The following is a 55,718-nucleotide window of genomic DNA, read 5'->3' as shown; positions in this document are numbered from 1 at the left end:
CCCCAAACGAGGTCTTCTCTGCCATCCGCAACCGTGTTGCACTTCAAACGTGACTCCACACTGCCCTCCCAGCCGATGTGACCGAATAGGCTACGCCCCCGACGGGGGACCTGGCAATCGGGCCGGTGAGCGAGAAACGCACTTCCCGCTTCAGGCCGCCGGCTCTGCCTCGCCCAACAGCCGCTCGAGCCGGGCCAAGGTCGAGCCCCAGCCGTGCTTGCCCATCTCGACCATCTCGTCGGTGATGCCCGACTGGATGAGGGTGAGGCGCGCACCGCCCGTGCCGTCGGGCGCGATTTCGAAGCGCACCGTGCTCTCGCCGGCATCGACGCCCGGCACGTTCATGGTGAATTCGACGGTGTGCGGGAGTGTCACCGTCCTCACCGTCCCACGCATGGCAAAGCGGCCTTTCGGGCCGGCAAGGACCAGCGACCAGGGGCCGGTGCGGGTCAGATCCAGGTCGTCCTCGTCGACGGAGGTGCCTTCGGGGCCCCACCATTTGAGGAGGTTCTGCCGCTGCGTGACGAAGGCGAAGAGCCGCTCGGGGGTGACGGGATAGGTGCGCTCGATCCTCAGTTCGCTCACCTGCCTTGCTCCTTGTCGATGGCTGCCCCGAGCCGGTCGAGGCTTTGTTCCCAGAACTCGCGGTAGGTCATGGTCCAGTTGCCGATGACGCGCATTGCCTCGGGCCGCACCGAATAGAGCCGCCGCTGCGCGTCGACGCGCTGCACAACGATCCCCGCATCGCGCAGCACCTTGAAATGGTGCGACATGGCCGGCGCCGACATCTCGCCCTCGACCACCAGCTCGCCCGCCGGCAGCTCGCCCTCGCGCAGCAGGCGCTCGACGATGGCGAGGCGGGTGTGGTTGCCGAGGGCAGCAAACGTATCGGAGAGGTGCATGACGTATTTCCAAATTCTCTTAATTAAGAAACATAGAAAATAATGGAGGTCAAGGGGTGAGAGATGGCATCGGCGGTTGGTCGCGGTTGCCATGAGCCGAGGCCGGTAGGTGACACCATCCGTCCCCAACAATCGGGTGTCACCCCGGCTTGCGCTGGGGGGACATCGGCGAGCGGGAGCAAAGTGCAGGTGCAGAGGGGAAAAGGGGGTGTTCCACACCCTCCGGCACCCGCCTTACGGCTGGGCCTGCGGCAGCGGGAGTTCGGGCTGATCCGGCCCGCCGGGGCCGGAGGCCGCTTGTGCTTTCCGCGCCGGCTGCATGGTCAGACCCAGGATATGGGCTCTCCAGGCTTCGCCGGCCTGCACGGCATAGACGAATGCGCAGATGACCAGGATCGAGGTGACGCTGAACTGGAAGAAGACGGCGACCTCGACGAAGCTCGAGCCGACGACCATGACGAGGAAGGCGCTGAAAAAGGCGCTGGCAGGTGAGGGGTTGCGGAAAGCCCACAACAGGCACCCGACAAGGCCGCCGTAGAGGATGAGGACCTGCAGCCCGACGCCGATGAGGCCGATCTCGACGGCGTTGGAGATATAGGTGTTGTGGAAATTAAAGCCCGAACGGCTCTCGATGCTGAATTCGGCCCAGAGGGACTCGGCAAGCGCGCTCCCCTGCACCCAGAAGGCTTGGTAGCCGACCCCGAACAGCGGGTTCTGGTTGATGAGATTGATGCCGATCTGCCAGAGGTCGGTGCGGCCGGTCAGCGTCGGGTTCTTGCCGGAAAGATCGAGCACCTGGGCAAGGATGGCGTCGCCATAGGCCACGAAGACAACCACCCCGGCCGCAGCAACGAGCGCGAGCATTACGCCAAAGAAAAGGCGCTGGGCAAGGTTGGTGAACCGGCTGATGTGGATCAGCGCCAGGATGCCGATGGCGGGGATCAGCACTATGATGGCGCCGGCCGATTGGGCGAGGACCAAAGCGGGCGCGGCAACAAGCACACTGGCGGCCGCGGCGACGCGTGCCAGCCAGTGGGCGCGCTTGTCGATAAGGAGCGCGAGCGAAGCCAGCATGAAAACCGACACGACGCCGGCGAAAGCGTTCTTGCTGCCGAAGATGCCGATCCAGGCACCGATATCGTCGCGCACCCGCCCGAAGGCAAAGCTCAGGAGGACGCCGAAACCATAGATGGCGTAGAGGAACCTGTGGAGGACGATCGGCGGAACCCGGTTGGCGATGACGATGGCGATAACGCAGGTGACGGCGAACTGGGCGCCGTGACGCAGCGTCACGGTCGGAAATTCCGACCACAGGGTCGAGGCGAGACAATAGGCGGGTAGGAGCAGGATGATCCAGTGGCGCGCGACGACGTAAAGGCTGTATTCGGGGCGGGTGGCGATGAGCGCCAGGCCCGAGGCGAGGAAGACGAGCACGGCGAGCGGGCCGAACATGGTGTTGAGGATCAGTGCCGCCAGCGCGAAGAAGGCCAGGACCCAGGCGATGTTGACATGAAAGCCGAACGGCTGGCGTGGTCCCAAAGCCATCTGAGGTGACGCAGTCATCAATGCTTACCTTCTGCACCGCGAATGGAGCGGCCGGTCTGACGGTTGCTCCACGTCTTGAGCTGTCGCCTGCCGAAGTGCCGGACCGACACCACCAGTGACGTCACGTCGTGTAAATTTCAGCGCCGTGCCGCTCCTGCTTGCGCACCGCGTCGGGTTCCGCCAGCAGGCGGAGAACCTCGGCACGTAACCTTTCCGTCTCGACGGTCATCTGCTCCCGAGCCAAGGCGAAATTATGCTCGGCGTCTTGCTGCGACCACTGAAGTGCGGACACGGGCTCGCTCATCAGGCGGAACTTATAGCCCTCATAGGGCGGGCAGGTTTCCTCGACAATCGGAATGGTGCCGCACATGGCGCCTTCGAAGAAGCGGTAGGTCCAGGCGACGCCGTTGGCCTTGAAGTCCCCGCTCGGGCACAGCACGAACTTCGAGTTCAGCATCAGGTCATAGTATTTCGAATTCCAGGATTTGGTCGGGAAATGGCGGCCTATATCGGAGGTGCGGATGATGACGTTCTTGGTGCCGCGCCGCTCCTCGATCGGCAAGTGCAGCCTGTGCGCCCATTTATTCAGCTGCTTTTCGATGAATGTCGGTTCGGCAAGCGACATCTCTTCGAGCTGCGAGAGCGAAAGCCATTGGTTGATCGCTGAGCGGCGGGTTGTGGTGAGCAGACCGGCAAACGAGGCATCATGCTGGCGCACTGCCGGCCATCGGTCGCGGCAATGGTTTAGAATCGCCTTGGGTACGATCAATGGCCGTTCGATGGAACCGATGCGTGTGACCGGCCCCAGATGGTCGATATATAGCCCGGTGACCCATTTGGCGCCTGCCTTGCCGACTCTATAGTCGAACCCGAACACCTCCTTCAGTCGGACGACCGCCTTTGTGTCTTCGGGATCGACACAGATCCTGAACCCGGCCTCGCCGATGGCCTGGGCCATCCTCAGTGTCTGCAGCAAGTAGATCGGCAAATCGATTACGACATCGATCGTTTCTGGCCCTGCAACGCCCATCCAGTGCCCCCATTTGCAACTGCCAAATGCACCAGTAGCAGCAAGGTTCCGCCAAACTTGTGCCAAATCTAAGGCAGCATGATGTTGCTTGATTCCGTTATTGAAATCGGCGCAGATCGATCAGGACGACACGTCGCGATACTCGCAGCGCAAGAGTATTCGAACTGAAGCGCGCAATTTTATTGAAATCCCTCGCCCGCACTCATGCTTGTCGCGGACAAGCGATCGGCGAGGGCGTCCGCTGATCACCGGAGCTTGTCCGGCGTCTGTCCCTCGTACGATTGGCAACCAGGTCCTGACCGACTATTCTTGCGTGTCGCAAGGAGCGACCGGGGTCTGCGATGACGCCGAGCCGAGAGCAGTTGCTGATCCGAGCCAACGAGGCGCTGGTCAAAGGCGCATTCGACGAGGCGGGCGCGGCTTTCACGCAGGCACTAACGTTCGGGGAGTGCCCGCAGGCCTATGAGGGGCTTTCCTGGATCGAGTGGTGGAACAACGACGGCAGCGGCGCGATCAGCCTGCGCGAAAGGGCGTTCCGGCTCTACCGGCAGGCGGGAGATGACCTCGGGGCTGCGCGCACGGCCATGTGGTTGGCGTCCGACCATGAGGATTTCCGCGGCGAGTTTGCGATCGGGCGCGGCTGGCGCCAGCGCGCCCATCGCCTGCTCGCCGACCATCCCGTGTGTCCCGAACACGGGTGGCTTGCCGTCCTGGAAGCCGACGTTGCCCTCATCATAAACGACGATCCCACCGCCGCCTGCCGCCATGCGCGCGCGGCGATGGCCGTCGCCGCCCAATGCGGCATTGCAGACATGGAGTTCGTGGCAATCGCCATCGAAGGGCTCGGTATGGTCGGGCGGGGTGAGATCCAGGAGGGCATGAAGCGGCTGGACGAAGCGGCCGCGTTCGTCCTCGGCGGGGAGGTCGCCGACGAGGCCTGGGCCAGCAGGATCATGTGCTACCTGATCTACGGGTGCGAGCGCATCTGCGATTTCGGACGCGCCGCCCAATGGTGCGAGACGATGCGCGAGGTCGCGGACCGCATGCACTTTGCGCTGGCACAAGGTACCTGCCGCGCCCACTACGGTTCGGTCCTCATCTTCCGTGGCAAGTGGCCGGAAGCCGAAGAAACGCTATCTCAGGCGATGGCGTATCTCGAGGCAAGCCGGCCGCCTTGGGCGGCGGAGGCGCTGGTGCGGCTTGCCGAACTGCGCCACCGCCAGGGGCGGTTCGAAGAGGCCGAGGCGCTGCTGCATCGCGCCGAATGGCACCCGCAGTCGCTGCTCGGGCTTGCCCGGATCGCGCTCGATCGCGGCCGGCTGCGTGACGCCGAAGACCTGGTCGAGAGATTCCTGCGCCACACGCCCGCAGAGAACCGCCTGCAGCGCGCGACGGCGCTCGAGCTTCTGGCGCGCGTTGCGGCCCTTTCCGGAAAGCCGGCACGGGCCGCCGAGGCGCTCGCTGATCTGCGCCTGATCGCTCAAGCCGTTCCGACGCTGCCGCTGCGGGGGATCACCGCGTTCTGCGCGGCCATGATGGCGGTGGCCGCCGGCGACCTGGAACAGGCGCGTTCCTCGTTCGAGGATGCCTTCGACCTTTTCGAGCTCGGCGGCACGCCCTACGAGGCGGCGCGCACGAGGCTCGAACTGGCGGCGCTCTTTGCCGTACTCGGTCGGCCGGAGCGGGCGCGCGAGGAAGGCCAACTGGCTCTCACGACTTTCGAGACGCTCGGCGCCGCCTTCTCGGCGGGACGCGCGCGGGCACTTGTCGACAAGATCGGGACCCGCGCGGACCCGGCCGGCGACGGCGAGGCAGGCGGAGCGCTGACGGCCCGGCAGGTCGAGATCCTGCGCCTTGTCGGGCAGGGCAGGAGCGACCGCGAGATCGCATCGCGCCTCGGGATCAGCGAGCACACAGTGCACCGGCACGTCGCCAACATCCTGATGCGGCTCGATATGCCGACGCGGGCCGCGGCCGCCGCGCATGCGGCTGGGCGCGGCCTCATCTGAAGAGGAATGGCCTGATCGGGCCATGACGATTTTTCCTTCGCCATGGCCGGAACAAGCGAAGCGGGCGGTGCGCCGTGCCGCTAGCCTTCTACATGCCGGCACAGGTCCGGCAAGCAAGGAGGAACCGCCATGAGCACCATGAGCCAAACCAGACATTCGGTCCAGGATGTCGTTACCCGCCAGATCGACGCCCTCAATCGACATGACGTCGAAACGCTGGGCGCGACCTACGGGGCCGGGGCCAGCGTCTGGGACCCGCAATATCCCGAGCTTCTCAAGGGCCGGGACGCCATCGTCACGGACTATACCGAGTTCTTGGCCGGCTTTCCGGATCTGCAGGTCACCGTCAAGCGCACGGTGGAGCAGGGGAACGATTACGCGGTCGAGTTCTCGATGACCGGCACCCATAAGGGAAACCTGATCACGCCCACCGGGCAGATACCGGCGACCAACAAGCGCATCGAAATCGCAGGCTGCGTCATGGGGCAAATCGATGACGAAGGACGCATCGTCGACGAGCGCCGCTACTTCGACTTCGCCGGCATGCTGGGCCAGCTGGGCTTGCTGGAGTGATTCGCGCCGCCGTCCCGGCACCCTTTCAAGCTCGACAACGAGGAGGAGACAGATGACAATGCCGCAGGCACTCACTCCAGCGCAAAAGTACGAACAGTTCTTCGTTCCCGCCATATTCGGCCCTTGGGCACGCATGCTGGTCGATCGCGCCGGGCCTCGCATCGGCGAGGCGCTTCTCGACCTTGCCTGCGGCACCGGCATCGTTGCCCGCACCGCCGCGCCGCTGGTCGGCCCGTCGGGGCGGGTCACAGCACTCGACCTCCGACCCGGCATGCTTGCCGTCGCCGGGGCATTGCCGCCGCCGGAGGGTGCAGCGATAGAGTGGGTTGAGGGCGATGCCACCGATACAGGGCTGCCAGATGCCAACTTCGATCACATTATCTGTCAGGCCGGGTTCCAGTTCTTCCCCGACCGGGTGCGTGCTGCGCGCGAGGCGCGGCGCATGCTAAAGGACGGAGGACAACTGACCCTGCTCGTATGGCAGTCGATCGACCGGCACCCTGTCTATGCGGCCATGGCAGAGGCCGAGATCCCCCGGCTCGGCGCGCTCGGGGTCAGCCAGGAGGAAGTGACCGTACCGTTCTCGCTCGGCAATCGTGCGGACCTGCGCGCGCTTCTTGACGAGGCGGGTCTACGTGACATCGAGATCGGTGAGGAAACGCGCGAAATGCGCGTTCCTGAACCGGACCGGTTCGTCCACAACGTCGAACAGGCCTATGCTGCGGTGATCCCGGAGTTCGCCGCCGATCCGGCAGCATTCCAGCGCTTCCTCGACGAGGTGGAGGAGGAGACGCGAGACGTCGTCGCATCCCATCGGCAGGGCGAGTGGGTGGTCTTTCCCATGCACGCCCTGATCGCGACGGCGCAGCGCTAGTAGCCCGCCAGAGCACCCGTTCTGAGGGAAAACAGAACGGGTGCTCTTCGGTTTTGTTTGTCGCGTTTTCGTACCGCAAAAGTTGAATCCACTTTTTCTGAAGAAGCTTCAGGACCCGGCGAATAGCCCGGCATAGCGGTCGAGGTAGAGCGGCCAGCCCTGGTCGGCGGCGACGCCGTCGCGCACGGACTCCCAGCCGGCGCCGTGGCGGTCGAGGTGGCGGTGCTCGAGTTCGATGCGGGTGCGGCTGGCGGTTTCGGCGATGAAGCGGACTTCGACCTCGCTGGTCTTTGCCGGATCGGTCTCGACCTGCCAGTGCGGGCTGATGTCCCAGCTGAACACCACAAGGTTGGGCGGCTCGAAGGCGAGGACGCGGGCCCAGCGGCACTCGCTGCCGTCGACGCCGCGGTCGTAGATATGGCCGCCGACGCGCGGCTCGAACAGGGTCTCCGCAATCTCGACCTTGAGCATGTTGTGCTCGCGCGGCTTGAAGCGGCCGAAGCCCTCTGTGAATACCGCAAAGGCGCGCTCGATCGGCGCCTCGACGGTGACGGTATGGCGGACGACGGTCCTGGGTGTACTCATTGCCTGCGAGTTCATGGTTCTCTCCTCTTTGATCTGTTGCTCGACGGTGGTCTTGAAGCCGGCAAGGGCCTCGATCCAGAACCGGTCGAGGTAACCGCGCATCTGCGCCAACCCCTCGGGATCGACCTGGTAGACGCGGCGGGTGCCCTCCTTGCGGTCGGTAACGAGCCTTGCGTCCTTGAGCACCTTCAAGTGCTGCGAGACGGCGGGCCGGCTGATCGGCAGATCGCCGGCAAGCTCGCCGACCGCACGCGCGCGCTCGGCCAAGCGCTCGAAGATCGCCCGCCTCACCGGATCGCCGAGTGCGGTCCAGCCGTCTGTTCGGTAAGTTTCCACGAACGGTAAGGTGACACTTACGGAACAGAGTGTCAAGAGCGGGCCGGAAAGCGGGCGGGTGCGCGTTGCTGTTGGGCAAAGACGGCGGCACCGGTTGACATGCCTTACCATCCATATTTATAACCGACCGGTCGGAAATAAATTGAGACTGGCATGGGACGTAAGCGAGTTGTCGATCAGGAAAGCATTCTCGATGCCGCCGAACTCGTGGTGGCACAGGACGGGGCGGCGAATCTGACGCTTGAGCGGGTGGCAATGCAAGCCGGGGTGAGCAAGGCGACAGTGCTCTACGACTACAAGAGCAAGCAGGCCGTGCTCGAGGCGGTGGTCGAGCGGGCCTTCGCCAGGGACCATGCCCTGCATGCCCGGGTTGAGGAGGGCCTCGAGCCAGCAGACAGTCCGGCGATGCGCTCGCGGATCGTCGCGGCGGCCGCGCCCCCGCCCGAGGCCTTCCGCAACGCCGCGCTCAACCTCAGCGCCGCGCTGGTGCTCGATGAGGAGTTGCGCCGCAATATGCAGGCCAACCAGTCGGCGGTGCTTGCGCGCATCGGCGAGACGGCGGTTTCACCGCGCGGGGCGCAACTGGCTTATCTGGCGCTCGAGGGGCTGAAGCTCCTCGAGTATCTGGATTTCCACCATTTCGACAAGACGGAGCGCGCGCGGATCTTGCGCGAGATCAACTGGCTCGTTGCCGTCAAGCCCGGGCAGGAGCCTCTCCCCTCGGGCCAATAGGCCCTGCTCCCCACAACCAGGATTTCAAAAATGATCGATATCAGAGAGGCTGGCGCCGCGCCGGTCACGGGTGCGCGCGCGCAATTCGTTCCCAAACGCATTTTCCTTACCGGCGCCGGCGGCTATGTCGGACGCAACCTCATCACCCACCTGACGGCGACGGGAAGCGAGGTGGTCGGGCTGGTGCGTAGCCACACGTCGGCCGAGCTCGTGCGCAGCCTCGGCGCCGTTCCGTTTAGAGGCGACCTGCTGGCGTCGCAGGTGATCGACGGCATGGAAGGGTGCGACGTCCTCGTCCACGCGGCCGCCGACACCGATCACGGGCCGCCTTCGCCTGAGCAGCGCCGGACCAATGAGGAGGGTACGCGTAACGTCTTGGCGGCGGCGCGCGCCGCGGGCGTGACGAGGGCCATCCACATCAGCAGCGAATCCGTGCTGGCCGACGGGCGTGCGGTGGTCAATGCGGACGAGTCCCGGCCTTTGCCGCGGCGGCCGGCCGGCGGCTATTCACGCAGCAAAGCCGTGGCAGAGGCCATCGCCCTTTCCTACAACGGTGCCGGGCTGGAGGTGATCGTGGTGCGGCCGCGGTTCGTCTGGGGGCGGGACGACACCACGGCTCTCCCGCAATTGGTGGCGGCGGCGCGCTCCGGCCGGATGGCGTGGATCAGCGGTGGCACCTACCTGACCTCCACCACCCATATCACCAATCTCTGCCGCGGCATCGAGCTCGTCCTGGCACAGGGCCGGGCTGGCGAGGTCTACTTCATCACCGATGGCGAGCCGATTGAATTCCGCCGATTCGTTTCAGGACTTCTCGAAACCCAGGGTGTGCCCGCGCCGCAAAAGTCGGTGCCCCGCGCGCTGATGCGGGCGCTCGCCATCACCGGCGACCTCCTCGGCACGCTCTCGCGCGGCCGCATCGCTGGTCCACTGACGCTGCAGGTCTTTGCAACTTCGGCCGTGGAGGTGACGCTCGATATCGGCAAGGCACGCACGGAACTCGGCTATCAGCCAGTCGTCTCGCGCGAGCAGGGCCTTGCGGAACTGCGTGCCGGCCGCTGGGGATCGCGCACGCCTGACCCGTGACCGAGTCACATCAGACGACCGTCCACGATCCACATCCGGTCGCTCCGGGTCAAGCCTCGACAGGATCAAAAACGGTGCGGCGAACCTCACGGATGATGTCGGCGATGCGCTCGAAGGTCGGGCTGAAGGGCGTCGCTTGTCGCCAGACCAGCGACAGCATGCGGCCGGCGCCGGGGGAGGCGATGGGGTGGATGGCGATGCGCTGGTCGCTGGCTTCCTTGCGAAGCGAGATCTGGGGCAAGAGCGTCACGCCCTGGCCGTTGGCGACGAACTCGACGATCGTCGAGAGCGAGGTGGCCGCGAAAGTGCGGGCGGCGGGGTCGCTGTCGAGCCGGCAGGCGGCGATGGCCTGATCACGCAGGCAATGCCCCTCGGCGAGCAGCAGGATGCGCTCGGGGGCGACATCGGCAAGGGAAACGGGCTCGGCAGTTGCTTCCGTGCGGCTGGTCGCGAGCACGAAGGGATCGTGGAACAGCGGGCGGCTGACGAGTTTGGGGCCGTTGTCGGGGGGCTCGGTGCCGATCAGTGCGATGTCGAGGCTGCCCTCGACGAGGCCGGCGATCAGCGCATCGGTGTGGTTCTCGCTGACGGTGAAGGTCAGTTGGGGAAAATCTCTCACAAGGGCCGGGAAGATTTCCGGCAGCAAATAGGGCGCAACAGTCGGGATCAGCCCGAACCGCAGGGGACGATCGGGGCGGCCGCCATGGCCGAGCGCAAAGGCATCGAGTGCTTCGGCGCTCTCGATGGTTGCCCGCGCCAGATCGACGAACCCTCTGCCGAAGGGCGTCAGCCGGACCCCGCTCTTAAGCCGGTCGAAGAGCGGCGCGCCGCACAAGGCTTCGAGCGCCAGGATCTGCTGGGAGAGGGCCGGTTGCGATATCGAACATGCCTCGGCCGCGCGGCCGAAATGACCGGTACGCGCCACGGCCATGGCATAGCGCATCTGCTTGAGTGAAATCAGCACGATAATTTCTCCTTATCGTCGAGGGAAGAATTATCGATTTGTCGGATGGATGTCACCCGCCTATAACTGGGCGATGCCGCAAGAAACGACAGCAGGAGCCCCCGCCATGAACGAACATGCCCCCTCCCCGAGTGGCGAAGCACCGGCCGGCAAATGCCCGGTCAACCACGGCAGGTCGGGCCGGACGAACCGCGACTGGTGGCCCCATCAGCTCGACCTGCAGATGCTGCACCGCAATTCGGCGCTCTCCGATCCCATGGGCCCGGACTTCGATTATGCCGAAGAGTTCAAGAAGCTCGACCTCGCGGCGGTGAAGGCCGACCTTCACGCGCTGATGACGCAGTCGCAGGAGTGGTGGCCGGCCGATTTCGGCCACTATGGCGGCCTCTTCATCCGCATGGCCTGGCATAGCGCCGGCACCTACCGCATCACCGACGGACGTGGCGGCGCCGGCCAGGGCCAGCAGCGTTTCGCCCCGCTCAACAGCTGGCCGGACAACGCCAATCTCGACAAGGCCCGCCGGCTGGTCTGGCCGATCAAGCAAAAATACGGCAACAGAATCTCCTGGGCCGACCTGATGGTCCTCACCGGCAACGTCGCGCTCGAATCCATGGGCTTCAAGACCTTCGGCTTTGCGGGCGGGCGCGCCGATGTGTGGGAGCCCGAGGAGCTGTTCTGGGGACCAGAAGGGACATGGCTTGGCGACGAGCGCTATAGCGGAGAGCGTCAGCTCTCCGAGCCGCTGGGCGCGGTGCAGATGGGCCTCATCTATGTCAATCCGGAAGGTCCGAACGGCAAGCCCGACCCGGTAGCCGCAGCGCACGGCATCCGCGAGACCTTCCGCCGCATGGCGATGAACGACGAAGAGACCGTGGCGCTGATCGCCGGCGGTCACACCTTCGGCAAGACCCATGGCGCAGGCGACCCGTCGCTGATCGCCGCCGAGCCCGAGGGCGCCGACCTCGAAGACCAGGGTCTCGGCTGGAAGAGCAGTCACGAAACAGGTGTTGGTGCCCATGCGATCACGTCGGGGCTGGAGGTCACCTGGTCGCAGACACCGACGCGCTGGAGCAACTTCTTCTTCGAGAACCTCTTCAACCATGAATGGGAGTTGACCAAGAGCCCGGCAGGGGCCTGGCAGTGGCAGGCCAAGAATGCTGAGGCTTCGGTTCCCGATCCCTTCGATCCGGCCAGGAAGCGCCTCCCGACGATGCTGACCACCGACCTCTCTCTGCGGTTCGACCCGGAATACGAGAAGATCTCGCGCCGGTTCCTTGAGCATCCCGATCAGTTCGCCGACGCGTTCGCGCGTGCCTGGTTCAAGCTGACCCACCGCGACATGGGCCCGAAGGTGCGCTATCTCGGCCCGGAAGTGCCGGCCGAAGACCTGATCTGGCAGGATGTGATCCCTGCCGTCGAGCATGAGCTCGTCGACGAGACCGACGTCGCCGATCTCAAGCAAAGGATCCTTGAAACGGGACTTTCCGTGTCGGAACTGGTCTCGACCACATGGGCCTCCGCCTCGACCTTCCGTCGCTCGGACAAACGCGGCGGCGCGAATGGCGCCCGCATCCGTCTTGCCCCGCAGAAGGATTGGGAGGTCAACGAGCCGGCCCGCCTCGCCAGGGTACTGGCGGCGCTCGAGGCCGTGCAGCAGGACTTCAACGCCACGCAAACCGGCGGCAAGAGGGTGTCGCTGGCCGACCTCATCGTTCTCGCCGGTGGTGTCGGCATCGAGAAGGCGGCGGAAGCGGCCGGCCATTCGATCACCGTGCCCTTCACTCCGGGCCGCATGGATGCCTCGGCCGAGCAGACGGATGTGGCGTCGTTCGCCGCGCTCGAACCGCGTGCCGACGGCTTCCGCAACTATCTCAGCGGCCGCCAGTTCATGCAGCCGGAAGAGGCGCTGATCGATAGGGCACAGCTGCTGGGGCTGACCGGGCCGGAAATGACCGTGCTGGTCGGGGGCCTGCGCGTCCTCGAGGCCGGCGTCAACGACCACGGCGTCTTCACCGACAGGCCCGGGACCCTCACCAACGACTTCTTTCTCAATCTCCTCGATATGGCGACGCAGTGGTCCCCGAAGGAAGGCGAAGAGGGCGTCTACGAAGGCCGCGATCGCAACACTGGCGCGCTCAAGTGGACGGGCACCCGCGTCGATCTGATCTTCGGCTCTCACTCGCAGATGCGCGCCCTCGCCGAAGTCTATGGTCAGTCGGATTCGGCGGCCAAATTCGCCAAGGATTTCGTGGCCGCGTGGGTCAAGGTGATGAACGCGGACCGTTTCGACCTGCGATAGGAGCGGCGGGGGGCGGCCGGTGGGAGACAACGCCAGATCGGAGCTCGCTAACACGCACTGCTGCGGTCCGGTGGGGTCCATACCTCCCACCGGGTCATTCCTGCGCGAACCTCTGTTCCTTTTGCCGGATCCGCAACTGAGGTCTGCTTTCGTGGGGATGACCCCGGGATGGTGGAGGGACTGGGGCAGGAGCCGAGGCCGCGGTCGCCAAGCGCCCGGCCGGTGACGCTCCACCGGTCTTCACCTGTCAACCGTCTCTACCTCGCGAACGTCCAGATGGCGTGGAGGGAGTATGTCATTACCGGCACCAGGAGCACGACCACGGCGATGCCCATGAGGTCGGTGCCTCCAGCCGTCCGCACCAACTCGGCGATGGCGACCGTTGCCACCAGCCCCAGGGCGGAGACGGCCGTATATCTTGCGAACTGGGCGCGGGCCGGGGACTGGCCAAAGGTCCAGACCGTGTTGAGATACCACGAGACGAGGAGGGCAACGCAAAAGGCGCAGCCATTGGCGAGGCCAGGGCCCCAGCCCAGGTATGTGAGCGAGAGCGCAACGGCAATGTGGGTGCCGGTTGAGATGAGGCCCGCAGCTGCAAAGCGCGCGATCCTCATTGCCCGTTCCGGGTCAGCACGGCAAAGAGGGAAAGGCCGATCGGCAAGCCCTTGAAGAGGCGGGCAAGGCGGGCTTCGGCTGTCAGTATGGCCGTAAGCGTGGCGTTGATCGGTGCGGGCGGGATGCTTCCGCCGGCGACATCCCCGTCGGTATCGCGCCGATCGAGCAGCCGCACCAGCGCGGCGGCCGGAAAGAGCGCGCAGTTGAAATACGTCAGCCGGCGCAAACGGTACCCGCACTCGACCGCGAGGTGACGCAGCTCCTCTTTGGAATATCTGCGGAAGTGATGCAGCACCTCGTCGTGCCCGCTCCACAGCCATTGATGGGCCGGGACACTGAGGATCAGCACCCCGTCGGGTGCCAGTATCTTCCTGATGGCGCGTAGCGTTCCCGCGTCGTCCTCGACATGCTCGAGGACGTCGAAGAGGCCGACGATATCAGCGCTTTCGGCTTCGAATGGGATATCGTCGGGCAGCCGGCCCGCAACCACCGGGATCCCGCCCTTCGCCGCGGCGACTTCGCGGGCACCGGCGTCGTACTCCATCGCCGACACGGTGCCGAAGGCCTTGAGCATTTCGAGGTTGCCGCCGGTTCCGGCGCCGAGCTCGATCACCCGGGCGCTAGCGGGCGGTGGCAGCTCTTCGATGAGGCTCGCGATCATGCGGCGGCGGCCGACGAACCACCAATGGGTCTCTTCGGTGGCGGCCATGCGCTCATAGGCGGTGCGGTGCAGTTGCGCCTCCCATGTTGTCCAACGTAAGCACGGGCGAGCCTTCGCAGAGATCCGGCAGGCTCACGCAGCCTTCGCGGGCGAATATATGCCGGCCGTCGATGACCGTCATGAGGTCGCCCGGCCGCGCCTGCGCGGCGGCGGCTGTTCGGGCGGCGTCATCGAGAATATAGACGGCGCCGGGATCGAAGGCGCCGGTGCTCAAGGCTTCCTCTGCGCGCTGCTGGGCCTCCGCGAGCGGCGGCACGCGGGCGAGGTAGACGCTGTCGGTCGCCATCCCGTAACGGGCAGCCACGCGCGAGGCGTAGTGCCAGCTCAACCCCGGATGCTGAACCGGAATCGCCCGCACGCGCTGGTAGTGCTGCGCCAACTCTGCCCATAGCGGCGAGATCGGCTGCGGGGCAGCGGCGATCATGGTCGCGCGCTCCCTGGTGGCTGCGATCCCCGGGGCCATGTCGAACACCTGCAGAGCGAGGCAAGCCGCTGCGATGGCTGTTCCGTAGCGCCGGTAGCGCCAGGTCATGGCGAGCACGACAAAGATGGTCGCGAGATAGACGGCCGGCCAGACAAAGCGTCCGCTGGAACGGAGGATGCCGGCGAGGCGCGCGAGCGCATCGGGCAGCGGCAGGGTGAGGACGGTGGTTCCGGCGATATCGATCGCGTTCGAGAGTGAAAAGACGAACATCACGATGACGACGAGGGCAAGCGGCCAGATTTCGGAAACCGATATCCGCTTCAGCTGACCCATGGCCGGCAGCGTCGCGAGGGCGAGGAGGATGATGCCGGTACCAAGAAATCCATAACCCTCATAGGCGCCCGCGCCATTGGGAATGTCCACGAACAAGCGCGAGAAGCGGCCGGCGTCGACCAGGCCCAGGAGATCATGCTTGAAGTAACCGAAGCCATCCGCCTCCGGGCTGGCGCCGACGAACATGCCGATCGACCACATGATGGCAGCCGAGATCGCGACGGCGACGATGCCGTTCCCAAGGAGGCGCGGGATGCCGGTGACCTCGAGCCGGTGCCGCTTGAGAAGGTCCGCGCAGAATACGGCAAGGACCATGATGAAGAGATAGGGGTGGATCGCCGCGACGACCGCGAGGAGGACGATCCATGGCAGGAGCCGCGTCGCCCTGCCGAAGTAGAGGTAGAACGCCGCCAGCAGGGTCCAGTGCGCGGTCAGCGCCAGGTGGCTGCTCCTTGCGACCAGCACCGGGGCGGCGACGCAGAATGCCGAAGCGACGAGCGCAGCCTCCGTGCCGGCGCCCAGCCGGCGTGCGAGGAGGTACCCGAAGACGCCCTGCAGCACGGCGCAGACCAGCGTCCACAGGCCCAGATATTGAAACGGCCTCGGCAGAACGCCGCCAAGAGCCTTGAACGGAAGCGCGAGCAGCGGGATCGAGTCCGAATAGACGATGCTGCTGGAAAGCTCGAGCCCGTAACGCGGGTTGAGGCCGAGGGGCCATGCCCATGGCGTGTCGCGAAACAGCGCCCAACCGAGGTAATTGACGCCGCGGTCGGTGTTATCGAGCAGCCAGTCCACGTTGGTCGGGTCGAGGATCGCTGGATCGACCCAGAACGTCCAATAGACGACCCCGAAGAGCCCGGCGCAGGCAAGCGCGAGCCACTCGTCACGGAGCGAGGACGCGATGGTCGTCGAGGGGGTTGCGGTCATGCCGGACCGGCGGGCTTTGTCAGGTCGAGCTGCCCGGCGCCCCGTGCCACCGCCGCTTCCTCGACCGGCCCTGAGCGCTTCAATACGTCCCTCAGTACGTAGACCGGTCGCTGCTTGCTTTCCATATAGGCCCGCCCCAGATACTGCCCGATGATGCCGATGCTCAACAGCTGCAGCCCTCCGAGAAACAGAATGACCGTGAGCATGGAGGCATAGCCGGGTACGTCGATCCTGCCGAGCAAGGCCAGCGCGACAAGCGCCGCGCCGTAGACGAAGGAGAGGCAGGCAATAACGAAGCCGAGATAGCCTGCAAGCTCGAGCGGCACGGTCGAAAAGCCGGTGAGCCCATCAAGCGCGAAGTTCCACAGCTTCCAGCCGGAGAACTTGGTCTTGCCGGTTTGACGGGTGCCGCGAACGTAGTCTACGCACGCGGTGCGGAAGCCTACCCAGGCGAACAGCCCTTTCATGAAGCGCCGCCGTTCGGGCAACCGCCTTATGGCGTCGACCACCTTGCGGTCCATCAGGCGAAAATCGCCGACGTCGTGCGGAATGCGCGGTTCGGCGATGCGGTTGTGGGTGGCATAGAAGGCGTGGGCGGTCTTGCGCTTGAGCCAGCTGTCGCTCGATCGGCTCGCCCTGCGGGCAACGACCACCTCATAACCGGCTACCCAAGCGTCCAGCATCTTGGGGATCAACTCGGGCGGATCCTGGAGGTCGACATCGATGGGGATGACCGCATCGCCGGTCGCGTGGTCGAGACCGGCAGTCAGCGCTGCCTCCTTGCCGAAATTGCGGGAGAGGTCGAGGATGACGAGTTCAGAGTTTCTCGGCTTGTCGACGCTGGTCAGCACCTCGATGGTGCGGTCGGTGCTGCCGTCATTGACGAATACATATTGGAAGCGATGGTCGGGGAGCCTTCTCTGGACTGCAGCCATCCGCGCGAAGAAGCGGGGCACCGCTTCTTCTTCGTTAAGAACGGGTACGACGATACTGATCAGCGCCACGTCCAACCTGCTGAGCTTACCGCGGCCGAGACGACAACGCGCGTTCGGTCGAAGCGTTGCCGCCCTGCGCCTAAAGGACAAGAAAATTAGACTTTTGCCTTGCTTGCCTTGCAGCGCCAGCTCAGCGGTGTTTGAGGGCGAAGAGGCTGACGGGGGCTGGGGAGGGGCGGCCGGCAATGTGGGCGGCGAGCGCCGAAGCCGACCCGAAGGCCAGGGTCAGTCCCAGCGCCCCGTGCCCAACATTGAGCAACAGCCGGTCGAGCCCGCTGTCGCCAAGTATCGGTGTGCCACGCGGCGTTGCCGGGCGCAGGCCCGCCCAGAGCTTCACGGCATTCCAGTCGGCGGCGTCGGGGAAGTCGGCGCGGGCGTCGGCGAGGAGCTTGTCGGTGCGACGGGTGTCGATCGAAGTGGTCTCGCCCACGAGATCGGCCGCACCGGCGACTCGCAAGCTGTCGCCGAGGCGCGCCAGCACCACCTTGCGCTTGGCATCGGTGATGCTGACCCGCGGGGCCGTGGCGTCGGCAGCGGCGGGGGCCGAGAGGCTGTAGCCCTTGAGCGGATAGATGGGCAGGTCAACGCCGACGGTGCGGGCGAGAGCGCGGGCCCCGACACCGGCTGCCAGCACGTAGAGGTCGGCCTCCAGCGCGCCGTCGGCAGATTCGACCGCCACCACCTTGCCGCCCTCACGGCGGAGGCCGGTGACGGTGGTGCCGAAGAGGAAGCGGACGTCGCCCGCGCCGGTTCGCAGCCGCCGCTCCAGCGCCTGGGCCAGCAGATGGGCATCGGCGGCCTCGTCGCCGGGCGAGAAGAGGCCACCGACCACGCGGTCGGCGATGCCGGCGAGCGCCGGCTCGAGCGAGAGGCACGCATCGCGGTCGAGCGCGCGCCGCTCGGTGCCGGAGGCGGCCTGATGCTCGGCATGGCGGCGGGCCGCGGCAAAGCTCTCATCGTTGCTGTGGACGACGAGCTTTCCCGTCCGGGACCAGGCGAAGTCGGCGTCGGCGAGCTCATCTGTCGCGTGCAGCACGTCGCGGCTGAGTTGCGCCAAGGCGCCGAGCCTGTCGATGGTGTCGCGGGCCTGGCGGTCGTTGCAGGCGAGGAGGAACTGTGCCAGCCAGCGGTACTGAAATGGATCGATGCCGGGCCGGAACTGAACAGGGGAATCGCGATCGAGCATCAGCTTGGGCAGTTGCCGCCAGATGGAGCCGTCGGCGAGCGGGGCAACGTAGGAATAGCTGAGCTGACCGCCATTGGCGTGGCTCGCCCCCTCCGCCGGCCCGGCCGCCCGGTCGATCACGGTCACCCGATGGCCGTCGCGCGCTAGTTCCCAGGCCGTTGTCATGCCGACGATGCCGGCGCCGATTACGATGATATCCATGGCAAGGAGTCCGCCGCTGCAGTTGCAGTTGCATAGCCCCCGGCACACACGCTGTCATCCCTCCAGGCTAAAGCACTTGAGGCGAAGGCGGAATTGCTGTCCTATTGGGACCGGTGACGCCGCGCGTCATGAAACTTGTGACGGTTTGCGTCAGGTCACTTTTGACGCTTCGCGTCTTGGCAGTCACTCCACGATTGAGTCCGCCGTTCCGGCTGATTGAAAGTAAGGATGATTGAAATGAAGCAATTCTTGATGCCCGTCGCAACGGCCGCCCTCCTAGCAGGTGCCGCGCCGGCCGTTGCCCAGCAGCAGTTCATCACCATCGGCACCGGCGGTGTCACCGGCGTCTACTACGCCGCGGGCGGTGCCATCTGCCGGCTGATGAACGAAACCCGCAACGAACACGGCTTCCGCTGCTCGGTCGAGTCCACGGCCGCTTCGGTCTACAACCTCAATGCCATCCGGCAGGGCGAGCTCGATTTCGGCGTTACCCAATCCGACGTCATGTATTTCGCAGTAAACGGCGAGGCCGACTTTGCCGATGCCGGTCCTTGGGGGGATCTGCGGGCCGTGTTCTCGCTGCATCCGGAGCCGTTCACGCTGGTCGCCCGTCCCGAGGCCGGCATCGAGAGCTTCGAGGATCTTGCCGGCAAGCGGGTCAATATCGGCGCTCCGGGCTCAGGCACGCAGGCCTCGATGGACATCATCCTCGAGGCGATGGACATGTCGCGCAGCGATTTTGCCCTGGCCTCCGAACTGCGGCCCGACGAGCATGGGCCGGCGCTCTGCGACAACCAGATCGATGCCTTCTTCTACGGCGTCGGACACCCGTCGGCCAACATCGCCGACCCGACCACGACCTGCGAGGCGCAGCTGGTGCCGATCACCGGCGAAGCCATCGACGGGCTGATCGAGGCAAATCCTTATTATGCTGCCGCCACCATTCCCGGCGGCACCTATGCCAACAACGATGAAGACGTCGAAACCTTCGGCGTGCTGGCAGCTCTGGCTGCCTCCACCGACACGCCCGAGGACGCGGTCTATGCGTTGGTCAAGGCAGTGTTCGAGAACTTCGACACCTTCAAGTCGCTGCATCCGGCGCTCGCCAACCTTTCCGAAGAGAACATGATTGTCGACGGACTTTCGGCGCCGCTGCATCCGGGCGCCGAGCGCTACTACAAGGAGCAAGGCTGGCTCTAGCCCGGCAGCATCGCATCCGGCGGCCCGCCATGGCGGGCCGCCGCTTTCGCAGGCGGAAGAGGACAGGCGATGAGCAGCCAAGATAGCGCCGGCAGCGCACATGCCGAGGAGTCACCCGACCGCGAGGAATTGGCGCGGATCGTGGCCGAGGCCGACACCGGCGCGCGGCAACCGCGTGACCGCTTCGGGCGGGCGGTATTCTTCTTCGTCCCGCTGGCCTGGGCCCTGTTCCAGTTGTGGTATGCCTCGCCGTTTCCGTTCCAACTCCGCGTAGGCGTTTTCAACGCCACGGAGGCGCGTGCCATCCACCTCGCCTTCGCGCTGTTCCTGGTGTTCACCGCCTTTCCGGCAGCGCGCTGGGCCTCGCGCGAGCACGTGCCGTGGTACGACTGGGTGCTGGCGCTGCTGGCCGCCTCCTGTTCGGCGTATCTCTTCGTCTTCCAGTCGGAGATCGCGCGGCGTCCGGGACTGCCGACAACGGCCGACCTTATCATCGGCGTGGCTGGCGTCGTGTTCCTGCTGGAGGCGGCGCGGCGGTCTCTCGGGGTCGCACTTCCGATCGTCGGCATCGCGTTTCTCTGCTACGCCTTCTTCGGCCCCTATCTCCCCGACCTTTTTGCGCATCGAGGCGCCTCGCTGCAGCGTGCGGCGACGCAGTACTGGCTGACCACCGAAGGTGTGTTCGGCGTGGCGCTTGGCGTCTCCACCGCCTTCGTCTTCCTTTTCGTGCTCTTCGGCTCGCTGCTCGAGAAAGCCGGCGCCGGCAATTATTTCATCAAGGTGGCCTTTGCCATGCTCGGGCATCTGCGCGGCGGCCCGGCAAAGGCAGCGGTGCTCGGATCAGGTACGACGGGGCTCATCTCGGGTTCTTCGGTCGCCAACGTCGTCACCACCGGCACTTTCACCATCCCATTGATGAAACGCGTTGGCTATTCTCCGGTCAAGGCCGGGGCCATCGAGGTCTCGGCCTCGGTCAACGGGCAACTGATGCCGCCGGTCATGGGCGCGGCAGCGTTCCTCATCGCCGAATATGTCGGCATCTCCTACGCGCAGGTGGTGATCCACGCGATCGTTCCCGCGGCGCTGACCTACATCTCGTTGTTCTATGTGGTCGACATCGAAGCGCGCAAAGCCGACCTCAAGGGGTTGCCGCGCGAACGCAAGCGTTCGCGGCTGATGAGCCTGGCGCTGTTCGGCATGACCGCCAGCGCTTTCGTGCTGTTCGCCGCGGCAGTCTATTATGGTCTCGGCTGGACCCGAACGCTGTTCGGACCGGCCGCCTCCTGGGCCGCTGGCCTGGGAGCGCTGGCCATCTATATCGGCTCCGTAGCCTTCCGAGCCCGTTTCCCCGACCTCGAGATCGACGATCCCAATGACCTGGCGGTGCGGGTCCCGGACACGATGGAGGTGGCGCCGACCGGTATCCACTACTTGATGCCGGTGTTCATCCTTGTCTGGTGCCTGATGGTCGAGGAGCTCTCGCCGGGGCTCTCGGCTTTCTACGGCACCTGCGCGCTGATCTTCCTGGTGCTGACGCAACGGCCGCTGATCGCGCTGTTCCGGGGCGAGGCCGACTGGCTGGGCCCGCTCAAGTCCGGTTTCGTGGACGTGCTTGATGGGCTGGTGACGGGCGCGCGCAACATGATCGGCATCGCCATCGCCACCGCGGCGGCAGGTATCGTCGTCGGCACTGTCGCGCTGACCGGCATCGGCCTGGTGCTGACCGAAGTGGTCATCGGCATCTCCGGCGGCAACCTCTTGATCATGCTGCTCATGACCGCCGCCATCTGCATGATCCTCGGGCTCGGCATGCCGACCACCGCCAACTATGTGGTGGTCGCGACGCTGATCGCGCCGGTGATCGTCGACGTCGCCAGCCTCAACGGTCTTGCCGTGGCGCTGGTCGCCGTTCACCTCTACGTCTTCTATTTCGGGCTGATGGCGGACGTGACGCCGCCAGTGGGGCTCGCCTCATTTGCGGCCTCGGCGATCTCGCGCGCCGATCCGGTGCGAACGGGGGTACAAGCCTTCCGCTATGAGATGCGCACAGCCATCCTGCCGCTGATCTTCATCTTCAACCACCAGTTGCTGCTGATCGGGGTCGCCAACTGGGCGCACCTCATCCTCGTGGTCCTGGCCTCGCTCCTCGGCATGCTCATGTTCGTCTCGGTGACGCAGCAGATCTTCATCAGCCGAAGCCGCATATGGGAAACCGCCATGCTGCTGCTGGCGGCGGCAATGCTGTTCCTGCCGGGTCAGTTCATGGACCGCCTCACCAACGGCACGCGCGATGCTCCAGCCGCCGACGTCGTGGAACTGGCCGAGCAGGCACCGGAAAATGCGTTCCTTGCGGTCGAAGTCTCGGGCATAGACCTCTCGGGCAACGAGTACACCCGGGTGGTTCGGCTCCCGCTCGGCGACCTCGGCCCTGGCGCCGAGCGCCTGGGCAATGCCGGCCTGCAGGTGGCCCCGCTTGCCGGCGACGTCCAGGTGATCAACGTGCGCTTCCGCAGCCAGGCGGAACGGCTGGGGCTCGCCATCGGCCAATCGGTGGAACGAGTGCTGTTGCCGAACCCAGATCGTCCGGCGCCCGAATGGATGTTCCTGCCGGCACTGGCGCTGATCGGGCTGGTGGCGGGCCTGCAGTGGCGACGGCGGGAGTGGGACCAGCCGGGACGTGCGCGGGCGAAGCCGGCATAGGTGCATATTTGACGCATGATTTGCGTCGAATATGCTTGCCGACGCGTCGAATAGTACAGTCGGCCTCGCTGGCGATCACTCATCGCTTGCGACGGCCCGCAGCCAGCTCCTGAACTGCCTGAAGCGGGGTGAGCGTAGCTTCAGTTCGGAAAAGACGAAGGCGTATTCCTCGTGCACCGCCTGGTCCGAAAAGAGCGTGACCAGGCGACCTGAGGCGAGTTCCTCGCGCACCAGCGCCAGGCGGACGATGGCGATGCCCAGGCCTTCGGCGGCCCCGATCAACTCGAGGCCGGGACTTTCAAAGTCGATGCAGCGCGCCTTCGAGAAGACCAGCGGTGCCCGCTCGCCGAGCCAGCGTTCCCAGTTCCTTATATATTGGGCCGAACGCAGCAAGGTGTGCCGCGTAAGGTCATCGGGCATCTCAAGGGACGGCGCTTCCTTGAGATACGCGGGACTGCAGACGGGAGAGAGGTCGGCGTCCGCTAGTACATCCATGAGAAAACCCGAGCGCGGCTTCGGGCTGATGGCGACGGCGCCGTCCACTGCGCTCGTGTTGTCGCTGTCGGCAACGAAGTTGATCGCCATGTCGGGATGGGCCGCGTAGAGCCCGCCCAAAGCCGGCATGACAAATTTTTGCAGGAACATGCGCGGTGCCGCGATGATCAGCGGTCCGCGATCGGCGTCGGCCGAGGTGGTGCGCGTGGCTTCGCGGACCTCGCCGAGCGCGGCGTGGATCTTTGCCCAATAGGCCTCCCCGGCCGGAGTGAAGATGATGCGGCGGTGGGCGCGTTCGAAGAGCTTCAAGCCGAGAAACGTTTCGAGATTGTGGACTTGGCGGCTGATGGCGCCCGGCGTCAGGTGCAGTTCGTCCGCAGCTCGCACGACACTCAAATGCCTCCCGACCGCCTCGAATACGGGCAGCGCCGTCATCGGCGGCAGGACGCGACCCGCTCTTTCACTCATTTCCGTTGGGCCCCGCTTCCCGCACGGCCGGCAGGCTAGCCAATAGTTGAGAAAAACTCAATCGTGCGCAGAAAGACTGCCTTTTTTGGCGTGGGCCACGCTCATAGGTTTCCGGCAGCGACCCGCAGGGGATCAAGGGAGGAAGTCGTGAAAGATCTATTGCATAAGACAATTGGGGCGAGCCTTATCGTCGCCACATCATTGATTGCCGTAGAGGCGGGCGCCGAGGAGCTGAGGGTCGGCCTTGCGGCCATTGCCACTTCGGCCGATCCGCACTTCCACCGCGCCGGCTTCAACTTCGATCTGCGCGAGAACATTTCGGATGCGCTCGCCTATTCGAATGGTGCGACGGGCGAGCTGGAGCCGCGGCTTGCCAGTTCCTGGGAGATCGTCGGCGAGACAAGCTGGGTGCTGACCCTTGAGTCCGGCGCAACCTTTGCGAGCGGCGAGGCGCTCGGCGCCGACGACGTCATCTATTCGCTCTGCCGCGTGCGCAACGTGCCCGAGAGCCCCGGCCTCTATTCCAGCTTCGTGTCGACCATTGCCGGCATCAGCGACGCGGGGGACGGCAAGGTCGAAATCACCACCAAGGCGCCCGACCCGAACCTGATGCGCAGCCTCAGCAATATCGGCATTGTCGAGAACCCGACGGGTACCACGCTCACCTATGACGAAGCCGACTGCGGCAACGACAACTGGCTCGACACCAACGCCTTCAACGACGGCAGCCTCTCGGCGGGCATCGGCCATTTCCGGGTGAAGAGCTTCACGCCCGACGTCGAGATCGTGCTCGAAAGGAATGAAGGCTATTACGGCGAGGCGGCGGCCTATGACACGGTGACGGTGAAGTCGCTGCCCGACAACAGCGCCCGTATCGCGGCGCTCCTCGGCGGATCGGTGGATGTGATCAATGCTGTGCCGATCAATGGTGTGGACTCGATCCAGACCGATGGCCGCTTCCATCTCGCCTCGGCGCCTTCGACGCTGCTGATCTTCCTCCTGCCGGACCAAGGCCAGGAGAGCACACCCAAGGTCACAGGCACCGACGGCAAGAACCCCTATCTCGACCCGCGCGTGCGCAGGGCTCTGAACCTGGCGATCAACCGCGACGAGATTGCCGAAACGGTGATGGGCGGCATGGCGCAGCCGGCCAGCCAGCTGATCGTCGGTGGCGTCTTCGGACACAACCCCGATATCGATCCCTATCTCTATAACCCTGATCTGGCACGGGAACTGCTGGCGGAGGCCGGCTATCCGGACGGCTTCGGGCTGACCCTGACCGCACCCTCCGACCGCTATGTCAACGGCGGCCAGGTGGCCCAGGCCGTGGCGGCGATGCTGTCGCAGATCGGCCTCGACGTGACGCTCGAAACTTTCCCCAAGAGCGTCTATTTCGAGAAGGCCAGCGCCTACGAATACAGCCTCTACCTTGCCGGCGCGGCGGCAGACACCGGCGAAGGTCTGAGCCTGATGCTCAATCTTGCCGCCACCCGCGATACCGAAAAGGGCCGGGGCGGGGCTAACCGCGGGCGCTACTCCAATCCGGTGACGGACGAGTATCTGAGCCAGGCGCAAAGCACGCTCGACGATGCCGCCCGCGAGGCGCTGATCCAGCAGGCTTCCGCCCAGGTCTATGAGGACGACGGCTACGTGCCGCTCTACCACGAGTTCGGTGTGTGGGCCGTGCGCAATGGCGTCCACTACGAGCCGAACGCCAACCTCATCAACATCTTCTATTCGGCGCACCCCGACGACTGAGTGCGCCGGGGCGAGGCGGGTGGCTCCTCCCGCCTCGCCCTACCTGTTCCACCTTTCTCCGCTTTAGGCGAGTTCCCGACATGGGCACTGAATTCAACGACGCGCTCTCGTCGCAATTCGACTTTCGCGGGTTGCGCGAGGCCTTCGCTTCCGAGGCGATCTACCAGGCCTTCCTCGACATCGAGAAGGCCGTGGCGCTCGCGCAGGGGGAACTGGGCATGATCCCGCAGGCTTCGGCCGAGGTGATCGCCGACAACTGCCATTACGAGCGTCTTGACCTCACGCGGCTCGATGCCGACTACCGCACGACGCGGCATCCGTTGATGCCGCTGATCAACGAGCTGGTTCGGCTTTGCGGTCCGGTCCATGGCGGCTATGTCCACTGGGGCATCACCACGCAGAACGTGGTCCAGACAGGCCTCCTGCTGCTGGCCAAGCGCGCGCAGGGCACGCTCGACGGATTGCTTCGCGACATCCTTTCGCATCTGGGCCGGCATGCGCGCACCCATGCGGCAACGACCATGGCCGGACGCACGCACTATCGCCATGCCGTGCCGATCACCTTCGGCTTCAAGGTCGCCGTCTGGATCGAGGAATTCCTTGAGGCCGGCGAGCGGCTGGCGGAAGCGCAAAAGCGTACGTTCGCGGTGATGGCGGGCGGTGCGGTGGGGTGCTTTTCCGCGCTCGGCGCCATCGGGCCCGAATTCCAGTCGCGTGTCGCAGCCCGGCTCGGCATGGCTGGGATGCCCATCCCGTCGCGGGCGATCCGCACGCATATCTGCGAATACGTCAATGCGCTCGCCCTCCTGGCGTCCGTCTGCCACCGGATCGCTGAGGAGGTCTATCAGACCTCTTCGGAAGAATTCGGCGAACTCAATGAGAAGCGGCTGGATGGGTCGATCGGCTCATCGACCATGCCGCAGAAGATCAACCCCGTGCATTGTTACGGCATCATCGCCAACGCCAACAAACTCTACAGCCTCGCCGGCATGCTGATGGCGTCCGCCCATCGCCCGTTCGAATCCGACGGCAGCACCAACCAGCTGTTCGAGGACGGGCTGGTCGAGGTGGTCACCGCCATATCCGACGTTCTGGTGCGCACCGAAGCGCTGACGCGCGATCTCGGCCTCAATGCCCCACGGATGCGCAAGAACCTCGAGCTCTCACACGGCGCGATCCTCGGTGAATACGCCATGATGCGGCTCGGCGAGACCATGGGCAAGCATAAAGCGCACGAACTGGTGCACGAGGCGGCGGTCGCTGCCGCATCGGGCGAGGGGGCGTTCCTCGATGAAATCGGCAGGCTGCCCGGCGGCCCGGATCTCAGCGCAGATATCCGCAAAAAGCTTGCGGAAGACGGCGCCAGCGGCCTTTGCAAGGAATATGCGCTGCATTTTGCTGCCCTAGTCGAGAATATCGGAACCGGCCCGCTTCCGTCGGCGCAACAGCGGTCGATAAACGCCTATCTCAAGTCTTCCCGCCCATGATCGCCTTCGTCACACAACGCCTGGCTCAAAGCCTCATCGTCGTGCTGGTGCTCTCCATGGTGCTGTTCGTCGGCATCTGGCTCATCGGCAATCCGGTCGACGTGTTGATTTCATCGGAGGCCACGGAAGCCGACCGCCTCGCCGCCATCAAGGCACTCGGCCTCGATCGCCCGATCTGGGAGCAGTACCTGGTGTTCCTTGGCAATGCAGCGCAGGGGGATTGGGGCACATCGTTCGTCTATAAGGAACCGGTGACGCGCATTCTGCTGCAGCGCCTGCCGGCCAGCGTCGAGCTGGCGCTGGTGGCCTTCGCCATCGCCATCGGCCTTTCCATTCCCGCAGGCCTCTATGCGGGCCTGCGGCCGGACTCACCGCTGGCCAAGGGGTTCATGGGCTTTTCGCTAATCGGGGTCAGTATACCGACTTTCTGGCAAGGTATGCTGCTCATCATCGCCTTCGGCATCGCCATGCCGATCCTGCCCGTCGGCGATCGCGGCGACGTCGCCACCCATTTCGGCATCACCACGAGCCTGTGGACGTTGGATGGCTGGCGGCATGTGGTGCTGCCCGCCTTCAGCCTGGCGCTCTTGAAGATGTCGCTGCTGATCCGCGTCACCCGGGCGGCGACGGTCGAGATCGCCCGTCTCGACTTCGTCAAGTTCGCCTTCGCCAAGGGCGTGCGCACCTGGCGCGTGGTGTTCGTCCATATCCTGCGCAATGCGCTGGTGCCGCTGATCACCGTCATCGGCATCGAGCTCGGGAACCTGCTCGCCTATGGTGTGATCACCGAGACGGTGTTCTCCTGGCCAGGCCTGGGCAAACTGCTGATCAACTCGATCAAGGTCCTCGACAGGCCGATGATCGTCGCGCAGCTGACCTATACGGCGCTGCTGTTCGTTGCCATCAACTTCCTCGTGGACATCTTGCACATGACCATCGATCCGCGCATGCGGTCCGTGATGGGGCGGCGCAGCACATGAACCGAGCCGCCTTGACTGAATTTGCCGGGCGCTTTGGCGAAAGCCGCATCGGGGTTGCGAGCCTTGCCGTGACCCTCACCTTCCTCATTTGCGCTCTCCTTGCGCCGCTCATCTCGCCGACCGACCCTTACGACCTGTCGCGCTTGCAACTCATTGACGCGCTGAAGCCCATGGGATCGCACCAGGTCGTGCCGGGCGAAGAGTTCCGCGCGAGCTTTGCCGTCGAGGACGGTGTTGCCGTGGCGCAGGGCGATGCACATGGGCTTGCCGCTCAATCCTGCGGCGACGCCTGCCTCGAGGTGCGGCTCGACGCCGAAACCCCGCTGGCAAGCCTGCAGGTCCGCACGCTTCCCGCCGGCGCCAGCGTTGAGGGTGCGAGCAAGCATCCGGTGCAGAACTGGTGGACGGTCAACACGCCTGCCGGCAATAGCGTGCGCATCGTTTCCGACGCGCCGCTGCCCGAGACATTCAACTTTTCCGTCATCGCCCGGAGCGACGACCAGCCGACTGATCTTGTCTTCCACCTCGGCACGGACGGGTTCGGGCGGGACATGCTGTCGGCCATTCTCTACGGCATCCGCATCAGCGTCTTCGTCGGGGTGGTGGCCGCCGGCTCAGCAATGGTCATCGGCACCGGCCTCGGGCTCTTTGCCGCCTGGCGCGGCGGGGCGACCGATGCACTGATCATGCGGGCCGTCGACTTCATGCTGAGTTTTCCAGCGATCCTGGTGGGCCTCGCGATCCTTGCGGTCCTCGGCAGCGGGGTCGGCAAGGTGATCCTGGCCGTGGTGCTGGTGCAGTGGTGCTACTATGCCCGCACCTCGCGCTCGCTGGCACTGAGCGAACTCAACAAGGAATATGTGGAAGCCGCACGAGGCCTGCGCCTGCCGGCCTGGCGCATCATGGCGCGCCACGTCCTGCCCAATTGCATGCCGCAGATCATCGTGCTGTTCACGCTCAACATCGCCGCGGCCATTTCGTTGGAGTCTTCGCTCTCCTTCCTCGGGGTCGGCCTGCCGCTTACCCAGCCGTCGCTCGGCATGCTGATCGCCAATGGCTACGAATATATCTTCTCCCAGAAGTACTGGATCAGCTTCGGACCCGGCATAGTCCTGCTGGTGATGATCGTCGCCATGAACCTTCTGGGCGATCGCCTGCGCGATGTCACCAACCCTCGGTTTGAGAGGTAGGTGGCGGCCATGAGCGAAGCGTTCTTCGAGGTCGAGGGCCTCAACACCTGGTTCTTCACCCGCATGGGCATCTTCAAGTCCGTGCGCGACGTCTCCTTTGACCTGCGCCGGGGCGAGGTTCTCGGCATCGTGGGCGAATCCGGATCGGGCAAGTCGGTTACGGGCATGTCGATCATGGGGCAGGTCGAGGAACCGGGCCGGACCGTTTCGGGATCGATCAGGCTCGACGGCGAGGAGTTGACCAGCCTCAGCTTCGAGGACATGCGCCGCTGTCGCGGGCGCCGCATCGCCATGGTGTTCCAGAACCCGCTGATGACACTCAATCCGCTGATGCGCATTCGCGACCAGATGTATGAGGCGATCAGCGAGCATGAATCTGTTTCCGAAGACGAGATGCATCAGCGCTGCCTCGATGCCCTGCGCGCGGTCGGCATCCCCTCGCCCGAAGAGCGGCTCACCGCCTATCCACATGAACTCTCCGGCGGCATGCGGCAGCGCGTGGTGATCGCCACAGCGCTGCTGCTCAATCCCGATCTCATCATCGCCGACGAGCCGACCACGGCGCTCGACGTCACCATCCAGGCGCAGATCATCCACCAGATGCGCCGGCAGATCGACGAGCGAGGGCTCGGGATGATCTGGATCACCCATGACCTGGCCACGCTCTCCGAGCTCGCTGACCGAATCCTCGTCATGTATGCCGGCGCGATGATGGAAACCGGCACGACGGCCGAGATCATCGGTTCGCCGCGCCATCCCTATACGAGCAAGCTCCTGGAGTCGGTGCCCTCACGCAATGTACCGGGAGAAAAGCTCCGGCAGATCCGCGGCACCATGCCGTCGCTGCTGTCGCTCGGCGCCGGCTGTCCCTTCATGGGGCGATGCGAACATGCGACGGACGCCTGCGCGCGAGGCGTTCCAGAGCGCATGTTCTCGCAGACGCACCGCGTCTGGTGCCACCACCCGCTCGAGGTTTGAAAGATGGCTGAGACGCTCTTTGAGGCTCGCGACCTGTCGCGCATCTTCGAGCCGGCGCGCGGCGCGCTGCAGCAGCTCAGCGACCGGATCACCGGCAAGCAGCCGGCGGTGGTGCGGGCAGTGGACAAGGTGACGCTCAGCGTCGTGGAAGGCGAGACCCTCGGCATTGTCGGGGAGTCGGGTTGCGGCAAGTCGACCCTGGCGCGGATGATCACCGGCATTCTGCCGGTTTCAGGCGGCGAGCGGCGCTACCGGGGTGAGGACTATGTGAGTTTCCTTGCTCGCAAGCGCGATGCGCTCAAGGTCCAGATGGTGTTCCAGGACCCCATGTCCTCGCTCAACCCGCGCCTCAAGGTCGGCGAGATCATCGGCGAAGCGGCGGCCCTGCATAGGGTGGTGCCGCGCGCACGGGTGAGAGACCATGTGGTCGAAATGCTCGAGCGTGTCGGCCTGCCGGCGGACACCATCACCCGCTACCCGCACCAGTTCTCGGGCGGTCAGCGGCAGCGCATCGGCATCGCGCGGGCGCTGGCCGTCAAACCTGAGCTATTGGTCTGCGACGAGGCGGTGGCGGCCCTCGACGTTTCCGTGCAAGCGCAGATCATCAACCTCCTGATGGACATCAGGCAGGACAGCGGCCTTTCAATGATCTTCATCAGCCACGATCTGGGGCTGATCCGGCACCTCTGCGATCGGGTGGCGGTGATGTATCTGGGGCGCGTGGTGGAACTGGCGAGGACCGAGGAGCTTTTTGCCAATCCGGTCCACCCCTATACCCAGATGCTGCTCGCCGGCATGCCGCGGATTTCGGTGGAGCGGCGGGCGTTCATGCCCATCGTGGGCGAAATACCTTCTCCCCTCCATCCGCCGTCGGGATGCCATTTCCATCCGCGTTGTTCCTCGGCGAGCGGCCACTGCAGCAGAATCCGCCCGGAGCTTTCCGAGTGGACACCGGGGCACATGCAGGCGTGTATCAATGCCGGCTAGGCTGAGATTTGCGCCGCCCCCATACCTCGCGGCTGGTGCGGCTTCTCAGGGGCGCTCCTACGGACAACTATAATGGCGGGAAGATGCCGCCCATGTTCGGGACCGCCAGCGGGCAATAGAACTGGCGCTCGCCGCCGGCCAGCGCCGCTTTGCCGGCATGACTTGTCCTGAAACTCATCTGATGTACTGCTCGACCGTCAAACACGAATACTGATTCTTTTCAGGCAGTCGGATCAGCTCGAAGTCTGGACGCTCGGGGGAAGGCTTCAACATGAAAAAGGTCGTTGTAGCGGCGGCATTTGTCATCCTCGCGCTTGCCGGATCAATGTTCCTACTTCCGCTGGCGCTCAGTTCCGACACCTTGAGAGCGGCCCTCGCACGCCAGCTTTCCGACGCTTCGGGTGCCGAAATTTCCCTCAACGGCCCAATCCACTTCTCGGTGGTTCCCGATTTCGGAATCGTGGTCGAGGACCTGACCTATGCCTCGGGCGAGGGCGCGGTTTCGGTTTCTGCCGCCCGCTCGGTCGCATCGGTCGAGCTGATGTCGCTCTTTTCCAGTCAGATCCGGATCACGGGTATCGAGCTGAGGAGCCCGCGCATTGTTCTGGCGGATGTCGCGCCGGTTGAGCCCGGTACGACACCCGAGCCGGCGGCGGGAGAGGGCGGCGATCTATTCAAGGTGGTCGCGGCTTACCTTGAAAGGCTGTCGATCGAGCGCCTGGACATCACCGACGGCGAGATCGCCCAATCTCACCAAGCCGTTGTCGAGCCGATCGCCGGGGACATCGATCTTCGCCTGTCCGTTCCGGGCATCAGTCAACCGGCTTCGCTCGCCATCTCGGGTACGGTGAACGGCAACAGGATGGAGCTCGCCGCTGACATCGGATCGCTGCGCGATCTCCTCGGCCGCCAACCGGCCGTTTTCTCTCTTTCGGTGAAAACCGAACAACCGCCGCATCCGACCCTGGCCGATGTCAGCGCATCCGGCAGCATCCAGCTTGCCGATGACGGGAGCTACCGCATCATCGGCGGAGAGATCGACAGCATCGGTCAGAAGATGGGGCTCAATGCCAGCTATACGCCCGGCGAGCGCCCTTTCGTCATGGCAAGGATCGCCGCGGGCACGCTCGACTATTCCGATTTCGAGCCGGCGAAAACGAGTGCCGGCGACGCAGGCGAGGCGACCAGCGGGTCGGCCGGCGGAACGGACCTTTCGGCGCTCAGGGACTTCGATGCCGATATCGAAGTGCGCGCCGGTGCGATATCGGCCGGGGAGGCCACCGCCCATGATGTCGTGATCGGAATGCGGCTGGAGAACGGGCAGCTCGACACGAACCTCAGCTCATCGCAGATTGCCGGCGGAAGCCTGACCGCCAGCATGCTCATGGACGTCGGCCGCGATGTCCCGCAAGCAAGCGGTTCTCTCAACCTTGCTTCCATCGACATCGAGAGCCTGATGTCGCTGGCGGGGCAGAAGGCGCCGGCCACTGGCCAGCTGTCGTCGCAGTTGCTCTATGCTTTTTACGGGGCCGATGCGGAGACCATCCGCAATTCGATTAATCTGAGGGGCGAGGTCTCCATCGCCGACGGGAGGGTCGAAATTGCGCAACTCGAGGGGTTGGCGGGGCCGGGCGCGGGCGTGATCGACGCACTCGATGCGACCGCGCAGTTCGACGATATCCGCCAACCGCTCGCGGTTTCAGGTGCGGCTCGATGGAATGGCGAAGTGGTCGACATTGCCAGCTCGCTCGCAATCGCCGATCTGCTCAAGGGACAGCCAAGCGCGGCAGCAGTCGATTTCAAGTCGCGGCCGGTCAATGCGAATTTTTCCGGAACGATCGCCCTCAATGGCACGGTGTCCGGCAAGGCCGAAATCTCCGCGACATCGCTCAGCCGGGCTCTTGGCTGGTTCGGCCGAAACACCGGAACCCCGCTTGGTCAGTTTGCCTTTTCCGGCGGCATTTCGGTCAGCAGCACTGAACTGGCCATGACCGATGCCACGATCGGTCTCGATGACATCCATGCCAGGGGCTCATTGTCGGTTGCGATGGCCGGCAAGCCGAAGATCACTGCGGCTTTGGCGGTCGATACGCTCGACTTCGGCAGGCTGACCGGCGGAGGCACGGACGCGGGCGCGGCGACCGCCAGTTCGAAGCCCGCCGCCATCGACCTTGCAATCCTCCGCCAGTTCGATGCCGATATCCGTATCGAGGCCGATCGGCTCGGCTATGGTGAGGTCAAGGCGGGACCTGCCACAGCAATGTTGTCGGTCGCAGACGGCGTTGCCAGGCTCGCAGTGCCCCAGGCCGGGTTCTATGATGGCGCCGTCACCGCCAACGTGACGGCGAACGGCTCCGGGGATATCCCGGCGATCGAGTTCGTTGCCGGCATGGACGGGGTCCAGGCGCTGCCGTTCCTGACCGATGCAGCGGGCTTCCAGCATATCGAGGGCACGCTGAAGGCGAACGTTGAGGTGAGCGGCTCGGGCGCCAACACGCAGGTTTTCGCGCGTTCGCTGGATGGACGGGTAGGTGTGGTCTTTTCCGACGGAGCGCTACGCGGGATTGACGTCGCTGGCCTCGTTCGCAATTTCCAGTCGCTGATCAGCGCCGGCTACACCGGGAATGCCGATGCCAAGACCGAGTTCACCGAACTTTCCACATCGCTCAACATCGAAAACGGCGTCGGCCGGTTCGAGGATTTGCGCTTGCTTGGTCCATTCGTGCGCATGAGCGGGGGCGGCAGCATCGATCTTGCCGCTCAGACCATCGATATGCGGCTCGATCCGCGTGTGGTCGGCTCATTGGACGGGCAGGGAGGCGAGTTCGACGTCTCCGGCCTTGGCATGCCGATCATCGTGACCGGCGCACTTTCGCGCCCCAGCATCTATCCCGACATTTCCGGCATCCTGGCCAATCCGGATGGCGCGCTGCAGGCACTCTCCCAGCTGGGCATCGGTGTCGGGGATCTGACCACTGGCGCTTCGGGCGCGGTCGACAGGCTTGGCGAGGCTCTCGGTGGCGAATCCGGCGCGGTGACGGATGGCGTTGTCTCGGGTCTTCTTGAGCAATTCAGTGGCGGCCAGGCCGGCAGCGGGGCCGGTAATGTACCTTCCGAGAACCGGGAGCTGCTGAACTCGCTGTTCGAGGGCGTGATGGGGCAAGGCGCGCCAGCAACACCGCAAACGGGCAGCGGGAATTCCCCGCCACTGGACCAACAGGCTCTCCACCCGGTTGCAGCGTCCCCCGAAATCACCGATGCGCCCTTCGAGACAACTCCTGGCGCCGCCGCTCTGCCGGCCGAGGACGTTCCGCTTCCAAGACCAAACCCGCGAGCCGGATTACCTGTCGCGCCGGCACCAGCGCAAGAACCCCAGTCTCCGCCCCCCCTGACGGACCAGGTCGTCGACGCGATTGTGCCGGAGATCCTTCCGGAAGGAACTGGAGGGAATACGACCGATCTGATCAAGGGCCTGCTTGAGCAGATCGAGATGTAGTACCGTGCTTAGGAACCGCGTACGTTCCAGGCTGCTTGCTTGCCGTTCACCGGCAATACAGGTTGACGCTCCTATACGGCGCGCAATAACCTTCGGGCTCGCAGAGGAACTGCGGATGTCCGCATCTGTCATCATCGTAGGACGATCGCGCATGGTACCCTGACGGCACCGGCCCGATGTCCCATGCGCCCCCGACAGGTTCGGGGGCTTTTTTGTGCCCAAAATCCTCCTACGCCCGAGACAATCGCCATGACACAGTCCCTCCACACGCCACGGCTCTCGACACTGATCCTGCTGTCAGCGCTGGCTATCCTTCCCATCAACATCTTTCTCCCGTCGCTGACCAACATGGCCGCTGATTTCGGCGTGGACTACGGCGTTGCCGGTCTGGCGCTCGCCGCCTATGCCGCCGTATCGGCAGGTCTGCAGATCGTCATGGGGCCGCTGTCGGACCGGTTCGGCAGGCGTCCGGTGGTGATTTGGGGGCTCGCGATCTTCGTGGTCGCCACCATTGGATGCGCCGTTGCTCCTGACATCTGGACGTTTCTTGCCAGCAGGATGATCCAGGCCGTTATTGCGCCGACCTTTGCGGTGTCGCTGGCGGTCATTCGGGACACGACCAGCAAGGGTGAGGCCGCGAGCCGGATCGGCTATGTGGCGATGGCCTGGGCGGTGGCGCCCATGCTTGGCCCAAGTTTTGGAGGTCTGCTCGACGAGGCGTTCGGCTGGCGGGCCAGCTTCTGGTTCCTCGCCATTTTCGGCATCGCCGTTACTGCCCTCTGTCTGATCGATCTGCGCGAAACGAACCGAAACCCTTCCAGCACCATTGTCGGGCAGTTCCGTGCCTATTCCGAATTGCTCGGATCGCGGCGGTTCTGGGCCTATGCAATCACCATGGCCTTTTCGGTCGGTGCCTACTTTGCGTTCCTGGCCGGAGCACCTCTTGTCGCCGGAGCCGCGTTCGAAATGTCCGCGGCGGTGCTCGGCATCTATATGGGCTCGATCACCGCGGGCTTCATGCTCGGCAGTTTCCTGTCCGGGCGTTTCGCCAGCCGGTTCGCCCTGACCACGACGATCATTGCCGGCCGGATCCTTGCTTGTGTCGGCCTTCTGCTGGGCCTGATGCTTTACCTTGCCGGCATCGATCATGTCATGGCCCTGTTCGGGCCGTGCATGCTGGTGGGCCTCTCCAATGGCCTGACCCAACCAAGCGCGAACGCAGGTGCGATCTCGGTTCGTCCCGGGCTCACCGGGAGCGCCGCGGGCCTGGCCGCAGCGATCACGGTTGCGGGCGGGGCGACGATGTCGTCGATTGCCGGTGCGGTCCTGACGCTGGACAACGCCCGCTATGCGCTTCTGCTCGTCATGCTGGCCTCCGCGGCGATTGCGCTCATGGCGGCGCTCAGTGCGTGGCGTCTGGAGCGTGGGGTAGCTTAGGCAGAGAGGCACCATACATTCGCGTCACCGGGTCTACGACTGCACCACGCCCGGCACCATGCGGAAGTCGTTGCCCTCGGGAAGAAGTTGGCCGCCGTCGACGACGATCGTGGTGCCCGTGATGTAGCTGGCCTCGTCCGACGCCAGGAACAGGAACGCGTTGGCGACGTCGCGTGCGCTGCCGAGGCGGCCGAGGGGGATGGCGCTTTCCATGTCGGCGATGAAGTCGGGGCCGCGGTGCTCCTGCATGGCTTCGGTGAGGATATTGCCCGGCTCCACCCCATTGACCGTTATGCCGTAAGCGGAAAACTCCAGTGCTGCCGAGCGGATGAAGCCGTTTATGCCGGCTTTGGTCGCGGAATAGTGGCCATGGCCGGGGCTGGTGACATGCGGGCCGGTGATGGACGAGGTGAAAAGGATGCGACCGGTGCCCTGTGCTCGCATGGGGGCAAGCGCTGCCTTGGCCGCGTTGAAGCAGCCGCCCAGATTGACCGCCATCACGCGATCCCAGTCTTCGGCGGTCGTCTCTTCGATCAGTTGCCAGGGATAGATGCCGGCATTCTGCACGATGATGTCGAGCCGGCCGAAACTCTCGAGGGCCATGGCGACGGCCGCTTCCGCGTCGGCGAAACGGGAAATGTCGGTCTTTATGAAAGGCGCGCCAAGCTCGTCGGCAGTCTTGCGACCGGCATCGGCCTCCCAATCGGCAATCACCAGGCGGGCGTCTTCCTCGGCAAAACGCAGGACCGTACCCTTGCCGATGCCGCGCGCGGCACCAATCACCAGCGCGACCTTTCCTTCCAGGCGCCCGGTCATGCGAGCCTCTTTCTGATCGTCTGTTTGAACGTATCCAGAAGGACCGCCGCCAGCACCAGCAGGCCGTGGATGACCTGGGTGTAGTGGGCGGGCAGGCCCATCAGGTTGATGGCGGTGTTGATCGAGGACAACAGCAGCACCCCGGCATAGACGCCGGGCAGGGACCCTACGCCGCCCTTGAGGCTGACGCCGCCGATCACCACCGCGGCAAAGGCGTTGAACAGCATGCCGGCGCCGAGGTTGGCGGTGGCGCCGGAGGTGCGGATGGCGAGCAGCCAACCGGCCAGGGCAGCAACACTGCCGGCGAGGACAAAGGCGATGATCAGCACCTTGTCGACCTTGATGCCGGCGCGGAAAGCAGCGGCCTGGTTGCCGCCGATCAGCAGCAGGTGTCGGCCAAAACGCGTCGTGGCCATCATGAAGGAAAAACCGATGAAACAGAGGATGGCGATATAGGCGGTAATCGGAATGCCCAGCACGCGCTGGATGGCGAGCCAGCGGACTTCGTCGGCAAGGTTCTGCGCCGAACGCCCACCCGAAACCGCAACCACAAGGCCGCGCACCCAGATGAAGCTGGCAAGGGTGACGATAAAGGCGTTCATCTTGACCTTGACCACGAGAAAGCCATTGAGCGCGCCGATGGCGCCACCGACCAAGAGGCCAAGGAGCAGCGACACCGGCACCACCAGCCAGCCCGGCGTCAGCGTGAGCCCTAAGCCGATGCCCGACGAGGCGAACAGGATGCCGATGACCATGGCGCTCAGCGCCGCCACCGATTCCACGGAAAGATCGATGTGGCCCGATATGACCACAAGCGCGAGGCCGATGGACATCACCCCCAGTACCGAGGACTGCTCCACGATATTGGCGAAGATCCCCGGCTGGAAGTAATTGGGGATGAGGGCCGAGAAGATCGCCAGCACGGCGAGCAGCATGAACCAGACAAGATTGTCGAGCACGAGTTCGAGCACACGGCGTTGCCTTGGCGACATGGCAAATCCCCAACGAGGAAAAGGAAAGGCGCCCCCCGGGGCAGGCCCGGGGGGCGCAGGGCAGGGAGGCCCTTATTCGACCGGCGTGATCGGTTCCGTTGGCGGCTGCAGATTGCCCCAGAAGGCGGGGTTGTCGACGTTTTCGGCAGTGATGGCCGCGCCCGGGATCTTGATGGTCGGCCCCCATTCTTCGATGGTCAGCTCGGAGGGCAGGCCCAGCACATCATATTCGCCCGGCTCGATGGTCTCCTCGGCGACGATCTTGTCCATGAACATGGCCACCGCCGCCGCCTGGGCATAGAGCGGCTGCTCGACCTCCACCTGCATCCAGCCGTCGCGGATGAGGTCGAGCCCGACCGGGGCGCCGTTGGAGCTCATCACAAAGACCTCCCCCGGCTGCTTGCCGGCCGATTCGAGCGCCGCGACTGCCGCCACCGAAAGATGGGCGGCGTGGCTGAAGATGATGTCGATATCGGGATTGGCGAGCAGTTGATCCGAAACGATGGTCCCGGCATTGCTCGCTTCCCACATCATGGCCGGGTGCGAGATGATCTCGATCTCCGGGAACTCGGCCATGCGCTCTTCGAAGCCCTTCTGGATGTCGAGCGTATAGGGGTCGCCCGGATCACCGAGGACCTGCAGGACCTTCCCCGAAACCGAGCCGTTCTTCTCGGTCAGCAGCCGCTCGACTTCCTCTGCCGCCACATAGCCGATTTCGATGGTGCCTGCGACCGAAGTGAAATCGGAGACGGTAGAGGAGATCTGCCGGTCGAACTGGATGACCGGAATACCCGCTTCGCGGGCGGCATCGACGGACGGCGCCAGCGCGTTGAAATCGACGGCTGCCAAGATAATGGCGGTCGGCGCCAGAGCGATGACGTCATTCATCTGCGACTGCTGCAGATCGGTCTTGTTGTCGGCGTTGAGGGTCGTCAGGTCATAGCCGACCTGCTCGAGAAACATCTCGAGGGCGCTGACCGATCCGGTCTGGAATTCATCGAGAAGGGTGGGGACCATGTAATAGACGGTTCCCTTTTCCTGGGCATAGGCAGGGTTCAACAAGGCAGACGTGCCCGCCAGCAGAACCATGCCGAATTTCAACAAGTCCCTCATTCGTCTCTCCTTTGTGGCCGGATGTTATCGGCTAGGCGCCCGTTGCCGGTCCGGCCCCGGCAAGGGCTTCGCCTGTGATCATGCCGATCACTGCGTCTGCGTTGGTTTGATTTGTCGGCATATCGCCCGCGACGACGCCCTGGCGGATCACCACCATGCGGTCGGCGACCTGGAAGGCCTGCTGCATGATATGGGTGATGATGACGACGCCGATGCCTCGCGCCGCGACCTGGCGGATCATTTCGAGACCGCGCTTGGTCTGCTCGACGCCGAGCGCCGCGAAGGGCTCGTCGAGCAGCACGAGCTTGCCGCCCCAATGCACGAAGCGGTTGAGCTCGATGGCCTGGCGCTGGCCGCCGGACAGATGCTCGACCTTGGTGCGCAGCGACGGAATGCGGGTGCCGGCATTGGCCATGGCCTTTGCCACCTGCTCCTCCATCGCCGCCTCGTCGAGGATCTTCAGGCCCATCACCGACCGGGTGATCTCGCGGCCCATGAAGAAATTGGCCACCACGTCGACATTGGTGCACAGCGACAGGTCCTGATAGACCGTCTCGATGCCGGCCGCCTTGGCCTCCGACGGCGAGCGCGGCCCAAAGTCACGGCCTTCGAAGGTCATTTGGCCTGACGTTGCCTCAAGCTCGCCCGAGATGATCTTGACCAGGGTCGACTTGCCCGCCCCGTTGTCGCCCAGAAGCGCGATGACCTCGCCCCTAGCGATTGAGAACGATACGCCTTTCAGTGCCTGAACGGCTCCGAAATTCTTGGTGATGGTGTCGAGGACAAGCAGGGGCTCGTTCATGCAAAGAGTCCGTTCGAAAACGGATCGCGCTTGCGCATGCGATCAAGGGAGACGATCGGCTCGTGGCGAGGCGAGAGAATACCGGAGACAGCGAGGGCCGCGGCGCCCCGCAGCACCGATCGCGGGCCGCCGCCGGCGATGACGCGGGGCGCGATGCGATCGCCGCGATGGGCAACCGAGTTGGGCAGGTGACTTGCCGTATCGACCAACTGCTTGAGCAAATGGACCGGGGCAATGCCGCCCAGGATGATGGTCTGCGGATCGAAGAGGTTCTCGATGGTGGTGACGGCGCGATGGAAGATCGGTGTGACCTCATCCACCCATTCGGCCTCGCTCTGCCCCTCCGGGCGCTGGCCGAAGCCATCGAGCGAGAGGTAGCGCTCGAGGCACCCCCGATTGCCGCAAGGGCAGGGACGGCCATCGGGAACGAGCGGGAGATGCCCGATCTCGCCGGCATTGCCCCAGGCGCCACGCAGCGGTACGCCATTCTCAATCATGGTACCGCCGAGGCCGACGCCGAAGTGCAGGTAATAGAACTGGGAAAATTCCGCGCCCTCGCCATAAAGCCGCACGCCGATCGCCGCCGCAACGGTATCGACGGCAATGAAGGCGGGAAGCCTCGATACTTCTTCGAGGCGGGCGCGGACCGGCACCCCCGACCAGCCATTGAGCGTGGTCGAGCCGACAAAGCTGATACCTTCGACCTCGAAGGGGCCCGGCATGGCCATGCCGACGCCGAGAATGCGCACGCTCGGACGCAGCGCCCGCATCTCTGCGCAGAGCTCTTCGATCAGCGCCATGGCGGCCGACGGGCTCGGCTGCGGCGAGGGGCGCGACGCACTGCCGATGATATCGCCGGCAAGGTTCATCAGGGCGGCATCGACCCCGAGCGGGGTGACGCTGACGCCGATGGCAAATCCGCCATCGGGATTGATATGCAGAGTGGTCGGCGGATAGCCGCGGCTCTTGGGTTCTCCGCGCACCGGAAGCAGGTAGCCCTGCTCCTCCAACTCGCGAACGATGGTGGAAACCGTTTGCACGGTGAGCCCCACCCGCTCGGCAATGGCGCTGCGAGTGGAGGGGCCGTGATTGCGGATGCACTCGAGGACGATGCGCCGGTTGTACGGCCGGGCCTTCTCCTGATTGGTGCCACGCAAGTTCATGCCGTGCCCCCTCGATAAGCACAGCGTTGCACTGCCTATTTCTTAAGTCAAATGGATTTCAGAAATCAAACCGCCTGCGAGCAGGTTGTAGACGACGCTCAGACGGTTATGCTCAAGACGAAGTGTTCGGGCCTGCCGCAAACCGGAGACGAGCTCTTTCCACAGAGGGAGAACATCATGATCCGGCTCGGCGGACACGGGCTTCCCATTGGCCATGAGGACCCGCAGGCATTCGCGCGCGCCCATGTCGACTTCGGCTACCGCGCCGCCTATTGCCCGCCCTGCGAGATCGGCGACACCGACCGACAGCGGGCCATCGAACTGGCATTCGCCGATGTCGACGTGGTGTTGGCCGAGGTGGGTATCTGGCGCAATCTGGTGACGCCGGAGGAGGCGGTACGCAGGCGCAATCTCGACTACGCCTGCGAAAAGCTCGCGCTCGCCGACACGATCGGCGTGCGTTGCGCGGTAAGCTATATCGGATCGTTCGAGGCCGGGACCGACTATGCCCCGCACCCCCAGAACCTCAGCCAGGACGCGTTCGATGCCGCGGTCGAGACCGCACGGGTCATCATCGATACGGTGAAGCCTCGCCGGGCCAGGTTTGCCCTCGAGATGATGCAATATGCCTTGCCCGATAGCGTTGATGTTTATCTGGAGCTGATCGAGGCAATCGACCGGCCGGCTTTTGCGGCCCATCTCGACCCGGTCAATCTGGTGATGACGCCGCGCACCTATTTCGACACGGGCACGCTGATCCGCGAGTGCTTTGCCAAGCTCGGCCCCCATATCGTCTCCTGCCACGCCAAGGACATCCTCCTTTATGACCGGGCAGCGCTGCATCTCGACGAGGTGACGATCGGCGACGGCGTCCTCGACTACCGGACATACCTGACCGAGCTCGAAAAGCTGCCGGGCGATGTACCGCTCATGCTCGAGCACCTCGAGGCGGATCAATACGTGCTGGCGCGCGACCGCCTTTCTACGATTGCTGCGTCCATTGGGGTCAGCCTGGTGGAGCAGCCATCGTCGCTGCACAGCTCGAGCCGAGGCGAAGCTTAACCGCCACGTTGCTGGCCCGACGTCCAACCTCGCCACATGAAGAGGCGTCCGTCTCACGCAAGCAAGGAGAATAGGCTCATGCAAGGGCTTCTGATCGCCGGAACGTCACATTGCGGGAAATCGACGCTTGCTCAACGAGTCGGTGCAGCTCTCGGCTGGCGGGTCACGTCCACCGATAAGATGGGCAGGCATCCGGGCCGACCGTGGCCGAGCATCCCTGCGCCCGTCGAGGAATACTACGAGGCCCTCACCGACGAGACGATCTACTGGTTCCTGCGTGTGCATCACACCAACATGTGGCCCTTGCTGGTGCGGGAGATCGCAGCACAGGTGACCGCCGGAGGTGGCTTTGTCTTCGAGGGTTCGGCGCTGCGGCCGGAAAGCATCGCGACCCTCAACCACAAGGGCGTGGCGGCGGTGTGCCTTTATGCCGACCAGGCTTTCCTGGCCGAGCGGATGAGACAGGAAAGCGGCTATGCGTCCAAGGACGACCGCCAGAAGCTGCTCATCGACAAATTCATTGCCCGTTCCCTGCGGGACAGCACGGAAAGCGTCGAGGCTGCCAGGGCCCATGGCATCCCGATCGTCGATGTTGCGGATGCAGGTGCTCTTGAGGAGACTGCGGAGCAGTTGGTCGCGCGGGCAAGTGGATAATTCGAGCTTTCAGCATCAGTGACGGCAGGCCGGTTGACACAGCGACGGGAATGCTGGGAAGCCTCATCGCAGGCCCGTCCAGCTACAGGGGGAGTAGACATGAGCATCGAGGTATCCGGGACCGTAGAGCCGGGGTTCGAGCCTGTTGCGGAAGCCTTTGCGCAAGGCTTTGCCGACAGGCCCACCATGGGCGCGGCGCTGCACGTGCTGGTCGAGGGGCGCAGCGTCGTCGACCTCTGGGCCGGCATTGCGGACGAACGCTCCGGCCGGGCCTGGACGCGGCAGACGCCAACGGTCGTCTTTTCCTGCACCAAAGGGCTGGTCTCGATCCTGGCGGCACGGCTCGTTGCGGAGGGGCGCCTCGATTATGATGCGCCCGTTGCGCACTATTGGCCCGAGTTCGCGCAGGCGGGCAAGGGGAGGGTGACGGTCGGGCAGGCGCTGGCGCATCAGGCGGGCCTTTCTGCGCCGCGGGCGGACCTCAGCGAGGACGACCTGGTCGACTGGGATCGAATGGCCGCGGTGCTCGCCACGCAGGAGCCGCTCTGGCCGCTGGGCAGCGGCTACGCTTACCATGCTCTGACCCATGGTTGGCTGGTGGGCGAGATTATCCGCCGCGTCACCAGCAAGTCGGTCGGCGCCTATTTCCGCGAACTCGTCACCGCGCCCCTCGGTGTCGACGCCTGGATCGGCCTGCCGGAAAGCGTGTCGGAAAGCACCGCCCATTTGCAGGTCAGCTCGCCGCTGGCGGCCCTCTGGGCGGAGGAAGCCGGCAAGCCGGCACCGAACTGGCCGCACAGGGCCATGACCCTCGGGCGCGCGCTGCCCGACGCCTTGGTGACGGACGATGGCGGCTTCAATAGCGAGCGGATCCGTGCCGCCGAGATTCCGGGGGCAGGGGGCGTGGCAACGGCCGAAGCCCTGGCCGTCATCTGGTCGGCGACGGTGACGCCGACACGCGGCATCCGGCTGATCGACGACAAGGTGATCGTGGAGGCGACGCAGACGCAGAGCACCGGCATCTCCGTGTTCGGCGGCGACCCACCCTATTCGCGCTGGGGTTATGGCTTCCAACTCGGCTCCGACGCACGGCTGCTGCTCTCCGAGCGCTCATTCGGGCACGACGGCGCGGGTGGGCAGGTCGGCTTTGCCGATCCGGAGCGCCGATTGGGCTTCGGCTATGTCACCAACTGGATGATGGGCCGCGAAGACCAGCGCGCAACGCAGATCATCGCGGCGTTGCGCAAGCTGGTGTAGTGCGATGGTCCGCGCATAGACAGGACCGTGACACCCACGCCTGGCTCCAGGTCAGGCTCCCACAGTTGTGACCACGATGGCGGCTGCGAGCAGCACGTCCAACACGCAGCAGAACTCGGCCAACGAACGCGCGACGACCTTGTTGGCTCGATGGTGATAGACGTCCCACGCCGCATGCGCGAACAGCCCTGCTGCCACGAGATAGGCGCCCGCCACCTCGTTCAAATAGAGGGCAACAACGGCAACTGCCCCAAAACCCACCATTGCAATCGTCTGCAATGGCAAGCCGTCGGCTGAACGGGCCGCCCCGCGCAGCAAGCCATAGCCAAGGAACAATGCTGCCAGGCCGAGGAGTATCCATGTCGCATCCATGCCGACGAGCCCCAGCTTGGCTGCCGTTATGACGACAACTGACCCGATGAACACCGGCCAGGCGAACCGGGGTCGCTCGAGTGCGGCGGCGGCAAGATAGACCAGCCCGGATGCGGCGACGATTGAGGCCAGCTCGCCGCCGTGCTCTTCGCCACGGAAGAGATCCAGCGCCACGAAAGCGGCAAAGGCGATGGCCACCACAGTTGGCCACCATTGCAGCGAACGCCATCCGGCTTCGCCGCCGGCCGCGATCGGGGCTGCAGGTTGCGCCGGCGGCGCATGGTCATCTAACGGTTTCATTGCTCCCTCTCCCCTTGAAGCGATCGGGCATCCCTGTTGCAGCCAGACGAAACGGATGCGCGCTCGCCCCCGCCTGTCCAGGCGAATGGGCGCCGCATCGGATCTTGCACTCGATGGAGAGGGGCGGAAATGACAAAACAATCGGGATTTCTGCCAACGGAGGCGAACGTGCGCCGCCTGGAGGGGCGGAGCCACCGGCTGCCCTTGCCGAGATAGCGCACGACTCCGCGGCTCTCAGTTGAACTGCTCGATCATTCGGTCGCTATGTTCAGTATTTTGCGCACGACCGGTACGAGCGCGGTGCCAATGGCGCGCGTGCAAGCCGGCGATCTCAGCGCCGCAAGGACGTTTCTGCGCGACGCCAGGACGTTGTTGAAGGCAGAGGCAACGTGAAGGCGCTTAAGCGGTCGCTCGATTTGATCCCCTGAGTGTTTGCAACAAGGCGATCTGATCCTTCGGGCCAACTGCCCTGTCTCGTTATGGCCCCGGAAGAGGAAGGCCATACGACGCCACAGGCGTGGGAGAGCCATAGCGCGAAACGAGCAGGCCCGAGTTCATGCAACTCGAGTTCGTGATCGCCGCCAAGCCGAGGGGGAGGAGCCGAAACAGCGCTTGAAGGCCCTGCTGAAAGCCTCCTCCGAACCGAACCCGGCCTGTTCGGCAATCGTGGCGATGGTCTCGCTGCCATCCCGCACTGCCTGGGCAGCCAGGTGGAGGCGCCATGTCGCCACGTAGCGAATGGGCGACATGGAGAGCAGGCGGTGAAAGCGGCGAACCAGTGCTGAGCGCGACAGGCCAGCCTCACGGGCGAGCATCTCAACCGTCCAGGATTCGGCGGGTCTGCTGTGAAACGCGTTGAGGGCACGGCAGGCATACCGATCGTTCAGCGCCGCGAGCCAGCCGACATCCTCGGCGCGCAACTGCGCCATGTAGCGACGCAGAATCTCGATGAACAGCAGTTCGGTGAGCCGCGCCATCAAGCAGGAAGCTCCGGGGCGGCCCCGGACCGCTTCGGCGACGAGGTAGCGCATGTTCGCGTCGAACCACTGTCCCGACGGACCCTCCTCACGCCTGACGACCAGCAGCGTGGGAAGGCTGGCAAGAAAGGGGCCGAACAGGAGCAGGTCGCAGTGCAGGTAGATGCAGACGATGCGGGTTGGCGCGCCATCGCCGCCATGGATCAGAACTGGAAGCTCCGCCCAGGGTGCCGGCGGAAACAGGGACGCGATGGGGACCAGTTCGACCTCGCCGCTGCCCATGCGATGGGCATGCCCGTGCGGAAGGCCCACGATGTCACCCTCGTGCAGCACACGGCGCTCCTCGCCATCCACCTCTATCCAGCAGGTACCCTCCGCGACGATGTGGAAGATGATCAGTCGCGTCGCGCCGGGATGAAGAAGGCTGGCGACAGCGCTGGCTGGCGGGTTGTCGCATCCCCATGGCGCACTGAACTCCGCTCTGAGAAGCGCTGCGCCGGTCACGCGGAAGACCCTGAGGATTTCGGAGAGGACATCGGTGCCGCTCGGTCCCGGTACGGCTTCGCCGATACCGGGCTTTTCGGTCAGGAAATCGGACGTTTCGGTCATTCCACCATTCCTGGTCCCCACGATAGTCTAGCCATCTTGTTGACCACGCGCGACCTCCAAGAATCGGTCTGAAAACTCTTCTCGGCCGGCAATGCGCCTAATCAACCCCGCTGAAAGAGCCCGTCGGCTTGGATGCCACAGGGGAGGGCACGATGACAGCCGAGGAAGACGCGATCGTCGCGGAAATAGAGGCATTCTCCACCGCCTGGAACAAGGCCGATGCGAAGCTGGCGGCCTCATTCTTCGCCGAGGAAGGGGTCCGTGTGGGCGCGATGGGCGACCGGCAGCAAGGCCGGGCTGAGATCGAAGCGGCTTTCGACCAACTCCTTCACGGTCCATTCGCGGGCGCACCGTCAGTCAGGGGCATGGAAGCGTACGGATGCTGGCGACCGATCTGGCGCTATGGCAGGGCAGCCTGGAAATCCGCACGAAAAACAACACGGTAATGCCGGGGCATGTCGTGCAGGTCATGAGAAAAATGGAAGGCAGGTGGCTTGTGCTCGAGGCGCATCCAAAACTCTTCCCGCCGTCACCACGCCCCTGATTGCGTTTGTTCAAGGCTCATGACGACCTGGTGGCGCACCTCACGCGACAGGGCCCAATTGTCAGGGAGGAAATTGCCATGCCGACGACTCCGATCAATGGCGTCCAGCTCAATTGGCAGCTGAATGGAAACATCGGAGACCCGATTGTGCTGGTGCACGGGTCGTGGGGAGACCATCACAACTGGGCGCCCGTCGTGCCCGCACTATCTCGCTCGTTCCGGGTTCTCACTTACGACCGGCGCGGGCACAGCGGCAGCGAACGCCCTGAAGGCCAGGGCAGCATCCGAGAGGACGTCGCCGATCTGGCTGCGCTCGTCGTGCATCTCGATCATTTCCCGGCACACGTCATCGGAAATTCCTTCGGCGCTTCGATCGTTCTTCGCCTAGCTGGAGAACGGCCGGAATTGTTCCGCAGCCTGATCGTGCATGAACCGCCGCTCTTCGGTCTCCTCAAGGACGACCCGAACGCTCAGTCCATGCTGTCCGCGGTCCAGGAACGCATCGCGGCTGTTGCCGAGTTGCTCAAGGCGGGTGATTTCGTTGGGGGTGCCCGCCAGTTTGTAGAGACCGTGGCGTTCGGCCCCGGAGCATGGGAAACTCTTTCTCAGGCAACGCGAGACACCTTCGTTCTCAACGCGCCGACATGGCTGGACGAAGTCCGCGACTCCGAAGCGTTGGAGATCGATCTCGGTCGCCTGAGGAAATTCTCTGCTCCCGCGCTACTGACCGTCGGAGGGCAGAGCCCTCCCTTCTTTCCGGTGGTTGTCGACCGGATCGCCGGTGCTCTTGCACAGGCAGAAAGACATACATACGCCGAGGCTGGCCATGCGCCGCATCTGAGCCACTCCGATGAGCATGTGCGTGTTGTCGTCAGTTTCATTCAAGGCGCCGCGGCGTCGAGTGTCGGTTCGTGAATTCGACCGGGGGATGGCCCTGAAAATGCAGCCGACATTCAAATCTCTCGAACAGCTAGGCTGGACCGAACGCGCCGCAGGCTATGACGAATACACCGCCCGCATCACCAATCCCGGCATCGCACCGCTTCTCGCCGCTGCAAAGCGCCGGGTCAGCGTGTGCTCGATGCTTGCTGCGGCACGGGGCTTGTCGCCGCCGCGGCCGCAGCTCTCGGAGCCTCGGTGATCGGCACAGACATCTGCGAGGCCATGGTCGTCGAGGCCGGTGCGAAAGGGCTGGCTGCGGAATTCCAGATCGGCGACGCTGAAGCACTATCCTTCCCGGATGCCTCCTTCGACCGCGTCGTCTGCAATTTCGGGCTCTACCACCTGCCCGATCCGGACCGGGCGATCATGGAGGCCGCGCGCGTCCTGAAGCCCGGAGGCCGCTACGCCTTCACCACCTGGTGCGGTCCGGAGGTCTCGCCGCTGTTCCGGATCATCCCGGCTGCCGTGCGGACGCACGGTACGCCCGATGTCGGGTTGCCGGAAGCGCCGCCGCCCTTCCGCCTGGCCAACCGCATGGAAAGTGTCCGCGTCATGCGCGATGCCGGCTTCGAGGACGTTGCCTTCGTCGACATCACGTCGGTTCTCGAATGTCCGATTGACGAGGTCATCGGGTTCCTCGAACAGGGGACCGTACGCATGACGATGGTATTGCGCGCCCAGGCGCTTGAGCCGCGTCGACGGATCGAGCAAGAGATTCGCGACCGGCTATCGGAGTACGCAGAAGATGGTGTGGTTCGCCTGCCGATGCCAGCCATTGTGGCTTCGGGCAGGTCGAAGTAGGCCGCAACCTTGGTCGAAGGTTCGGAAGGCTGCCGAAGCCGGCAGGGATTGCGCCTCGGGAGCAAATGACAGGCGCCCATTGGCACTCGTCGCTCGAGGTGAGAAACCCTCAGGCCACCGCGGTGTACGGCTGGTGCGCCGTCTCCATCGGCGCGATGCCGAAGCGGCGCTTGTAGCAGGTGGCGAAATACTGGCTCGATGAGAACCCGCATTCATGGGCGATCTCGGTGACGGTGCCGCTGCGCGAAGCGAGCTTGCGCTTGGCGGCTTCGAGGCGGATCGACTGCAGGTAGCGTACCGGGGTCATGTTGGTGATCGCCAGGCAGTGCTGCGAGAACTGCGTGCGCGACAGGCTGCATTCGGCCGCCATGTTCTCCAGCGTCCAGTCCTCGTCGAGCGCGTGCTCCAGGCGGGCAATGAAAATGCGGACGGTGCGCAGCGAGCTGGTCAGCGCCGCGTCGAGCCCGGTGCCCTGCGTTTTGAGCTGGTTCATGAAGCTCAACAGCATCATCGAGATGGTGAGGCGCAGCCGGGTCTCCTCGCCCTCGATGTCTCCGGTCGAAACGATCTCGTCGATCTCAGAAAAGCTGCGCGCCACGTCGCGGCCGGCCCGATAGGAGGGCTGTTCGTTGCGCGACAGCAGCAGGGTCAAGCGCTGGCGGTCGCGATCCGACCAGGCGAGCCAGTCGGGCCAGTACCACTGCTCGTGCGGCCGCCGCACTCCGACGTCGAACAGCACCCAGATGATGTGGCTCGCAACCACATGCGGATCGCCGAAGGCGTGGAGTTGCCAGGGCCGCACGACGAACATGTCGCCGGCCTGCAGTTCGTGCTTCTGCCCGTCGAGGGTCAGGGTCAGCGAACCGCGCTTGAGATAGGCGATCTTGACCCCTTCATTGCAGTGGAGTTTCAGCCCCCAGTCCTGAGGCGCCACCGCGTCCCAGCCGCCCACCGAAAGCACCTGCGGCAGTGCCTCGCCAAGGTCGCGGCCGGGATAGCTGCGCCGTGTCCAGGCGTTGAGCGTGACCTTGCCGGCAAGGGATGCGTCGAACAGGTCGCTGCAATTGCCCGCATAGAGGAGGGCGCCGGGTTCGCGGAAGACGGCCGGGCGCGACAGCGCGCGCCGGCGCTCGGCATCGGTGGACATGGGCACATCGAGCATGTTCAAAATTTACCACCGTATCCAAGTGAACGCCAAGCGCCGCTCGATCTTCAATGATCCGGTAACTGCACGGCACGCGGAGCGTAAGTCGCTGGCCGCATAAAAGTCAATGAATGCAGGGTGGAGGACGCGCGAAGGCAGGAGCGGCGGTCAAGAAAATCGCAGAGCGACGCGGCACGGAATGCCTGTTCGAAATCCGCCGTAGGATCTGGATTGACCGTAAACCTAACAATCCTGCCGACACGCCGACGGGGAGGAATGCGGATGCCTTTCGGCATCAATCTCTTATGCCTGACCGATTTCGTCGAGGACGCGCATTTGGGCGCCATCGAGCGGATCCGGGCTGCCGGCTATGACGGCGTCGAGGTCTGCGTGCTGCGCGGCGATCCCGACCATTACGCCTGGCTTGCCCGCGAGCTCGACCGGCTGGAACTACGGCGCACGACCACCTCGATCATCCCGTCGCCCGACGCTGATCCGACAAGTGCCGATGCCGGGACCCGCAGCCGCGGCATAAAGCATCTCGACTGGGCGCTCGATTGTGCCGTGGCGCTCAGCGCCGAAAGCGTCGGCGGGCCGTTCCACGCGCCGATCGGCCATTTCACCGGCACGGGGCCGACGGCCGAGGAATGGGCGCGCGGGGCGGAGGCGCATCGGCGCATGGCTGAGCGCGCCGCACGGCACGGCATGATCCTCAGCCTCGAGCCGCTCAACCGCTTCGAGACCCATTTCCTCAACACCATGGAGCAGTCGCGCAAGTACGTCGACCTCGTTGGCCATCCCGCCTTCAAGATCATGTACGATACCTTCCATGCCAATATCGAGGAGCGGGACCAGGCCCGCGCCATCGAGACGCTGGGCGACGGCATGGGGGTCCTGCACATCTCGGAGAACGACCGCGGCATTCCCGGGAAGGGCCATATCGACTTCAGGCAGGTGTTCCAGGCGGCGCGCAAGACGGGGTTCGACGGCTGGGTGGTGCTGGAGGCGTTCGGCGCCGGTCTCCCGGCGATCGCGGCAGCGACACGGGTGTGGCGGCCACTGTTTCCCGACCACGAAACGCTGTTCCGCGAGGGACTGAAGTTCATGCGCGAGGGTTGGGCCGAGGCGGCAAAGGAGGCAGCGGCATGAGCGCGGTTCCGCCGGAGAACCCTCAGGGTCCGCCGGTGCTCGAGATGCACGACGTCTCCAAGAGCTTTCCGGGCGTCAAGGCGCTCGACCGCGTCAGCTTCCATTGCCGGCGGGGCGAGGTGCGGGCGCTGGTCGGCGAGAACGGCGCCGGCAAGTCGACGCTGATCAAGATCCTCAGTGGCGTCTATCAGGCGGACGAAGGCACTATCCTCCTCGGCGCCAAGGAGGTGCACTTCGCCCATCCTGTGGAGTCGCTCGCGGCCGGCATTTCGGTGATCTACCAGGAGTTCTCGCTGCTGCCCGACCGAACGGTCGCCGACAATATCTTCCTCGGCCGCGAACCGGTGCGGCGCGGCATGCTCGACCGAGCCCGGATGTGGCGCGAAACGCAGGAGTCGCTGTCGCTCTTCGGGGCCGACCACGGCATCGATCCTGGCAGCGTTATTTCTGAGCTCGGCGTTGCCCAGCAGCAGATGGTGGAGATCGCCAAGGCGGTGTCGCTCGAGGCCCGCGTGGTGGTGATGGACGAGCCGACCGCCGCCCTCGACGAGAACGAGTGCGAGGTGCTGTTCGGGATCATCGAGCGGCTCAAGGCCCGTGGCACCGCCGTCATCTACATCACCCACCGCATGCGCGAGGTGGACCGGCTCGCCGATGCCGTCACCGTCCTCAAGGACGGGAGGGTCGCCGCCGAGTTCGACCATGTGCCGGAGGCGTCGCTGATCATCAACGCCATGGTCGGGCGGGAGCTGAGGGATTTCTACCCGCCGGCGGCCGGGGCCGAGGAGATCGGCGAGGCGATCCTGACCGTCCGCGGCGGCGGCAATGACAAACTCTTTTCCATCGACCTCGAGCTCAAGGCCGGCGAGATCGCCGGGTTCGCCGGCATCCAGGGAGCGGGGCGCACGGCGCTCGGGCGGGCGCTGTTCGGCATCGAGCCGTTCACGCGCGGCGCGATGATACTCGAGGGCAAGGAGGTGCGTTTCCAGAGCCCGCGCGACGCAATTCGCGCTGGCCTGACGCTGGTGCCGGGCGACCGCAAGGCCGAGGGGCTGTTGCTGATGCAGTCAGTGACCGACAACGGCATGGTCAGCGCGCGCGCCTTCGCGCGCCTCCTCGCCGGGCACGGCGGCTCGGGCCGGCTGAGCGCGCAGCGGATGGAAGAGCTGTTCGGCCAGATGGAGGTACGGGCGGCCGATTACAGGCAGGAGATCCAGTTCCTCTCCGGCGGCAACCAGCAGAAGGTTGTGGTAGCACGTTGGCTGTCGCTGGCACCGAAAGTGCTGATCTTCATCGAGCCGACACGCGGCGTCGACGTCAACGCCAAGGCCGGCATCTACAACCTCATGCGCGAGCTGGCGCGCGGGGGCGCTGCGATCATGATGATCTCCTCGGACCTGCCCGAGGTGCTGGGCGTTTCCGACAGGATCCTCGTTATGCGCGAGGGGCGGATCGTTGCCGAGCACCGCCGTGGCGTCGGCGAGGCGACGGTGATGGCCGATGCCACCGGGCACACGGAGGCGGCGGCATGAGCGACGCCATGCTTGCCACGCGCCGGTCGCGCATCCGCTTCGAGACCATCGCCCCGGCGGTGATCCTTTTGGGTGCGGTCGCCATCTATATCGGCGTCGTCATTGCCTCCGGCCAGGCCCGGTATCTGAGCCTCGAGAACCTCGTTGGCGTCTTCAACCGTTCGATCGCGCTGGCGATCACCGCCATCGGCCAAACCTTCGTCATCCTGGTTGCCTCCATCGACCTCTCCGTCGCCGCCCTCATCTCGGCCTCGGCGGTGCTCGCCTCGGTGGTGATGGGCGGGGAGCCGGCGATGATCGTGCCGGCCATCGCGGCGGTGCTGGTGCTGGGGGCGATCGTCGGCCTCGCCAACGGGCTGGTGGTGACCAAGCTCGAGGTCAATCCGCTGATCGCCACGCTCGGCATGGCGCTCATTATCCAGGGGTGCCTCTCGGCCTTCGTTTCCAATTTCGCCGGCTCGGTGCCGAAGGATTTTCAGTTTTTTGCCTATGGCATCGCATTCGGCCTGCCGGTCAGCCTGATCTTCATCGGCCTCCTGGCGCTCCTTTCATGGTTCGTGCTGCGCTTCACCCGCTTTGGCGCCAACATCTATTCGGTGGGCGGCAACAGAGAGGCGGCGCGCTTTGCCGGCATCAAGACGGCGCGAGTTGTGATCGCGGCGCATGTGATCTCATCGCTCTGCGCGGCAACGGCGGGGCTCTACCTTGCTAGCCGCCTCGGCTCGGGCGCGCCGTGGATCGGGCGCGACGGCATGTACGACCTCGAATCAATCGCTGTCGTCGTCATCGGCGGCACGGTGCTTGCCGGCGGGCGCGGCGGTATCTGGGGCACCATCGCCGGCGTCCTCATCTTCGCGCTCATCGATTCCCTCTTCAACATCGTAGGCGTCGACGCCTTCGCCAAGCAGGTGCTGCGCGGGGTCATCATCATCGCCGCCGTCGGCTTTTATGCGGTGCGCTCGCAGAGGATGGCCGCATGAGCAGCGAGACCCAGGACCTGAATGCGGTGCGCGCGCGGCGGCGCCTCCCCCGGATCAATCCGATCTGGTTCGTGCTCGCCGCGCTGATCGTCGCGATCATCGTCTATAACCCGAACTTCGTGCAGCCGGTCGGCTACATGAATTTCCTGAAGCGCGCCGCGCCGCTCGCGATTCTCGCGGCCGGGCAGATCTATGTGATCGTCTCCGGCGGCTTCGATCTCTCGGTCGGCTCGACCATCACCCTGACGGTGATCGGCTCGTCGATGCTGCTCAACAACAATCCGGACGCCACCTGGTGGGTGATCCTGCTGATGTATGCGATGGGGCTCGCCATCGGGCTCACCAATGGGCTCGTCGTTTCGATCCTCAAGGTCCCGTCGCTGATCGCGACCCTCGGCATGATGATTACGCTCAGCGGGTTAGCGCTGATGTGGTCTGGCGGCGCGCCGCGCGGCTACCTGCCCGAGAGCTTCCGCTATTTCGGCCGCGCCAACATCACCGACCTGCCGCTGATCAATATCCTGCCTATCTCGCTGATCGTGCTGGCGGTCGTCGTATGCCTGTTGTGGTGGCTCATGCACCGGACCAATTACGGCCGGCTCGTCCATGCAGTCGGCGACAATCCCCGCGCCGCAGTGCTGGCGGGCGTGCCGCTGATGCGCGTGCGCGTCAGCGCCTTCGTTATCTCCTCGCTGACGGCGGTGACGGCCGGCATCCTGCTCGGCGGGTTCGCCGGCGTCTCGACCGATGTCGGGCGCGGGTTCGAACTGCAGGCGATCACGGCAGCGGTGCTGGGCGGGGCGCAGCTTTTGGGCGGGCGCGGTTCGGTGTCGGCGACGATCGCGGGCGCCCTGACGCTGACGGCCATATTCACCCTCTTGAACTTCGTCGGCCTGCCGCAGCCGGTGCGCGAGGTCGTGCAGGGCCTGATCCTGATTTCGGCGGTTGCCTACGCCATGTACCGGCGCCGGCATGCCGTCCACTGAATTCGCGCGTGATGACGTGCGGATAGAACGACTTGAAGGTCAAAAAGGGAGAGAGAAATGAAACGTCTGATCGCCTGCGCCGCGGCGCTGGCCATGCTCGCCGCCCCAGGCGCCTGGGCCCAGAATTTCGATGATCCGGAAGAATTCGCCAAGCAGCGCGAGCAGCTGGCGATGACGCCCATGGGACCGGAAGGCATGCCATGGGAACAGTATCTCGAGGATACGATGGCCGATACGGCACAACATGCAAAGGAGGGGCCCTATACGGTCTGCTTCTCCAATGCCGGCGTCAACAACCCCTGGCGGGTGGTCGGCTGGAACAACATGCAGGCCGAGGTCGAGCTGCATCCCGAGATCGCCGAGCTCGTCCATGTCGATGCCGAAGGGTCCGACGACAAGCAGATCGCCGATATCAGTGACCTGCTGGCAGGCGGCAATTGCGACATCCTGATTGTCTCGCCGAACACCACGGCGGCACTGACGCCGGCGGTGGAACGGGCCTGCGAGCAGCTTCCGGTGATCGTCTTCGACCGCGGCGTCAACACCGACTGCCCCGTCACCTTTATCCATCCGGTCGGCGGCTACGGCTTCGGCATCCAGGGCGCCGAGTTCGTGGCCGAGAACGTCGAGGCAGGCGCCAATGTGCTGATGCTGCGCATCCTGCCTGGCGTCGACGTGCTGGAGACCCGCTATTCGGCAGGGCGGCGCATCTTCGAGGAAGCCGGCATCAACATCGCCGGCGCCGAGTTCACCGACGGCGACAACGCCAAGACCAAGTCGATCGTCGAGGACTATATCGCGCGCGGCCAGATCGACGCGGTATGGATGGACGCCGGTGCGACAGCGGTCGCCGCGATCGAGGCGTTCGAGGACAGCGGCCTCGAGGTCCCGGTGTTCGTGGGCGAGGACCAGCAGGACTTTCTGCAGAAGTGGCAGGAACTGGGCCTCACCGCCATCGCGCCGACCTATCCGACCTATCAGTGGCGCACGCCCATCATCGCGGCCGTTCGCATCCTCGAGGGTGAGGAAGTGCCCGGGCCGGAATGGGTCCTGCCGCAACCGGCGATCACCGCGGACAATCTCGACCAGTACATCAACGAAGGAATGCCGCCCCTGCACTACGCGATGTGCGGCTGCGAGGAGATGCCGGGCTATCCGGAGCGCTGGGGCGGACGATAAGCCCTGAACTGAATTGTACGGCGGGCGCCTCGGCGCCCGTTTTTTGTGACGCGGACGAAGGATTGCGCGGCCGACTGCAGATACTTAGGTGCGGACCGCTTCTACAAATGCCGATTAACGTCCATCCGGCTATGCAGAATGCGGACAACCACAATTTGGTCATCGCGCTCTCGATAGAAGATCAGATGCGAGCCCACCAGATATTTGAGATAACCGGGCCGTACGTTCACGGTGCGGCCCCTTCTTGATGCCTGCGGCCAGTCCCTCGAACGCGGCAAACTGGTCATGGTAGCTGTCGGCCTGCTCTCGCGACCATTTCCGGGCGGTGTAGCGCCAGATTTCAGATAGGTCGCTTTCGGGGGCGGGGGAAAGCTTGTAAGGGCTTTCAGTAGCCATGCTCGGCCCGCATCCGGGCCTTGAACGCCTTGTTATCGAAAGGTCGGGGCTCGCCAGATTCCTCACCCACTACTAACGCGTCTTGAAGGGCTTTTGCCTTGGCTTCGTGCTCTTCCAGAAGCCGGAGGCCGGCGCGCATAACGTCGCTGGCCGAACCATAACGGCCGGATTGCACTTGGCTTTCAATGAAGGCCGCGAAGTGATCCCCGAGCGAAATAGATGTATTCCGGGGCATATGAACCTCATGCTGCGAATTACCAATATATACCCGTTATTGGTAATATCCAATCGCCACCATTCGCTGAAATAGCTCTTTCATGCTCTCATGCCACGTTTCGAACCGCAAAAGTGGCACCCACTTTGGATGAAAACGCGCTAGGTTGTAGTGACAATTTAGCTATTTGAGCCACAGCATGATGCTTGCGAGCTTGATGA

48 protein-coding genes and 3 pseudogenes are annotated in these 55,718 nt (G+C 64.7%); 28 read left to right on the top strand and 23 right to left on the bottom strand.

The genetic code is table 11. The annotated features are described in order from the left end of the window. Positions 1-150: 150 nt before the first annotated feature. The 4 genes from QQK18_RS04875 to QQK18_RS04860 form a co-directional block, all read right to left on the bottom strand. Positions 151-585 (bottom strand): SRPBCC family protein, encoded by a 435-nt coding sequence (locus tag QQK18_RS04875; protein WP_284339169.1) that lies wholly within the window; start codon positions 583-585, stop codon positions 151-153. After that, entirely contained in the window at positions 582-902 is a 321-nt protein-coding gene (locus QQK18_RS04870; RefSeq protein WP_284339168.1) for an ArsR/SmtB family transcription factor, read from the bottom strand. The genes QQK18_RS04875 and QQK18_RS04870 overlap by 4 nt, the downstream gene beginning before the upstream one ends. Positions 903-1,136: 234 nt before the next feature. Next, positions 1,137-2,465 (bottom strand): O-antigen ligase family protein, encoded by a 1,329-nt coding sequence (locus QQK18_RS04865; RefSeq protein WP_284339167.1) that lies wholly within the window; start codon positions 2,463-2,465, stop codon positions 1,137-1,139. Positions 2,466-2,568: 103 nt separating this feature from the next. Further along, the gene (locus QQK18_RS04860; protein ID WP_284339166.1) at positions 2,569-3,477 is read right to left on the bottom strand and encodes a glycosyltransferase family 47 protein; all 909 of its coding nucleotides are present in this window, start codon (positions 3,475-3,477) and stop codon (positions 2,569-2,571) included. Between the two features lie 341 nt (positions 3,478-3,818). Here QQK18_RS04860 and QQK18_RS04855 point away from each other — a divergent pair, with 341 nt between their 5' ends. The 3 genes from QQK18_RS04855 (at position 3,819) to QQK18_RS04845 (ending at position 6,933) form a co-directional block, all read left to right on the top strand. Beyond that, complete coding sequence (locus tag QQK18_RS04855; RefSeq protein WP_284339165.1) at positions 3,819-5,486, top strand: LuxR family transcriptional regulator; 1,668 nt, start codon at positions 3,819-3,821, stop codon at positions 5,484-5,486. 129 nt (positions 5,487-5,615) lie between these two features. Continuing rightward, positions 5,616-6,059, top strand: a complete 444-nt coding sequence (locus QQK18_RS04850; protein WP_284339164.1) for an ester cyclase — start codon at positions 5,616-5,618, stop codon at positions 6,057-6,059. Positions 6,060-6,111: 52 nt separating this feature from the next. Next, on the top strand, positions 6,112-6,933 hold the full coding sequence (locus tag QQK18_RS04845; protein ID WP_284339163.1) for a class I SAM-dependent methyltransferase: 822 nt from the start codon (positions 6,112-6,114) through the stop codon (positions 6,931-6,933). A 108-nt stretch (positions 6,934-7,041) separates the two neighbouring features. Here QQK18_RS04845 and QQK18_RS27500 read toward each other — a convergent pair. Both QQK18_RS27500 and QQK18_RS04835 read right to left on the bottom strand, forming a co-directional pair. Continuing rightward, positions 7,042-7,461 (bottom strand): annotated as a pseudogene (locus tag QQK18_RS27500) (SRPBCC family protein); the annotation flags it as partial. Positions 7,462-7,557: 96 nt separating this feature from the next. Beyond that, positions 7,558-7,854: pseudogene (locus QQK18_RS04835) on the bottom strand (ArsR/SmtB family transcription factor); the annotation flags it as partial. Between the two features lie 153 nt (positions 7,855-8,007). Here QQK18_RS04835 and QQK18_RS04830 point away from each other — a divergent pair. Next, the gene (locus QQK18_RS04830; RefSeq protein ID WP_284339162.1) at positions 8,008-8,586 is read left to right on the top strand and encodes a TetR/AcrR family transcriptional regulator; all 579 of its coding nucleotides are present in this window, start codon (positions 8,008-8,010) and stop codon (positions 8,584-8,586) included. Between the two features lie 30 nt (positions 8,587-8,616). Beyond that, on the top strand, positions 8,617-9,672 hold the full coding sequence (locus QQK18_RS04825) for an NAD-dependent epimerase/dehydratase family protein (RefSeq protein WP_284339161.1): 1,056 nt from the start codon (positions 8,617-8,619) through the stop codon (positions 9,670-9,672). A gap of 49 nt (positions 9,673-9,721) precedes the next feature. On the opposite strand, the gene QQK18_RS04820 is transcribed toward QQK18_RS04825, so the two are convergent. Continuing rightward, the gene (locus tag QQK18_RS04820; protein WP_284339160.1) at positions 9,722-10,636 is read right to left on the bottom strand and encodes a hydrogen peroxide-inducible genes activator; all 915 of its coding nucleotides are present in this window, start codon (positions 10,634-10,636) and stop codon (positions 9,722-9,724) included. 106 nt (positions 10,637-10,742) lie between these two features. Here QQK18_RS04820 and katG point away from each other — a divergent pair, with 106 nt between their 5' ends. Next, positions 10,743-12,935, top strand: a complete 2,193-nt coding sequence (gene katG / locus QQK18_RS04815; protein ID WP_284339159.1) for a catalase/peroxidase HPI — start codon at positions 10,743-10,745, stop codon at positions 12,933-12,935. Positions 12,936-13,192: 257 nt separating this feature from the next. Here katG and QQK18_RS04810 read toward each other — a convergent pair whose 3' ends face one another. The 5 genes from QQK18_RS04810 to QQK18_RS04790 form a co-directional block, all read right to left on the bottom strand. Further along, entirely contained in the window at positions 13,193-13,549 is a 357-nt protein-coding gene (locus tag QQK18_RS04810; RefSeq protein ID WP_284339158.1) for a GtrA family protein, read from the bottom strand. Next, the gene (locus QQK18_RS04805) at positions 13,546-14,259 is read right to left on the bottom strand and encodes a class I SAM-dependent methyltransferase (protein WP_284339157.1); all 714 of its coding nucleotides are present in this window, start codon (positions 14,257-14,259) and stop codon (positions 13,546-13,548) included. The genes QQK18_RS04810 and QQK18_RS04805 overlap by 4 nt, the downstream gene beginning before the upstream one ends. Before the next feature lie 4 nt (positions 14,260-14,263). Beyond that, positions 14,264-15,955: a DUF6311 domain-containing protein gene (locus QQK18_RS04800; RefSeq protein ID WP_284339156.1), complete on the bottom strand. Its 1,692-nt coding sequence runs from the start codon at positions 15,953-15,955 to the stop codon at positions 14,264-14,266. Beyond that, the gene (locus tag QQK18_RS04795) at positions 15,952-16,959 is read right to left on the bottom strand and encodes a glycosyltransferase family 2 protein (RefSeq protein ID WP_284339155.1); all 1,008 of its coding nucleotides are present in this window, start codon (positions 16,957-16,959) and stop codon (positions 15,952-15,954) included. Before QQK18_RS04795 ends, QQK18_RS04800 begins: the two co-directional genes overlap by 4 nt. Positions 16,960-17,080: 121 nt before the next feature. After that, entirely contained in the window at positions 17,081-18,337 is a 1,257-nt protein-coding gene (locus QQK18_RS04790; protein ID WP_284339154.1) for a D-amino acid dehydrogenase, read from the bottom strand. 216 nt (positions 18,338-18,553) lie between these two features. On the opposite strand from QQK18_RS04790, the gene QQK18_RS04785 reads away from it, so the two are divergent. Continuing rightward, on the top strand, positions 18,554-19,537 hold the full coding sequence (locus QQK18_RS04785) for a TAXI family TRAP transporter solute-binding subunit (protein ID WP_379996372.1): 984 nt from the start codon (positions 18,554-18,556) through the stop codon (positions 19,535-19,537). A gap of 69 nt (positions 19,538-19,606) precedes the next feature. Beyond that, positions 19,607-22,237, top strand: a complete 2,631-nt coding sequence (locus tag QQK18_RS04780; protein WP_284339152.1) for a TRAP transporter permease — start codon at positions 19,607-19,609, stop codon at positions 22,235-22,237. A 75-nt stretch (positions 22,238-22,312) separates the two neighbouring features. On the opposite strand, the gene QQK18_RS04775 is transcribed toward QQK18_RS04780, so the two are convergent. Next, the gene (locus tag QQK18_RS04775; protein WP_284339151.1) at positions 22,313-23,200 is read right to left on the bottom strand and encodes a LysR substrate-binding domain-containing protein; all 888 of its coding nucleotides are present in this window, start codon (positions 23,198-23,200) and stop codon (positions 22,313-22,315) included. A gap of 147 nt (positions 23,201-23,347) precedes the next feature. Between QQK18_RS04775 and QQK18_RS04770 the strand changes: the two genes are divergently transcribed. The 8 genes from QQK18_RS04770 to QQK18_RS04735 all read left to right on the top strand — a co-directional run bounded on the left by QQK18_RS04770 (position 23,348) and on the right by QQK18_RS04735 (position 35,513). Continuing rightward, entirely contained in the window at positions 23,348-24,958 is a 1,611-nt protein-coding gene (locus tag QQK18_RS04770) for an ABC transporter substrate-binding protein (protein ID WP_284339150.1), read from the top strand. An 80-nt stretch (positions 24,959-25,038) separates the two neighbouring features. Next, entirely contained in the window at positions 25,039-26,445 is a 1,407-nt protein-coding gene (locus QQK18_RS04765) for a class-II fumarase/aspartase family protein (protein WP_284339149.1), read from the top strand. Continuing rightward, positions 26,442-27,425, top strand: a complete 984-nt coding sequence (locus QQK18_RS04760; protein WP_284339148.1) for an ABC transporter permease — start codon at positions 26,442-26,444, stop codon at positions 27,423-27,425. The genes QQK18_RS04765 and QQK18_RS04760 overlap by 4 nt, the downstream gene beginning before the upstream one ends. 11 nt (positions 27,426-27,436) lie before the next feature. Further along, positions 27,437-28,615 carry an ABC transporter permease gene (locus QQK18_RS04755; RefSeq protein WP_284339147.1) on the top strand — a complete coding sequence of 393 codons (1,179 nt, stop codon included), beginning with the start codon at positions 27,437-27,439 and terminating at the stop codon, positions 28,613-28,615. A gap of 9 nt (positions 28,616-28,624) precedes the next feature. Next, positions 28,625-29,593: an ABC transporter ATP-binding protein gene (locus QQK18_RS04750; protein WP_284339146.1), complete on the top strand. Its 969-nt coding sequence runs from the start codon at positions 28,625-28,627 to the stop codon at positions 29,591-29,593. Positions 29,594-29,596: 3 nt separating this feature from the next. After that, positions 29,597-30,580, top strand: a complete 984-nt coding sequence (locus QQK18_RS04745; RefSeq protein ID WP_284339145.1) for an ABC transporter ATP-binding protein — start codon at positions 29,597-29,599, stop codon at positions 30,578-30,580. 271 nt (positions 30,581-30,851) lie between these two features. Then, positions 30,852-34,076 (top strand): AsmA family protein, encoded by a 3,225-nt coding sequence (locus QQK18_RS04740; RefSeq protein WP_284339144.1) that lies wholly within the window; start codon positions 30,852-30,854, stop codon positions 34,074-34,076. A gap of 249 nt (positions 34,077-34,325) precedes the next feature. Continuing rightward, positions 34,326-35,513 (top strand): MFS transporter, encoded by a 1,188-nt coding sequence (locus QQK18_RS04735; RefSeq protein WP_284339143.1) that lies wholly within the window; start codon positions 34,326-34,328, stop codon positions 35,511-35,513. Between the two features lie 33 nt (positions 35,514-35,546). On the opposite strand, the gene QQK18_RS04730 is transcribed toward QQK18_RS04735, so the two are convergent. The 5 genes from QQK18_RS04730 to QQK18_RS04710 all read right to left on the bottom strand — a co-directional run bounded on the left by QQK18_RS04730 (position 35,547) and on the right by QQK18_RS04710 (position 40,399). Next, the gene (locus tag QQK18_RS04730; protein ID WP_284339142.1) at positions 35,547-36,329 is read right to left on the bottom strand and encodes an SDR family oxidoreductase; all 783 of its coding nucleotides are present in this window, start codon (positions 36,327-36,329) and stop codon (positions 35,547-35,549) included. Further along, positions 36,326-37,321: an ABC transporter permease gene (locus QQK18_RS04725; RefSeq protein ID WP_284339140.1), complete on the bottom strand. Its 996-nt coding sequence runs from the start codon at positions 37,319-37,321 to the stop codon at positions 36,326-36,328. The genes QQK18_RS04730 and QQK18_RS04725 overlap by 4 nt, the downstream gene beginning before the upstream one ends. A 72-nt stretch (positions 37,322-37,393) precedes the next feature. Continuing rightward, entirely contained in the window at positions 37,394-38,434 is a 1,041-nt protein-coding gene (locus QQK18_RS04720) for a sugar ABC transporter substrate-binding protein (RefSeq protein ID WP_284339139.1), read from the bottom strand. Positions 38,435-38,465: 31 nt separating this feature from the next. After that, on the bottom strand, positions 38,466-39,236 hold the full coding sequence (locus QQK18_RS04715) for an ATP-binding cassette domain-containing protein (protein ID WP_284339138.1): 771 nt from the start codon (positions 39,234-39,236) through the stop codon (positions 38,466-38,468). After that, positions 39,233-40,399, bottom strand: a complete 1,167-nt coding sequence (locus tag QQK18_RS04710; protein ID WP_284339137.1) for an ROK family transcriptional regulator — start codon at positions 40,397-40,399, stop codon at positions 39,233-39,235. Before QQK18_RS04710 ends, QQK18_RS04715 begins: the two co-directional genes overlap by 4 nt. Positions 40,400-40,507: 108 nt before the next feature. Here QQK18_RS04710 and QQK18_RS04705 point away from each other — a divergent pair, with 108 nt between their 5' ends. From QQK18_RS04705 to QQK18_RS04695, 3 genes are all read left to right on the top strand, one after another. Further along, positions 40,508-41,461: a sugar phosphate isomerase/epimerase family protein gene (locus tag QQK18_RS04705; protein ID WP_284339136.1), complete on the top strand. Its 954-nt coding sequence runs from the start codon at positions 40,508-40,510 to the stop codon at positions 41,459-41,461. A gap of 78 nt (positions 41,462-41,539) precedes the next feature. Continuing rightward, positions 41,540-42,115: a nucleoside/nucleotide kinase family protein gene (locus QQK18_RS04700; RefSeq protein WP_284339135.1), complete on the top strand. Its 576-nt coding sequence runs from the start codon at positions 41,540-41,542 to the stop codon at positions 42,113-42,115. Between the two features lie 99 nt (positions 42,116-42,214). Then, a complete protein-coding gene (locus QQK18_RS04695; RefSeq protein WP_284339134.1) occupies positions 42,215-43,372 on the top strand; it encodes a serine hydrolase domain-containing protein in 1,158 nt (385 codons plus the stop codon). A gap of 51 nt (positions 43,373-43,423) precedes the next feature. On the opposite strand, the gene QQK18_RS04690 is transcribed toward QQK18_RS04695, so the two are convergent. Then, positions 43,424-44,044 carry a hypothetical protein gene (locus tag QQK18_RS04690; RefSeq protein ID WP_284339133.1) on the bottom strand — a complete coding sequence of 207 codons (621 nt, stop codon included), beginning with the start codon at positions 44,042-44,044 and terminating at the stop codon, positions 43,424-43,426. 554 nt (positions 44,045-44,598) lie between these two features. Next, positions 44,599-45,630 (bottom strand): AraC family transcriptional regulator, encoded by a 1,032-nt coding sequence (locus tag QQK18_RS04685; RefSeq protein ID WP_284339132.1) that lies wholly within the window; start codon positions 45,628-45,630, stop codon positions 44,599-44,601. Positions 45,631-45,782: 152 nt separating this feature from the next. Between QQK18_RS04685 and QQK18_RS04680 the strand changes: the two genes are divergently transcribed. The 4 genes from QQK18_RS04680 to QQK18_RS04665 all read left to right on the top strand — a co-directional run bounded on the left by QQK18_RS04680 (position 45,783) and on the right by QQK18_RS04665 (position 47,917). After that, positions 45,783-46,076: an SgcJ/EcaC family oxidoreductase gene (locus QQK18_RS04680; RefSeq protein WP_284339131.1), complete on the top strand. Its 294-nt coding sequence runs from the start codon at positions 45,783-45,785 to the stop codon at positions 46,074-46,076. Positions 46,077-46,174: 98 nt separating this feature from the next. Continuing rightward, positions 46,175-47,089: an alpha/beta fold hydrolase gene (locus QQK18_RS04675; RefSeq protein ID WP_284339130.1), complete on the top strand. Its 915-nt coding sequence runs from the start codon at positions 46,175-46,177 to the stop codon at positions 47,087-47,089. Positions 47,090-47,114: 25 nt separating this feature from the next. Then, on the top strand, positions 47,115-47,315 hold the full coding sequence (locus QQK18_RS04670; RefSeq protein WP_284339172.1) for a hypothetical protein: 201 nt from the start codon (positions 47,115-47,117) through the stop codon (positions 47,313-47,315). Next, positions 47,249-47,917 (top strand): class I SAM-dependent methyltransferase, encoded by a 669-nt coding sequence (locus QQK18_RS04665; RefSeq protein WP_284339129.1) that lies wholly within the window; start codon positions 47,249-47,251, stop codon positions 47,915-47,917. The genes QQK18_RS04670 and QQK18_RS04665 overlap by 67 nt, the downstream gene beginning before the upstream one ends. 109 nt (positions 47,918-48,026) lie before the next feature. Here QQK18_RS04665 and QQK18_RS04660 read toward each other — a convergent pair whose 3' ends face one another. After that, entirely contained in the window at positions 48,027-49,079 is a 1,053-nt protein-coding gene (locus QQK18_RS04660; protein ID WP_284339170.1) for an AraC family transcriptional regulator, read from the bottom strand. A gap of 264 nt (positions 49,080-49,343) precedes the next feature. Here QQK18_RS04660 and QQK18_RS04655 point away from each other — a divergent pair, with 264 nt between their 5' ends. From QQK18_RS04655 to QQK18_RS04635, 5 genes are read left to right on the top strand one after another with little or no spacing between them, the layout of a single operon-like run. Then, positions 49,344-50,210: a sugar phosphate isomerase/epimerase family protein gene (locus QQK18_RS04655; protein WP_284339127.1), complete on the top strand. Its 867-nt coding sequence runs from the start codon at positions 49,344-49,346 to the stop codon at positions 50,208-50,210. Next, positions 50,207-51,742 carry a sugar ABC transporter ATP-binding protein gene (locus tag QQK18_RS04650; RefSeq protein ID WP_284339126.1) on the top strand — a complete coding sequence of 512 codons (1,536 nt, stop codon included), beginning with the start codon at positions 50,207-50,209 and terminating at the stop codon, positions 51,740-51,742. The genes QQK18_RS04655 and QQK18_RS04650 overlap by 4 nt, the downstream gene beginning before the upstream one ends. Next, positions 51,739-52,722 (top strand): ABC transporter permease, encoded by a 984-nt coding sequence (locus tag QQK18_RS04645; protein ID WP_284339125.1) that lies wholly within the window; start codon positions 51,739-51,741, stop codon positions 52,720-52,722. Before QQK18_RS04650 ends, QQK18_RS04645 begins: the two co-directional genes overlap by 4 nt. Beyond that, the gene (locus tag QQK18_RS04640; protein WP_284339124.1) at positions 52,719-53,708 is read left to right on the top strand and encodes an ABC transporter permease; all 990 of its coding nucleotides are present in this window, start codon (positions 52,719-52,721) and stop codon (positions 53,706-53,708) included. Before QQK18_RS04645 ends, QQK18_RS04640 begins: the two co-directional genes overlap by 4 nt. A gap of 57 nt (positions 53,709-53,765) precedes the next feature. Next, positions 53,766-54,887 carry a substrate-binding domain-containing protein gene (locus tag QQK18_RS04635; protein ID WP_284339123.1) on the top strand — a complete coding sequence of 374 codons (1,122 nt, stop codon included), beginning with the start codon at positions 53,766-53,768 and terminating at the stop codon, positions 54,885-54,887. 101 nt (positions 54,888-54,988) lie between these two features. Here QQK18_RS04635 and QQK18_RS04630 read toward each other — a convergent pair. Together QQK18_RS04630 and QQK18_RS04625 are read right to left on the bottom strand one after the other, a co-directional pair. Further along, positions 54,989-55,283 (bottom strand): annotated as a pseudogene (locus tag QQK18_RS04630) (type II toxin-antitoxin system RelE/ParE family toxin). Further along, complete coding sequence (locus QQK18_RS04625) at positions 55,273-55,518, bottom strand: type II toxin-antitoxin system ParD family antitoxin (RefSeq protein WP_284339122.1); 246 nt, start codon at positions 55,516-55,518, stop codon at positions 55,273-55,275. The pseudogene QQK18_RS04630 and the gene QQK18_RS04625 overlap by 11 nt, the downstream one beginning before the upstream one ends. Positions 55,519-55,718 lie beyond the last annotated feature (200 nt).

The organism is Devosia nitrariae, assembly GCF_030160115.1.
In the GTDB taxonomy this organism is placed as follows: domain Bacteria; phylum Pseudomonadota; class Alphaproteobacteria; order Rhizobiales; family Devosiaceae; genus Devosia; species Devosia nitrariae.
The sequence above is the reverse complement of the archived record's forward strand: the minus strand, read 5'-3'. Positions and strand labels throughout refer to the sequence as shown.

Coding starts and splice junctions, on each gene's coding strand:
- QQK18_RS04685 (WP_284339132.1), bottom strand. CDS start 45,630: ATGACCGAAACGTCCGATTTCCTGACCGAAAAGCCCGGTATCGGCGAA.
- QQK18_RS04860 (WP_284339166.1), bottom strand. CDS start 3,477: ATGGGCGTTGCAGGGCCAGAAACGATCGATGTCGTAATCGATTTGCCG.
- katG (WP_284339159.1), top strand. CDS start 10,743: ATGAACGAACATGCCCCCTCCCCGAGTGGCGAAGCACCGGCCGGCAAA.
- QQK18_RS04825 (WP_284339161.1), top strand. CDS start 8,617: ATGATCGATATCAGAGAGGCTGGCGCCGCGCCGGTCACGGGTGCGCGC.
- QQK18_RS04855 (WP_284339165.1), top strand. CDS start 3,819: ATGACGCCGAGCCGAGAGCAGTTGCTGATCCGAGCCAACGAGGCGCTG.
- QQK18_RS04720 (WP_284339139.1), bottom strand. CDS start 38,434: ATGAGGGACTTGTTGAAATTCGGCATGGTTCTGCTGGCGGGCACGTCT.
- QQK18_RS04645 (WP_284339125.1), top strand. CDS start 51,739: ATGAGCGACGCCATGCTTGCCACGCGCCGGTCGCGCATCCGCTTCGAG.
- QQK18_RS04800 (WP_284339156.1), bottom strand. CDS start 15,955: ATGACCGCAACCCCCTCGACGACCATCGCGTCCTCGCTCCGTGACGAG.
- QQK18_RS04670 (WP_284339172.1), top strand. CDS start 47,115: ATGCAGCCGACATTCAAATCTCTCGAACAGCTAGGCTGGACCGAACGC.
- QQK18_RS04810 (WP_284339158.1), bottom strand. CDS start 13,549: ATGAGGATCGCGCGCTTTGCAGCTGCGGGCCTCATCTCAACCGGCACC.
- QQK18_RS04780 (WP_284339152.1), top strand. CDS start 19,607: ATGAGCAGCCAAGATAGCGCCGGCAGCGCACATGCCGAGGAGTCACCC.
- QQK18_RS04690 (WP_284339133.1), bottom strand. CDS start 44,044: ATGAAACCGTTAGATGACCATGCGCCGCCGGCGCAACCTGCAGCCCCG.
- QQK18_RS04695 (WP_284339134.1), top strand. CDS start 42,215: ATGAGCATCGAGGTATCCGGGACCGTAGAGCCGGGGTTCGAGCCTGTT.
- QQK18_RS04745 (WP_284339145.1), top strand. CDS start 29,597: ATGGCTGAGACGCTCTTTGAGGCTCGCGACCTGTCGCGCATCTTCGAG.
- QQK18_RS04740 (WP_284339144.1), top strand. CDS start 30,852: ATGAAAAAGGTCGTTGTAGCGGCGGCATTTGTCATCCTCGCGCTTGCC.
- QQK18_RS04635 (WP_284339123.1), top strand. CDS start 53,766: ATGAAACGTCTGATCGCCTGCGCCGCGGCGCTGGCCATGCTCGCCGCC.
- QQK18_RS04805 (WP_284339157.1), bottom strand. CDS start 14,259: ATGGCCGCCACCGAAGAGACCCATTGGTGGTTCGTCGGCCGCCGCCGC.
- QQK18_RS04850 (WP_284339164.1), top strand. CDS start 5,616: ATGAGCACCATGAGCCAAACCAGACATTCGGTCCAGGATGTCGTTACC.
- QQK18_RS04725 (WP_284339140.1), bottom strand. CDS start 37,321: ATGTCGCCAAGGCAACGCCGTGTGCTCGAACTCGTGCTCGACAATCTT.
- QQK18_RS04705 (WP_284339136.1), top strand. CDS start 40,508: ATGCTCAAGACGAAGTGTTCGGGCCTGCCGCAAACCGGAGACGAGCTC.
- QQK18_RS04700 (WP_284339135.1), top strand. CDS start 41,540: ATGCAAGGGCTTCTGATCGCCGGAACGTCACATTGCGGGAAATCGACG.
- QQK18_RS04735 (WP_284339143.1), top strand. CDS start 34,326: ATGACACAGTCCCTCCACACGCCACGGCTCTCGACACTGATCCTGCTG.
- QQK18_RS04715 (WP_284339138.1), bottom strand. CDS start 39,236: ATGAACGAGCCCCTGCTTGTCCTCGACACCATCACCAAGAATTTCGGA.
- QQK18_RS04730 (WP_284339142.1), bottom strand. CDS start 36,329: ATGACCGGGCGCCTGGAAGGAAAGGTCGCGCTGGTGATTGGTGCCGCG.
- QQK18_RS04765 (WP_284339149.1), top strand. CDS start 25,039: ATGGGCACTGAATTCAACGACGCGCTCTCGTCGCAATTCGACTTTCGC.
- QQK18_RS04865 (WP_284339167.1), bottom strand. CDS start 2,465: ATGACTGCGTCACCTCAGATGGCTTTGGGACCACGCCAGCCGTTCGGC.
- QQK18_RS04655 (WP_284339127.1), top strand. CDS start 49,344: ATGCCTTTCGGCATCAATCTCTTATGCCTGACCGATTTCGTCGAGGAC.
- QQK18_RS04790 (WP_284339154.1), bottom strand. CDS start 18,337: ATGGATATCATCGTAATCGGCGCCGGCATCGTCGGCATGACAACGGCC.
- QQK18_RS04750 (WP_284339146.1), top strand. CDS start 28,625: ATGAGCGAAGCGTTCTTCGAGGTCGAGGGCCTCAACACCTGGTTCTTC.
- QQK18_RS04775 (WP_284339151.1), bottom strand. CDS start 23,200: ATGAGTGAAAGAGCGGGTCGCGTCCTGCCGCCGATGACGGCGCTGCCC.
- QQK18_RS04830 (WP_284339162.1), top strand. CDS start 8,008: ATGGGACGTAAGCGAGTTGTCGATCAGGAAAGCATTCTCGATGCCGCC.
- QQK18_RS04650 (WP_284339126.1), top strand. CDS start 50,207: ATGAGCGCGGTTCCGCCGGAGAACCCTCAGGGTCCGCCGGTGCTCGAG.
- QQK18_RS04640 (WP_284339124.1), top strand. CDS start 52,719: ATGAGCAGCGAGACCCAGGACCTGAATGCGGTGCGCGCGCGGCGGCGC.
- QQK18_RS04760 (WP_284339148.1), top strand. CDS start 26,442: ATGATCGCCTTCGTCACACAACGCCTGGCTCAAAGCCTCATCGTCGTG.
- QQK18_RS04710 (WP_284339137.1), bottom strand. CDS start 40,399: ATGAACTTGCGTGGCACCAATCAGGAGAAGGCCCGGCCGTACAACCGG.
- QQK18_RS04660 (WP_284339170.1), bottom strand. CDS start 49,079: ATGCTCGATGTGCCCATGTCCACCGATGCCGAGCGCCGGCGCGCGCTG.
- QQK18_RS04845 (WP_284339163.1), top strand. CDS start 6,112: ATGACAATGCCGCAGGCACTCACTCCAGCGCAAAAGTACGAACAGTTC.
- QQK18_RS04870 (WP_284339168.1), bottom strand. CDS start 902: ATGCACCTCTCCGATACGTTTGCTGCCCTCGGCAACCACACCCGCCTC.
- QQK18_RS04680 (WP_284339131.1), top strand. CDS start 45,783: ATGACAGCCGAGGAAGACGCGATCGTCGCGGAAATAGAGGCATTCTCC.
- QQK18_RS04625 (WP_284339122.1), bottom strand. CDS start 55,518: ATGCCCCGGAATACATCTATTTCGCTCGGGGATCACTTCGCGGCCTTC.